Here is a 57,671-nt window from a genome sequence, read left to right on the forward strand (position 1 = left end):
GTGCTTTGTACTCAATAAAAAACTTGGTAACCCGCCTCTTCAGTTTGATTTGCGTATTTCAAGTTGAGAGTGGGGTTATTTTTATAAAATCTTACCGTCAATAGAAAAAGCAGCGCTGAATATTCACTATTCAGCGCTGCTTTTTTAACTTTAACTGTCGTAAAACCGTTTAAGCGCCGCGATGATTATCGACACTGTGATTTTCTATATAGTCATTGATTTGCGTTAGGCGCTCGGGCGTACCGACGTCTATCCAATTGTCTTTAATCACCTCAGCGGTAATCTGAAACTTTAGCATTGCTTGTTTTAGCAGTGGCGCAAGCGCTGCCGGCTGCCCTATTACCAGCCCATCAACCAGTCTTGGTGAGATGACACTGATGCCAGCAAAGGTATATTTGTCAGCATCAGCAATCGGCTGCTCGCTTGCCAGTCCATTATTAATAGCAAAGTCGCCACCATTGTTATGCTCAGGATTATCAATCAATAATAAATGCGCTCGTTGGTCAGCGCCTAATTGATAGTCTCGCAACTGCGCAAAATCATAGGTCGTCCAAACGTCGGAGTTGACTAAGACAAAAGGAGCATCTTGCAGCTTGCCTGTTTGCAGGGCGTTAAAAATCCCACCAGCAGTCTCGAGCGGCTCATCACCTTCATCTGACCAATGCAGCGTTACGCCATACTCTGCACCATCGCCCAATGTTTGCTTTAGTTTATCTGCAAGCCATGAGGCGTTGATAGTGATATCAGTAATGCCAGCAGCTTGTAGCGCCTTGATATGCCAGACAATGAGCGGCTGCCCGCCTACTTTCACCAAAGGCTTTGGCGTCTCGAGTGTGAGCGGACGCAGGCGCGTACCCTTGCCAGCCGCCAAAATCATCGCTTGCGTTATTATCGACATACACGCTCCTTGTTATTGGCTGTATGATTGCCTATTATTCATTATCGACTGTTTTAAACAAAGTAAGAGCGATAAATACTGTCATCGTTTTTATTTTGCTCATGCTGTTTAGATATACTGTTGTACAAATTTATGTTGATAAGCAGGCAAGATAGACTCTCGCAGCCATTCATTAAACGGGCTGACTGCCTGCTTCATATCGGGCTTGCCGTATTCTGCCAGCCACTCTAGCTCAAAAATCAGGTCACGCATGACTTTTGGAATATCGGCCAAATAGCGGCTTTTGCCATCACGCTCAAACAAGCGGATAAAAATACCCAACACTTTTAAATGCCGTTGTACGCCCATGACATTAACATCATTTTCAAACTGCGATGCATTATCAGCTGTCGCAAGCCCTGCCTGTTTTTGCAATTGCCAGCAGTCCTGTATCCAGCTTGTGACTTGACTCTCTGGCCATTCTACATAAGCATCGCGTACCAATGATACCAAATCATAGCTATACGCGCCTATCACCGCATCTTGAAAATCAATCACGCCCAAGCGCGTATGATCTACTTGGTCTTGCATAAGGTTGCGACTGTGATAATCACGATGCACAATAACCTGCGGCTGGGCCAAAATCTCAGCGATTAAAGCCGATTTAAGATTTCCCCAAAGCGTTTGCTCAAGCTCTATACCAATATAAGGAATAAACCACTCGCTAAACAAATCCATCTCACGGTTTAATAGCGCGGTATCATAATCTGGTAATTGATGATCCGTCTTTGCGGTCGCCACTGGCACTGCTTGTAAGGCAACCAAAGTGCGCAGCGCTAATTGATAGTAATCATTCACCTGAGCGGCTGGCGCATCGACCAGCAGATGAGCAAATTCTACCGTACCAAAATCTTGCAATACCAAAAAGCCTTTTGCCACGTCTTGAGCGACGAGCGTCGGAACATTGATTGCTGGTGCCATCAGTTTTGCGACATTAATAAACTGCTGCAACGCGTCTTGTTCGTCAGCCGAATCCATGACAATATAGCGCTCAGTTTCGACAGCATCATTATCAAGTAACTGGATACGGTGATATTGGCGCGCGCTGGCATCACCCGGCAGACTATCAAGAATAAATTTTTGGTTGGCAAACACGTCTTGCAGCCATTGCTCTAACTGCTGCTGGCGCGTAGCGGGTACGCTAGGTACTGTCATGGTTTTATCCGTCATAAAAAGTATCGCAAATTAAATATCAGTCATAAATGACTAAATAAGTGATATGTGGGGCAAATAATTGTTAAAATAATGAGCGCGTGCCTAAGCAACGCAGCAGCTTTAAGCAGACAAACTCTACTGGCTATGCGGCCGTAAAAAGGTCTGTATAATTCGCTATATTATAAATTTTGGTAAATAGTGTAGCTGATTTGGTTTTTTTTGACTATGATTAGTCGTCATTATATGTAAAACGTTCCGATTTTCGAGATTATCGTCTTAATGACAGGTTTATTCGTCGTTAAATAGCGTTAAAATACAGCCTGTCATTTAACGATCGCAATCCAATAGGCTCTACAATCATAGGTGTGCCCTTGTTATATTCTCCGCTCTACCAAAGCATCCGTTTGATTTTATTTGGCGCCTTGGGCTTATCTAGCTTGACGGTCAGTGCAGCCCTTAATCCTGTCGATAATAACGTTGATGCGCAGACGACTGAGACATCAATCACTGACAACCCTAGCGACGGTGAGGCCACCCAGCATACCGCCTTTAACGATTGGGTCAACCAAACCCAAAATGGCGCTGCGGATGCCAATGGTGAAAATGTAAACAGTCAATTAACAACTGCGCCTGCTCTCGATAATAATGATGCATTTACTGATAATAATGTAGACATTACGGCAATTAATGACAGTAGTGACAGTAGTGACAGTAGTGACAGTAATAATGTTAATAACAATGCCGTCAATAACGCTACTAAAGCAAATAATACCACTGTGCCTGTCAATAACAGCACCGCTAAATCCAATAAGCGCAGCATTGATGTCAATGACGAAAGCATTCAAGACAGCCTAATGCGTTTAGCAGAATTTTATGAATTAACGCCTGATAAGGATCCTGCAACGTTACACAATAACAGCAATGATGACATAGCAGATAGTAATAACGACGATATTCAAAACTCTTTTGCCGCGCAAACCATTCCAGCCGTAGGTAGCGATTTAAGGCTACTACCCAATAGCGTCGACAGCGCTCAACGCTGCGAAGGGCAATGGGTTTATCCCAAGAAAAATCCTAATTACCAACGTGCTATCAATGAAACAGGTGCACCTAACGGCCAGCCAGCGCCCAACTTAAACGGCATTCCTAATAATCAAGCACCGTTGTTTGCAGAGTCAGATTATGGCTATTATGACAATGTCGACTATGCCGAGCTTTCAGGCAATGTCATTGTTGACCAAGGAACGCAGCATATCGAAGCAGAGAAAATCGTACTCGATTTGAATAACAATGTCGCAGCTGCGCAAGGTAAAGTGATGTTTACCGACCAAGCGACTGGACAAAACAGCAACGTCCAAAACAGTAAATCTAGCCTCACTGATAAAGCCTCAACTGGTGGTCTCATCGGCGTCGCCGACAGCTTAAACTACAATACCGAAACCGGACAATCAACCGCTAAAGATGTGGCTTTTGCTAGCGTAGAGCTGCAAGCACACGGCTATGCCAAGCACTTAAATCGCCCTAACGAGACGCAGTATGAGCTTGATGAGGTGATGTTTAGTACTTGCCCACCGACCAACCGCAAATGGCAGTTTGATGCCAAAAGTATCGACTTAGATACCGAAACAGGCCGCGGCGAAGCTTATAACACCACGTTCCGTATCGCCGATGTGCCGGTTTTCTATTTGCCTTATTTTAATTTCCCTATAGACAACAGACGCAGTAGCGGCTTTTTATTACCGAGCGCGAGTGTCGGTAGTGAAAACGGACTTGAAGTTGATGTACCTTATTATTTTAATTTAGCGCCGAACTACGATGCCACCCTTAATACTCGCGTTTATACCAACCGTAACCCAATGCTCTCCGGTGAGTTTCGTTATCTAACTGACGAGTACGGCGAAGGGATTTTTAACGGCTCTTATTTGCCCAATGATAAAAAATATGACGGCGAAGACCGTAGCAGCTTTTTTTACGATCATTACTGGTCATCTAACAGTATTCCGCGCTTAAGTGGCGACGCAAAATATAGCTATGTCTCTGATGCCGATTATCTCAACGACTTTGATACCTTAGGTTTGTCAGACAATACCTTAAACCTACCACGCCGTGCGCGGGTTAATTATTATAATGATTATGTCAATGGTGAATTAAAAGTCGAGACTTTCCAAACGCTCGATGCGTTTAACAATAATGGACAGCCATTACAAGACAAAGACAAGCCGTACTCGCGCTTGCCGCAGCTTAAGCTTGACTATCGTCTACCATGGGCAAAAAGTTTTGATATCACGGGCGTAAGTGACTCGGCCTATTTTAAAAAATCCATCGATGATGGCTCTGAAAATGAAAAAAGTGGCACGCGTTTTTATAATAAGCTGAGCGCCGTTTATCCGATGGAAAAATCTTGGGGCTATATCAAACCTAAATTTAGCTTACAGCATTTATATACTTCTTACGATGAAGACAGCTTGGCGGACAATGATTTGAGCAAAGATGACGGCAACCAATCGGTATTTGTGCCTCAAATCAGTGTCGATGCTGGCCTGCACTTTTCTCAAGCGGGCTCACCCTTCGGCGCCTTTGACGATACTTTAGGCGGTTATCGCTTACTCAGTCCGCGCTTAAAGTATACCTACTCGCCCTATAAAGACCAAAACGATATCCCTAACTTTAATACTCGTATTGCTTCTATTAACTATGAGCAACTGTTTTCGGACAGCTGGTTTTTAGGTCATGACCGCTTGCAAGATTTGCATGCCTTTACACCCGGTATTAATTATCGTTACATCGACGCAACGGGTGTGACACGTTTTGATGGTAGTATCGCAGAGCAGTTTTATATCGATGATGGGCGTGTGACCCTCGAAGACCAAAAACCCGTGCTGACGAATTCTTCCTCGGGATTGGTGTGGGATACCAGCACCCAGCCTTATAATAACGTCTGGGTCGATGTAAGCGGCGCGCTTACCCATAGATATGATTTGAACTATATCACCACTGAGCTGCGTTATCAGCCGTCTGACAACAGTCTATTTAACGTCGGCTTTGTGAAGCGTATGCGTGATGAAAACACCGACCAGTTACCTTTATCGGCGTTTACCGCATCAGCCGTATTCCCGATTAATAATAGCTGGCGCGTATTGGCGCAGGGTCAATACGATTATAATCGTGATAAGATGCTCGACTCGTTAATTGGCGTTGATTATGAGGATTGCTGTTTTGGTTTTGCAGTCTATGGTCGTCGTTATTATAATGATTTGAATATCAAAGACAAACCAACACAAGCGATTATGGCAGAAATCAGACTCAACGGTCTTGGTAGCGGTAGCAGCCGTTTAACGCGCTTACTTTCTGATAAAGTTTTGGGCTTTGAGCCGGTTCAAAGCGCATGGAAAGATGAATAAAACGTCGTTTATACCCTTAGATTCACGTATGATTGATGGCTTATGTATCAAGTAACATTTGTGCGACAACGGCATATAACGATGTTCGCCCCCTATTATAAACAGCCCTAGTCGCTACTTAGATGAAGAGTAACGTCAATAGGCTTAACCGATTACCATCCGATGCAATGACATTGATGAGGAGCATCATGAGATTTTTTTCTTTACGTCAGACAAGCCGAGCTGTATTGCTTTCTATGGGTATGATGGGCGCTATTGCTCTGAGCCTGTGTGCGCAAGCAGCCACCGTTAAGCCTGCAAAAGCGTCAGCTGCAAAAGTTGATGCTGGTACTCAGCAAAATAGCGTGAGCCGTTTGACACCTGCCAATAGTACAGACGGTATCATTGCATTGGTCAATGAAAATGCCATTTTAAAAAGTGATCTCATCGCTGCTATGGCGCAAACCCAAGCACGGGCGAAGGCGGCTGGTGAACCGATTGCCAATTCAGCCCAGCTCCAGTCTGAAGTGTTAAACGCCCTCATCATGCGCGAATTACAACTCTCAATGGTCAAACGGGTTGGCTTAAATCCTGATGAAGCCGCCATCAATCAACGTCTGACTCAAATCGCCCAAGCAGAAGGGCTTAGTAGCCTCGGTGAGTTACAACAACGTTTAGACGCTGCAAAACCAGGCAGTTATGCCACCCTACGCGCGCAATTGATTGAAGATGCCGCGATTCAAGCCTTGCAGCAGCGCCAAATCGCAAGCCGCGTGCGCATTAGCGAACAAGATATTGATGCCTTTTTGGCCTCTCCTGAAGCCAAGCGCTTAAGTCAAAGTGAATATCAAACCGTTCACGTTCGTATCCCCTATATAGATGACTATAGCCGTCTGTCGGATACCCAGCGTGAAGAAGCCCTAAAAGTCGCGCAGCGTCTACGCACACGATTACAAGCACCAAATGCTGATGTCACAGAAGCCATTGGCGCAAGTCAAGGTAGCTATCCTATCCAGCTGCAAGGCGGCGATATGGGCTTTCATAAAGCGGCTGCGCTACCAACCGAGCTTGCCAGCGAAATCACCAAACTTGAAGTTGGCGCCGTCAGTGCGCCGTTAGTGACCCCCGAAGGTATTGACATCATCAAACTGGCTGATAAAAAATCCAGTGATACCATGCTAGTGCCGCAGTGGCATACGCGTCACATTTTAGTCAAAGTCGATGAGCTACAAACCGATGCTTTGGCTGAGCAAAAAATCAATGACCTCTACGAGCAATTACGTAAAGGCGCCGACTTTGCGAGCCTAGCCTCAACTTATTCAGATGATCCCGGCTCAGCAGGACGCGGTGGCGATTTAGATTGGGTTGGTGAAGAGCAAATGATTGGTCCGTTTGAAGCGACCATGAAGAATACCGCAGTCGGTGATTACTCTGCACCATTTAAAACGCAATTTGGCTGGCACATTCTAAAAGTTGAAGGCAAGCGCGAGCAAGATGTCAGCGATGAGTACCGTCGCAATATGGCACGTCAAGCGTTATACCAGCGTCTTGCCCCGCAGGCCAAAGAAGACTGGCTACAAGAACTACAAGCTGGCGCTTATATTCAGATACTCGGCTAATGAGTTATTTAATAATATCGAAAAAATTTATAAAAGAAGGGTATATGCTAATGCATGTACCCTTTTTTACTTTATATCATATAGTCAAAATATTCTAAAAACGCGACGGTATTGCTGATATCAATTTTTGTAGCCTCTGTCTACGCAGGCACAGCAAGCAAAAAAATCGATATCAGTAGTACTTGATGTATCTGTATTACTTTTCACTCACTATATGTTAAAAATTCGATGATTTATAAGATAAGCTGTACCTTGGTGCTATATATCCGTTAGCGATCGGAGATGTTTTTTAGTTATGAATAAAAATAACGCACAAAGAAAAGCCCCGAACCTAGGGCGATGGGTTCAGGGCTATGGCGTTTCATATTGTTGTTATTATCTCTTCCGTGTTGACTCATCCTAAGTCATAAACAGTAACCTATAAGACAGCGGGCTGACCTGTGCTTTTATTGTTACTGCCTCAACACTGCATCCTAGCGTATCCTTGTGTTGATGGTTGTATTCTAGGTGAATTGACGCGGGACGACTAGAGGCTAAAGACCTTATTTAGCGTAAGCATTTGCTTACGTCGCTATTGTTTGTTGCGAAGCTTTTATATAAATAATAATACTTTTTTACTCCTCACTCTGTTTATCTGCCTCTGCGTGTTCTTTTGATACCTTACAGCCTTCCTCCTTGCCCGCTTCAATGGTGTTTTTCGCCTCTTTAACATCCTCTGCTTTCTCAGTTGGCGCATTGGTTTCTTGGGTACTGACTTTTTCGGGTTCGTATTGTAGCGTTGTCAGCACCGGAAAATGGTCGGAGCCGATAGACGGCATGCGCTGGATATCGACCAAGGTAAAGCAGGCACTATGGAAAATATGATCCAGCGCCCAACGTAAAAACGGGTACTTAACGTGAAAGGTATTGATAAAATGACGCCCGATACGAGGATCTAGCAAGCCTGAGATACGTTGAAAGCGGCGCGTGGTCTTTGACCAAGCCACATCGTTTAAATCTCCTGCCAATATTGCCGTTTGCTTATTTTCTTTGATGTGTTTTCCAACCATCAACAGCTCAGCATCACGGGTCGTAGACTTATCTGCCTCTGTCGGACTTGGCGGCATCGGGTGCAAACAGTAGAGCCAAATAACTTGGCCGCCTTGCAAACGTAGCTGCGTATGGATAGATGGGATGTCATCAATCATTAGATACTTCACTTCAGGGTCTATGAGCTCAAGCTTAGAATATAGATGCATCCCGTATAGATTATCCAAGGGTACTTTAACAGTATAAGGATAATCTGCTTGAATTTGATTAAGGGCGGTTTCCCATTTTTTATCAGTCTCTAAAGTAATTAAGATATCAGGATGATTATCTTTTACCAGTTCAACCAGTTTTTGGGTTTCATCATTTGGCGTTAACACGTTTGAAACCATGATTTTAAGCTGGTGCGCTTGCCCATCTGGCATATTCTTGGCAGTGAGCACTTCTTTTTTCCACAGTTTGGTATAGGGCAATACCATACGTAGCTGATAGGCGAGCGCGCTACTTAAAACGATAAATAACAGCCACTGCCCAAGCTGCCAATCTGACCAAAATATAACCATGCCAAACCAAGCAGCGAGCCCAAGAAACATAATTTGAATACGGGGAAACTCAACACCACGCACCCACCAATTATCTAGAGGTAACAAGCCCCAAATAGTGACAAAGGCGATTAATCCTGCTAACCACTGAGCGCCATAATATAAGAGGGAGAGATCCATAATATGTGTCGACCGTTTATTAAATGAATGGCAAAGCCAATAATGATAAATAGAATTTTTAATCTAATAATTGTTTAAGCTAAAACATGATTGAGCGGTTAAACTCTAAACCTTTGTAACAAGATAGATAGTCTGCTTACTTTAGCACCTCATCACGTTTGCGCCTACTACTGAACATTCATTAGGCGTGAGCCGCTATAAAAAATTACAATTTAAGCCTTATTTAGAGGGGCTTGAATTTAAGCGAAGTTGACACGATAAATAATCAGCAAGCTTAATAAATAGCAGACTTTATGGCTAGTAGCATTGATAAGTACAAAAGTGAATAAATCATATCTGAAAAACACGGTATATTCTCTAAAAAACCTTGCTTTTTGCTGCTATTCACGGCATTGTTATCGGTTGGCAGTGCAACAATTTATGGTAAAAAGGATTGAGTTTTATGAGTAATTTAACAGTAGGCTTGGTAGGCTGGCGCGGTATGGTCGGGTCAGTATTGATAGAGCGTATGCGTGAAGAAAAAGACTTCGATGGTATCACACCGGTGTTTTTTTCGACCAGTAACGCTGGCGGCGACGCCCCAAGCTTTGACGGTATCAAGACCAGCCAACTAAAAGATGCTCATGATATTGCAGCACTTGCTGCTTGTGATGTGATTATTACCTGCCAAGGCGGCGACTATACTTCAAAGGTACATCAGCCCCTACGTGATAGCGGCTGGACTGGCTACTGGATTGATGCAGCAAGTACCTTACGCATGGAAGACGACAGTATCATTATTCTTGATCCTGTTAACCGCAGCGTGATTGATAGCGCGCTGGCAAATGGCAAAAAAGACTTCATCGGTGGTAACTGTACCGTGTCACTGATGCTGATGGCGATCGGTGAGCTGTTTAATAAAGGGTGGGTGGAATGGGTTAGCGCCATGACTTATCAAGCAGCTAGTGGCTCTGGTGCCAACAACATGCGCGAGTTAATCGAAGGTATGGGCGTACTCCATGATGCCGTTAAAGACGAGCTTGCCGACCCTGCCAGCGCCATCCTTGAAATCGATAAAAAAATCGCCCAGACACAGCGCTCAGACGACTTTCCAAAGCAATACTTTGGCGTACCACTAGCAGGTAGCTTGATTCCTTATATCGACGCACAGTTAGAAAACAAACAATCGCGCGAAGAATGGAAAGGCGGCGTTGAAACCAATAAAATCCTTGGTAATTCTGAAGCAGATAAAATTGCGATTGACGGTATGTGTGTCCGCGTTGGTGCTATGCGTTGTCACGCTCAAGGCTTAACGATTAAACTTAAAAAAGACATCCCGCTAGAAGAAATCGAAGCAGCACTTAAAAACAGCGGTAATCAGTGGTTAGATGTGGTCGAAGACGATAAAGAAGCGACTATTAACCGTTTGACACCGGTAGCAGTGACCGGCACTTTAACAGTGGCGCTAGGACGCCTGCGTAAGCTTAATATGGGCCCTGAATATTTGGGTGCGTTCACTGTCGGCGACCAGCTATTATGGGGCGCAGCAGAGCCTCTACGCCGTATGCTGAATATCATCCGTGAGCAAAATAGCTAATCTCATTTAATCGCCAATAAAAAAGAGACAGCGCTTGCTGTCTTTTTTTGGCATCATTTTTGGCGTTATTTTTTCAATAATGAATCATTTAGGCTGATAAGCAATCATTACTTCATTGCGGCGCATAAACGGTAGTGTCCAAGGGGGATTATAACGCGCCAGCTCAGGCTTACCTGTGATGGTTAAATTTTGCGCTTGCATCCAAGATTGTAGCTCTTTAGTTTTCGCCGCGACTTTTTCAGTATTCGCCAATCCTGAAAATTTAATAACACCATAAGTTTGCGCCGGTATTTCTACAATTTCGATGTTCGGATTATTAGGTCTTGGCAGCGTTTGCTGCGTATATTGGCTTGGCATGGTAAATTGTACGCGCCATTTATCTTCAGCTTGTTGAATGCTGACTGGCGCAGTCATGGCAATTTTCTGTGACTCACGGCTCCCTTTTTTAGTTTCAGATTGCATCGTGACGGGAGCCGTCATGCTAATTTTACGACTCTCGCCATTTGCGGCGCTATTATTGCCAAAGATATAATCTGCTAAGATCTTAAATCCTGCACGGCTTGCTGTATCCTGGTCGCCCGTTACCCAAGTCTGTGCCACTAATTGCTCATCGTAACGACGCAGCTCAAAGTCTTCAGCCTGTTTTAATACAGTATATTTTGGCTCTTCGGTTGCCATAGCTGCTCCTGATAGTAATAATGCGCTCGTTAATAACAGTCCATTTAATAGGGCTTTATTTGATAAGTCGTTATTCAATAGCAAGCGAATCGATGACAAATAGCGTGTTTTGGCCATATTATCTCTCCGCTATGTACATTTAGCACTTAACATTTATTTAATTTATAGTAGCTACTCTTCTACTTTAGCAATGACTTGGCAAGAATGTCTGTGTTTTTTGGTTATAGCATGCCAGTTAATAAACGATTAATGACCCGTTTAATTGTTAGTATGCTTAGGCTATTTTATAAACGCTCTACTTCTCTAAACCAATTGTCAGCCGCTTAAATATCGATGTCCAAAAAAATGCTTAACAATGTTATAATTAGCGCCATTTTCATAGCTTAAATAGCGGTTATCTTATGCAATTTGTCTTACACAAAACGGCCAGCGGTATCACGCGCGCACGCCGTGGTACGGTTCATCTCAATCATGGCGATGTGCAAACGCCTGCTTTTATGCCAGTGGGTACTTATGGTACCGTAAAAGGTATGCTGCCACGTGATATCGAAGCGATTGGCGCCGATATTATCTTGGGCAATACTTTCCATTTATGGCTGCGTCCGGGCACCGATATCATTGATAAATTTGGCGGTCTGCATAAATTTATGCATTGGGATAAGCCAATTCTCACCGATTCGGGCGGTTTCCAAGTATTCAGTCTTGGAGCAATGCGTAAAATCACCGAAGAAGGCGTGACTTTTAAGTCGCCTATCGATGGCGCAAAAGTATTTTTATCGCCAGAAAAATCGATGCAAATTCAATATAGCTTAAACTCAGACATCGTCATGCAATTCGATGAGTGCACGCCCTATCCTGCCACTCATGAAGAAGCCAAAAAATCTTTAGAGTTGTCACTACGCTGGGGCCAGCGCTGTATTAATGAACATAAGAAGCTTGGCAGCACCAATGCTTTATTTGGCATTATCCAAGGCAGTATGTATGCCGATTTGCGTCAGCAATCGCTCGAAGGCCTGCTTGAGATTGGCTTTGATGGTTATGCCATCGGCGGTTTGTCGGTTGGCGAGCCAAAAGAAGAGATGATAAAGGTTTTAGATTATATCGCTGATGATATGCCCGCTGACAAGCCGCGCTATTTGATGGGCGTTGGTAAGCCTGAAGACCTTGTTGAAGGGGTACGTCGCGGCGTCGATATGTTCGATTGCGTGATGCCAACTCGCAACGCCCGTAACGGTCATTACTTTGTTACTGGTGACGCTGAGAATGCCGGCATTATACGCATACGTAATAGTCAGTATCGCACTGATGAAGGCCCACTAGACCCTGAATGTGACTGCTATACCTGCCAAAACTTTAGTCGTGCTTATTTATCACATCTTAATAAATGTAAAGAGATGCTAGGAGCGCAGCTGGCGACCATTCATAACCTGCGTTACTATCAGCGTTTGATGCAAGGTATCAGAGACGCCATCGAGCAAGATAAATTTGATGAGTTTGTAAATGATTTTTATAGCAAACGCGGACAAAGCGTTCCTGAACTCAATTTACGTTAACCATTTTTAGAGTTATCTTATCTGCGTAAGATGCTTTAAGCTAAAGGCAATAAAATGGAAAAGGGCTTAAGATTAATCTTAAGCCCTTTTTATTAGCTAATAATCAATACCGCCTAGAATACAAGCTCGTATTAATCATAGTTAATCTATTAGCTCATCAAAGTGGTCACGAAGACAATCAGTACAGCAATCGGCGCGACGAATTTGGCAATGATTTGCCATAATTGCCAGGTACCATTAGACAATCCAAGCTCTTGCTGAATGCTACGCTGATCCATTTTCCAACCGACAAAGATAATCGCGGCAAGACCAGTTAAAGGTAACATGAATTTACTGGTTAATTTGTCCAGAGCATCAAAAATACCATTACCCATGATGGTAAAGTCACTCCATAGATTGAATGACAACAAAGCTGCGATACCTAATAACCAAACCGCGATACTAGCGACGATGGTCGATACGGTACGGCTCATTGGCGTACGCTCTTCTAACAGCTCAACTGTTGGCTCAAGTAATGAGATTGAAGAAGTCACAGCAGCAAAGGTAATCAATAAGAAGAATAAAGTACCAATGATGGCACCGGCGCCCATACTACCAAAAGCGATAGGCAAACTGACAAAGATAAGACCAGGACCTGAAGCAGGATCAAGACCATTATTAAAGATAATTGGAAAAATAGCCAAACCAGCTGCTAAGGCAATCACGGTGTCTAAAAGAACAACGGTACGCGCGGTGCTTAATAAATTGACGTCTTGACCCAAATAAGAGCCATAAGCCACCATGATGCCCATACCGATAGATAAGGTAAAGAAAGCATGACCAAGCGCTGCTAGCATCACATCGCCATTTAACTTACTAAGGTCTGGCGCAAATAGATAATTGACCGCTTCGCCGAAACCACCGTTCATGACGTTGTAGCCAACAATCACGAATAAAATCACACCCAGTAAAGGCATAAGCACTTTGGCAGTGTTCTCAATACCTTTAGTCACACCAACACCGACGATTAAAGCGGTGATTGCCATGAACACAGTATGCCAGATCGTCAAGGTACCCGCTGACGCTAACATGGCATCGAAGGTTGCCGCTACAGAGTCACTGTCTTGTCCGGCAAAGCTGCCTGAGCCAACTTTGGTGATGTAGTTAAGCGCCCAGCCACCGATGACACTATAAAACGATAGAATTAAAAAACCACCTAAAATACCAGTCGCACCGACAATACCCCAGCTGCGAGACTTGCCTTCACTGGCAGCGACATCAGAAAAAGTATTAATAGGGTTTTTTTGCCCACGGCGACCAATCAGCCATTCTGCAGCCAAAATTGGAAAACCAATCAGAGCAAGACAAAATAAATAAGCGATAACAAAAGCGGAACCGCCACTCTCCCCAACCATATAAGGGAACTTCCAAATATTCCCTAAACCAACTGCCGATCCTACTGCTGCTAGTACGAAGCCAAAACTTGAGCTCCACTGAGCATGTTCTTGTTTATTAATAGCCATTTTGCCTTCCTCGTGCTTCAATTACTGTCGCTTATAATCTTCCTTGATTATCATAAATGGCTCTTGATGATAGAGACTCATTTAACCAGCTTGTCAATGTGACGCGCTTAGCAACATTATGAAAGAATTGTTTACAATATCGTAAACGCTCAGTTTCTGCTAAGCGACCAAAAAAGTCAAGTAGCGATAAATATAAAAAGCCATAACTATTAGTTATGGCTTTTTATATTATTAAGGATAATCTGTCAAAGTATGCTAACTGCAAAATCTTGCTATCATGCTATTTCTATAATTAGTAAAACTATGTTTACCTTACCACACCGCGACGACTTTTTTGTAGCGAATCTATTAGTAAAGCTATTTTTGGCTCTGTTGGTAGCAGCTCTGCTTTTAAAATCTCAAGCGCTTGAGCCGTTGTCAGACCTGACCGATAGATAACACGATACGCTTGGCGCAATACATCAATGGTTTCTTTAGACCAGTCTTTACGGCGCATACCTTCCACATTTAGGCCGTGGGCTTTGGCAGGATTACCAGAAACCATGGTAAAAGCAGCCACGTCCTTTAAAATCAAGCTTGCGCCGCCGACCAAACTGTAATCATCAATAGTACAGAACTGATGAATGCCTGAGTTACCGCCAATAATCGTATGGTTACCAATAGTCACATGCCCTGCCACCCCGACATTATTAGCCAATACATTGTGGTCACCGATTAAGCAATCATGAGCCACATGCGTATTGACCATCAAAAGATTGTGACTGCCAATCTTTGTCAAGCCGCCGTCTTGCTCAGTGCCACGGTGCAAGCTACAAGCCTCACGAATGGTATTATGATCCCCAATCTCAAGCCACGTGCGCTCACCAGCATACTTTAAATCCTGTGGGTCTTCACCAATACTGGCGAACTGATAAAACTGGTTGTATTGTCCAATACGCGTCAATCTTGCTACGACCACGTGCCGATGCAAAACCGTATGGGCGCCAATAGAAACTTCATCACCGACAATACAATAAGGACCAATGATGGCAGTCTCATCAATGTTAGCGGACGGTGAGATGAGTGCTGTTGGATGGATCTGACTCATAATATGGACCTTTGTATCATCTGATGCGAATAAATGGTAAAACAAGTAAAGCAAGCTTAGCGTGAATAATCAACCTGATACTGGTTTTAGTTAAAATATGGTTAAAAATACAACGACGCCCAAAAGTATAACGATGTTTAAAAATAGCACTCTATCTAAATACCGAGATAAGTTTCTGTATTTCTACTAACGATTGCATATCGACGACAGATTTAGCCAATTTTATAAACTTGTCATACAACAGCAATCAGCGTATTTTATTGTCCTTGCCGGGCAATCATAATTTGCGCACTAGCTGCAAGTTCATCTTCGACATGGACAGTACAATCAAACTTATAAATACCCTGCTTTTGCATCACGGTTTTAGCACGGATAATCAGCTGATCACCAGGGATAACACGGCGTTTAAAACGCACTTTATCCACGCCTGCAAACAAATACAGATAACCGTCTTCTGCCGTCAATCCGGCGCTAATAAACCCAAGGACGCCCGATACTTGCGCCATTGACTCGACCATCAATACGCCTGGCATAATGGGCTGATCAGGAAAATGCCCATTAAAAAACTCTTCGTTAATGGTCACGTTTTTGATAGCAGTGATACATTCACCAGGCGTGCACGATATGACTTTATCTACCAGCAAAAATGGATACCGATGTGGCAGATAGTGCTTTAAGGTGTGATAGGTTAACGGCAGTGTTAAGCCTTGTTCTGCTAAGCTTTTAATGTCTTCATCAGTCGGTCTATCAATATCAGTTGTGCTCATAATGGCGCTTCCTTGCTCTATACTAAGCATTGCTTTGTCTTTAAGCATTGCTGTGTTTTTAAATTTTATAAATAATTGAATGTCTTATTCATTAAGCATTCATTGTCATGCATTAATCGCGCTAGACTAATCGCGACCAAGCTGGCGAAAGCGTACCGCCGCACGGCGCCAATTGGCTGTTGGCATGGCCGCTGTACCAGAGGAGTATGAACCAGCCTTGGTAATAGATTTGGTCACCATGGTCATGCCAGATAGAGTGACGTCATCAGCAATCTCAATATGGCCAGTAATGCCAACAGCGCCGCCGATAATGCAGCGCTTACCAATAGTGGTACTACCGGCAATGCCAGTTTGCGCTGCGATGGCGGTACCATCACCGATACGGACGTTATGGGCAACTTGTACAAGATTGTCGATAATAACATTATTCCCAATCACCGTATCGTCGATGGCGCCGCGATCGATACAGGTTTGGCTACCAATTCTGACATTATCTCCAATGACCACGCGTCCTAACTGAGCTATACGCTCCCAGCCAGTGACGCTAGGGTTACTCGTAGGCGCAAAACCAAAGCCTTCAGCTCCTATGCTAACCCCTGCATGCAACCTAACGTGATTACCAATGATACAATCATGTCCGATGACCACTTGTGATTTGAGCACACAATCAGTACCGATACTGCTGTCCGCCTCAATGACCACGTGAGCATCGAGCACACTGCGATCACCAATTTGTACCCCCTCACCAATCATACAAAAAGGCCCAACAGTCACCCCGTTGCCAACGACCGCACTTTGCGCTATCACGGCACTCGGATGAATGCCCTTAAACAAGGAGGTACGGGCAAATAGTTGACTGGCGCTGGCATAAGCCAAATAAGGCGCAGCAACGACTAATGCAACGGCGGTTTTGGCGACTTTATCATGATGTTCTGCCGTGGTTAGCACAGCCCCCGCCTGACTGGTTGCCAGACTAGGCAGGTAATGCGGATTGGCCAAAAAGCTTAATTGCTTCAAATTGGCGGTGGTTAAATTACCAATACCTGCTAATTTTAGACACAATTGCTCAGCGCTAAGGTCATCTTTGTTAAGAACAGGCTGACGCTGCTCAATCCGCGTGATAAGTTGCTCAATCGTTATCATAGTTGCTATTAGTATAATTAGGATTAGTATTGGTATGAATAAGTGAGTCGCCAAGTTGAGATATCAGCTTGGCGACCTATTAAATTTTAACGGCTTGTTAATTTACTTAGCTACATAAACAAACGAAAGCGATTAAACTGCTGCATCTCACTTTATCGGACTAAAAAGTATTACCGATTTGGAACTGAACTTTTTCAGTCTCATCGCCTTCTTTATCACCGATAGGCACCGCATAACTGAGCGAAATCGGACCAATTGGTGTATACCACGTTACCCCTAAACCCGCACTAAAGCGGAATTTATTGTCTTGAGTAAGCAATTTGACTTCACTACCATCTTCATTGACGGCAGGTTGACCAGTTACTGGGTTGATAAAGGTGCGATCTTCTTTGTCTGTGGTATCAAATACTTGACCACCTTCGGCAAATAATACCGGACGTACTTGGTCCGCCCAATCGCCTTTAAATGGCATTGGTAGAATAAGCTCGGTACCAAAGCTAACGAGCGCATTACCGCCAACTTCCTCATCTTTTAGATAACGTACATCTTTGTTAACTGCGTCATAATAACTTTGCGATTTAGGTCCTAGCGTTGAAGCCTCATAGCCACGTACTGAGCCATAACCACCGGCATAGAAGTTTTCATAAAACGGTAAGTCATTACCATAGCCGAGCTTGGTATAACCACGCGCAACCCAATCTTTATAAATTGGATAATAAATATTGCCGCGATAAGTAAGCTTTTGATAACTTTCATCGCCAAGGCCAATGGTTGCATCGACAGTATGGCTCATGCCTTTATTGGGGAATACGGGGCGATCTAGCGTACTGTAATCCCAGCCTAATAATAAGTTATAGGTCTGATAATCGTTTTTAAAGCCTGTACGATTTGAAGGGGTATCATCATCATTAACAAACTCTTCAAATGTACCGCCGCCATCAATAATCTGCTGTACGTTTGAAACACCAAGACGGTTACCACCGCGTACGCTTGTCTTATCAACGTTTAAGCCGGCACTGACACGTTTGGTTTCATCAACAGGATAGCTGTAGTTGAGCGTGGCACCGTAAGCATCGGTCACATAGTTACTGACGTTTCTATCATCGTATTTGGTTTCACGATAATACGCGCTGATACCTTGTGACACGCCGTTTTCGGTAAAGTACGGATCGGTATAACCTAAGCTGTAAGAATCACGCGTTTCAGAACGTGATAGCGCCGCTTTCACACGGTTACCCGTACCCATAAAGTTATTTTGGGTTAAATCTAACTGGAAAGTCACACCACCACTTTGCGAGTAACCAGCAGCAATCGTTGAGCTGCCAGAAGGCTGCTCTTCGACCGCATAGTTGACATCGACTTGGTCTGGCTGGTTGGGCACAGGCTTCACATCAACGTTGACCGCCTTAAAGAAACCGGTACGCATCAAGCGGGTACGTGACAACTGAATTTTATCGTTAGAGGCCAGTGTACCTTCTAATTGACGCATTTCACGGCGCAATACTTCATCTTGGGTTTTGATGTTACCCGTAAAGTTAATACGGCGCACATAGATAGGACGCGCAGGATCGATATAATAATCCACATCGACGACTTTGGTCTCATCATTGATACGCGGTACTGGTCTGATTTGCGCGAGATAATAGCCTTCATTACCATAACGGCTCTTAAGTGCAGCAGTGGTCGCATCAAGTTTGGCTTGTGAATATTTTTCATTGGGCGCAAACGTAACCAGCTCTTTTAGCTCATTGTTATCAAAGGTTGGTTTACCTAAGAAGTTCACCTCGCCAAATTGATATTGCTCGCCTTCACTAAGACTGACTTCGATAAACACATTGCTCTTATCTTCACTGATGTTAAGAACGGCATTATCTACGGAAAAACGCACATAACCATCGTTTTGATACAGTGCTTTTAGATTTTCTAAACTGGCAGCCAGCTTTTCTTTGGCATAGCGATCAGACTTAGATAACAGGCGCGTCCACGACGACTCTTTTACCGCAAAAACGTCTTTAATATCTTCATCACTAAAGTGCTTGTTACCAATGATATTGATATCGACCACTTTGGCAGGCTTACCTTCGATAAAGCGCACGTCAAGCTTGACGCGATTACCATCTAACAGTGTTTGGTCAACTTCGATATTGCTATTGTAATAACCTTGACTGATATATTGCTGTTGTAGCTCGTTGGCGACACCTTGCAGTGTCGCTTGCTTCAACACATCACCGACCGACAAACCAGCGTTACCAAGCCCTTGCTCAAGCCCTTCTTTTGGGATGAGTTTATTGCCTTCAAAGTTTACTTCAGCGATGATAGGACGTTCGACGACATCAAAACGCAGCTTGCCGCCTTCGACACGACTTTGAATGTCAGCGAAGTTTTCAGTCGCATATAGTGCCTTAATACTGGCGGCCAAACTACTATCATTAACCGTATCACCCACCGAAATCGGCAAAACCGGATAGAGACTATCAGGAGTTAGGCGTTGTAGACCATTAAAGCCGATATCAGTGACCACAAATTCTGCAGCCTGTACCGGCATACTCATCATCGCTACAACTAACGGCAACCCAGCCGCGCTCATAAATAAAGGCGTACGCATAAACACTATCCGTCAATAAAAAACTTGCTTAAGTTAAGGTAAAAAGCACGTGTTGTCTAGCCCATTTCGCATAAAGTCAGAAACTTCAGCACGGCAGACTCAGGACACTTTATATAAAACGCATCATAAAATAAACTAAAAAATAAAATTAGTACAGTAGCGGTAATAGAAAATAATCGCCGTATCACATAAGCCATCTATACTTTAGCAGTATGCAAGCATTAAACCATCATGCTTTAGTTGATAAACAACCACATTATTTATCAAAACAGCCGACTGATATCATTACCAATTGCTAACACCATGAAACCTGCCAGCAAGAGTAAACCGACATTTAGACCGACCATTTGCACGCCCTCAGACAGCGGTTTGCCACGTATCAGCTCAATAAGATAGTAAACAATATGACCACCATCTAACACTGGAATGGGCAAAAGGTTCAAGACCGCAAGGCTCAAACTGATCAACGCTGCTGTCGATAACACCATCTGCCAGCTAATATCAAAGCTCTGTTTAGCGACTTTCGCAATAGTAATCGGACCTGATAAATTCTCCAAACCTATCATACCTGACAGCATCTTACCCATTGAGCTGACTGTCATAACGGCTAACTGCTCCGTCTTCTCAAACGACTTAACTAATGATTCCCCAAGACCATAAACAACCGTGGTTTTGTAGGCGTCAGGAATGACAATTTCAGACTCTGCCACCATAGCACCAATTTGCCCGTAATCGTTACCTAAATTGTCTTTTTTACCTTGCGGCATGATGAATAACTGAACTTGTTTGCCGTCACGCAATACAGTGAAATTGAGCAAGGTTTCAGGATTATCGCGAATGATACGCGTGGCGCTAATCCAGTCGGTAATCTCTTTACCATTAATAGCCGTAATGCGGTCACCAACCTGCAAGCCTTGACGGCTGGCAGCGCCATCGGGCGTTAAATTGCCAACGATTGGTGCGATGTTTGGTTGCCACGGTATCATACCAAAGCTTGATAACGCATCTTTGCCTTGCGCGTCGCCTTGCATAAATTCTTTAATCGGTGCTTGATAGGTTTTGGTGGCGTTACTACCTGTTGCTTCAGACTTTAAGGTGACACTGACATGATCGGTTTCACCCATACGCCCAGCAAGACGATAGTTAATACCTTCCCACGTTTGGACGTCATGACCGTCAATAGCAACGATTTTATCGCCCACAGGCAACTGTGCCATCGCCGCTGGGGTATCGGGTAGCACTTGCCCTATCTTTGTTGCCAATTGCTCAGACGGGGTCATAAATAACACCCAAAATAGCGCAATAGCGATGACAAAGTTCATGATAGGACCCGCGGCAACAATTGCAATTTTCTTCAGCGGATGTTGACGATTAAAGGCTAGATGCTGCTCATTGGCTGCCACCTCGCCTTCACGCTCATCGAGCATTTTGACATAACCACCAAGCGGCAGTGCCGAGATGCGATAATCAATACCGCTCTTTTTACTGGTCCAACCAAAGAGTTTTGGGCCAAAACCGATAGAATAGGTCAGCACTTTAACGCCGCAAAGACGCGCCACGATGTAATGACCCCACTCATGTAAGGCGATGAGCGGACCTAAGACAAATATTGCCGCAAGCAGCGTTAATAAAAACGTCATCATCTTTTCTCAGTATTAGCTCGTAGTATTGTCTTTTAACATCGTTTATCACTATCATTTCTTGGCGTACTGTTTAGCATCATCTGTCGATATCATTTTTTAATAGAACTTATCAAATAGCTAAATTTTATAGGTTTAGGCCAACTTCGCCACCAGCGTATCAGTATGTTGACGCGCTATTTTATCGATAACTAAAATATCTTCAATATCGGCAGTCTCATCTAATACGGGCACCTGTATCTCATCTAATGCTTGCGCATTAATATCCGCAATATCGGTGAGGCGAATTTGCCCGTTTAAAAATGCCGCAACCGCAATCTCATTGGCAGCGTTTAGTACAATCGTGGCCTGTGTACCCGCTTGCATCGCCTGCCTTGCCAAACGCAAACAGGCAAATTTCTGCAAATCAGGCTCAATAAACTCTAAACCGCTTAAGGCAAATAAATCCAATGGCTGCGAGCCGCTATCGATACGGTCAGGGTAACTGAGCGCGTGGGCGATAGGTGTCTTCATATCGGGACTGCCTAGTTGCGCTAAAAAGCTGCCATCGCTATATTCTACCATTGAGTGAATAATACTTTGTGGGTGAATGACCACATTTATCTTATTTTCTGGCAGATCAAATAAATGGCAAGCTTCAATCAGCTCAAGCCCTTTATTCATCATCGTAGCCGAGTCGACCGATATTTTTTGCCCCATCGACCAATTCGGATGTTTCACCGCTTCAGCAACACTAGCTTGCTGCATCTGCTCAAATGACTGCTGTAAAAAAGGTCCGCCAGATGCCGTTAACCATAATTTACGCACACCATGATTTGGCTGATGGACTTGGGTATTATCTTGCTGAATTGCTAATGGCAAACATTGAAAAATGGCGTTGTGTTCTGAATCTAAAGGCAACAAGGTCGCATGATGCGTTTTAACCGCATTAATCATGACTTTCCCTGCCATGACCAAGGCTTCTTTATTGGCCAATAAGATGCGCTTACCTGCGCGTGCGGCAGCTAAGGTAGAAGGCAGTCCGGCTGCCCCTACGATAGCAGCGACAACGGTATCGGTTTGCGTGTCAGTTGCAATATCGACCAGCCCTACTTCACCGCCGACCACATCAATATTTAAACCTGCTGCGCTAAGACGCTGAGCGAAATCATTGACCGCTGATGTCGGCAAACTGACGCGTTTGGGCAAAAACTGCTGACAGAGAGCAAATAGCTTATCTAAACGGTGATAGCCTGATAAGGCATAAACTTCATAGTTCTGTGGTTGCGCCGCTAAAATTGCTAACGTGCTATCGCCAATCGATCCTGTCGCGCCTAGTACGGCGATGCGTTGGGTCATAACCATCTGTGCCTATAATACGGTGAAATTAAATGAGAAATAAAGACAATAAATATAAGGTATAGAACCTAATAATAGGCAGCTTAGTCGCTACCAAATATGTAAGCTCTACCTCTTTTTATATTTTTAGCCTGATAGGTTTTTATTTTTAGACTACTTATTGTTATGCGACAATTAAACCAAGCTGCTGTATTGCCCAAAAGCCCAATGCAAATATCGGTGTGGCAGACAATAACGAATCAATGCGGTCAAGAACCCCGCCATGCCCCGGTAAAATCGTTCCAGAATCTTTAACATCAGCACGGCGTTTGAGCATCGACTCAAACAAATCGCCCAATACGGACGCTAAAATCGTTAACGCCGACAAGGCTACAAAAGCGACTAATGGTACGCCAGTCAATTGTAGTTTAAAGACACTAATGACGATGACCACAAGCAAGCCTGTGACTAAACCGCCTGCCAACCCTTCCATACTTTTATTGGGGGAAACATTTGGTGCCATCTTGCGGCGACCGAGCTTACGCCCAACAAAGTAAGCGCCACTATCGGCACACCAGACCAGCAAGAACACATATAACAGCCACCATGCTGACAGCTGCCATAAGTAGAACATAGCGGTAATGGCGGCGGTCAATATTACTGCACCCATCAATGCCAATTTTTTACCGTACCAGTTGGTATGAGTCGGAAATACCCGCACCCAAGACAGCGCCATCAGCCAGATAACCAATGACGCCACCCACCAAAACAGCCACGTGACTTTAAACATCAGCGAGACGATGGTCAGTGCTAACACTAAGAGCACAAATAGCGCAGGCTGCTGCCATTTTGGCATCAGCTTGGTCCACTCGTGGGCGGCGATAATGACACCAACCGCTAGCAGCGGCGCAAACAAAATAGGAGTTTGGCTCGCAAACATTGCAATACCAACGATAATAACGAGAACAATTGCCGTCTTAATTCGTTGCCACATACTTATCGAGCCTTATATAACGAAGAATGTTTGGTCAAAATGCATCATAATCATGAACTATAACAGTGAACCATAATAGTCCATCAATTATGATTAACGCTCATTAAAGCAGCTTATCATTGACCAAACAAGTGTAATTCAAACGTCTAGCATATTTTATAAGCCATTTTTAAAACGATTATAAGCTTTAATTATGAGCATCAGTTATGAATTTCAATTATGTTAGCGCGTCTGCTGTTCTGTCACCACTTGTTCGCTCGTTTTGCCAAAGCGGCGTTGACGTTGGGCGAATTCGGCTATCATCGTAGCCAACTCTGCTACTTTAAAGTCCGGCCATAGTGTTTGGGTAAAGAACAATTCAGCATAGGCAGATTGCCACAATAAGAAGTTCGACAGACGGTATTCGCCGCCCGTGCGTATCAACATATCGACTGCTGGCGCATCTGCTAATTGTACATATTCACCAAGCATCTCTTTATTAACGTCTTCTGCGCGCAACTTGCCTGCCTCTACTTGCTGCGCCAACTGCTTAGCAGCATGGGCAATATCCCACTGACCACCGTAGCTAATAGCGATTACCAAGGTCATCGCTTCAAAGTCAGCGGTTTTTGTCTCCGCATCTACCATCAATGCTTGCAAATCTTCACTAAGCTGACTGCGATCACCAATAAAGCGCAAGCGAATGCGATATTTTTGCATGCGCGGTAATTGCTCATTAATCGTTAAGCTCAGCAAATGCATCAATAATGCCACCTCGCTCGGTGGACGTTGCCAATTCTCACTAGAAAAGGCGAAAACGGTTAGCACTTCAATGCCCGTGCTAACGCAATATTCGACAATAGGGTCTAGCGCATCTTTGCCAGCGATATGCCCCTGACCTTTGCCTAAATGATTGATTTTACCGTAACGATTATTGCCATCCATAATGACGGCGATATGCCGCGGGAGAAGAGCGGGAGTTGAAGCATCTGAAATAAACATAGGCTGACTTGCTTGTGGTTTGGGTAAAGTAATGTGACGCGCGTTATCGCCTGTTAAGAAAAATATTGCACATTTAGCAAATGACTTATGAAAAACCTAAACTCAGCAGAAAACGCTTTCATAAAGAGTTTTTAACAAAACAATTACTTAAGAATGGCTTAATTTCTTATACGGCAATAAACAGTCAGTATTTATTTAACACTGACTGTTTTTAGAGAAAAGATAATGCTAAGGTGCCGTTTTTAATCAAAGAAAAAAGACGGTTGCCTATCGCCTATACTTCCATCAAGTCGCTTTCTTTTTTGCTCAAGCGGCTATCAATGGTTTCAATATATTTGTCAGTGATTTTTTGGATATCATCACTGGCGCGGCGCTCGTCATCTTCTGAGATTTCTTTTTCTTTTGCCAACTCCTTGATGTCATTCATCATATCGCGGCGGATATTACGGATAGACACGCGGCTATTTTCTGCTTCACTGCGCGCAAGTTTTTGCATATCGCGGCGTGTGTCTTCGGTCAACGCTGGCATCGGTACACGAATGACGTCAGCGGTCATCGGGTTTAAGCCCAAATCTGCTTCGCGAATGGCTTTATCAATCGCTTGCACCATGCTACGCTCAAATGGCTGTACCAGTAAGGTGCGTGAGTCTTCGACGTTGACGCTGGCAACTTGATTCAATGGCGTATCGGCGCCGTAGTAGCTAACCATCACGCCAGATAGCATACCTGGGTGCGCGCGACCAGTACGTACTTTGCTAAAAGTCGTCTCAAGCGCTTCTAAGGTTTTTTGCATGCGTGCTTCGCCGTCTTGCTTAATCTCTTTAATCATCATGTATCCTTATTTATCGCTATCGATAAATCATTCATTATTGTTAGGTATAAAGCTGTTAGGTATAAATCTTATTCAAAGATTGATGCTCATCACATCAGTGATTTCATGCTCATATAAATGATAAAGCCTACTACGCTTAAGCTTAATGATAAACGCGCGTGCCTTCATTTTCGCCCATGATGACGTTTAATAAAGCGTTAGGCTTGGTCATATCAAATACTTGTAGTGGGACGTTGTGCTCACGGCATAAAGCGATTGCTGTTAAATCCATGACGCCAAGTTTTTGCTCGAGCACTTCATCAAAGGTTAAACCGTCATATTTTTTGGCATCGGCATGGAGGCTTGGGTCTTTATCGTAAACGCCATCTACTTTGGTCGCTTTTAAAATTAAGCCCGCCTCGATTTCGATACCACGCAGGCAAGCAGCAGTATCAGTAGTAAAGAAAGGATTACCCGTGCCCGCGACAAAAATACACACTTCGCCATTTTTAAGATAACGAATGGCATTACGGCTGCTATAGCTTTCAGTGACTTCGCCAATAGGCAATGCTGACATCAAACGCGTTTTAATATTACGGCGCTCAAGGGCATCACGCATGGCCAGACCATTCATCACAGTGGCAAGCATACCCATTTGGTCACCAGTGACACGGCCGACCAAGCCTTCTTGTTGCAACTGAGCGCCGCGATACAAGTTACCACCGCCGACGACGATACCGACTTGCACTCCAAGTCCGCGTAAGTGGGCGATAGACAAGCTCATCTTATCGAGCACTTCGGTATCAATCCCCATCTCTTTGCCACCAGCTAAGGCTTCACCAGAAAGTTTTAGCAAGATACGAGAGTAACGCGGGTTTTTGTCAGACATGAGGTCACCTTGTTAGCATGAAATTATAATTAAAATAAGCGATAAAACACAAATTGCATTGGACTTTAGCTTAACCTTTCAAACTATCCTAAATGGCATAATAGCGCCAAAAACGATGTCAAATAGGTAAAAAGCCAAATTGCGCTAATTGTAGCAAAAACTGCCCATGATTGGGCAACTTTCACTCGGTTATCGGTGTGGCTTTCTAACCTTTATAACTGGCAAACAAATCATATTCACTGGCGTCATCGATCGTGACGGTTAGGAATTGTCCAACTTTGACTTGCGCGGTGATATCATCGACGTAAACGTGACCGTCAATCTCAGGCGCATCAGCATAGCTACGGCAAATCGCGATGCCCTCTTCATCATCAATCTCATCGACCAATACTATTAAGGTTTTACCGACTTTCTCTTGCAGCTTTTGTGCCGAAATCTCTTGCTGTAGTGCCATCAAACGCTCATAGCGTTCTTGCTTAATGTCTTCAGGTACATGATTTGGCAAATCATTGGCAACCGCACCTTCGACTTCTGAATACGTAAAAGCACCAACGCGATCAAGGCGCGCCTCGACTAGCCAATCAAGCAAGCATTGAAAATCTTCTTCGGTTTCACCCGGGAAGCCGACGACGAAGGTTGAACGAATGACAATATCAGGGCAAATCTCACGCCATGCTTTGATACGCGCCAAGGTATTTTCGCTATGCGCCGGACGTTTCATCGCTTTTAAAATACTGTGACTAGCATGTTGGAATGGAATATCAAGATAAGGCAGCAGTTTTTTCTCACCCATCAGCTCAACCACTTTATCGACATGCGGATAAGGATAAACATAGTGCAGGCGCACCCAAATACCCAAATCATTTAACGCTTGGCATAAGTCATAAAATTTTGACTTTAGCGGCATGCCATTCCAAAAACTGGTTTTATATTTTAAGTCCAGCCCATAAGCAGAGGTATCTTGTGAGATAATCAGTAGTTCTTTGACGCCCGCGTTTTTTAGCGCCATTGCTTCATTCATCACGCTATCAATGGGACGCGAAACCAAATCGCCACGCAAACTTGGGATGATGCAAAAAGTACAACGATGGTTGCAGCCTTCTGATATTTTAAGGTACGCATAATGGCTTGGGGTCAATTTAATCCCCGCCTCATTAATCAAATCTATCTTTGGATCATAGTTGCTATCTATATAGCGCTTGGGTTTGGGCACATGTTGCGAGACGGCAGTAATCACCTCATCATAAGCATGCGCACCGGTGACCGATAGCACGGCTGGGTGCATGGCACGGATTTTATCGGCCTCTTTACCCAAGCAGCCGGTGACAATCACTTTGCCGTTTTTGCTAATCGCTTCACCGATGGCGTCTAAGGATTCTTGCACGGCCGACTCAATAAAACCGCAAGTATTAACCACGACCAAGTCTGCGCCTTCATAATCGCTGGCGACTTGATAGCCGTCACGACTAAGCTCGGTGATAATGCGCTCACTATCGACCAGCGCCTTTGGACAACCAAGCGATACAAAGCCAATCTTTGGCGCAGCGTTCACGGGCGCGTCAATCGTCGCTGAATTGGCTAACGTTACATCGCTACTTTGCTCAATACTACGGTTTTGATTGTGGTTGGCTTTATGGTGGTAAGGCTGGTTAGTGTTTGCTTGACTAACATCCGCCTGACTGCTTTCTCGCGCTATATTTGGCTTTGCAGGATTAAAAATAGTGGCAGTGTTTTTTGGCATAGAAGCTGATGAGGCAGAAGCTGACGATGTAGAAACTGATGAGGTGGTAACAGTCGTATTAAGCGACTCGGTAGAAGTGTTGGGCATGGCTGACCTTGCTAGAGATAAATTGGCTGTGCGCATTGTACGTTTTTTTTGTGATAATCGCCAGTTTTGCCGCGCTAGTGTGTTGATTTATGGTTAAATATTATCTTTCGTATCTTTTAATTTTAGGCATTTCCCATGACGGCTGATTTGAGCACTGCCAAACTGAACCCAGATTCGACGTTTATATTACAGCATTTATTTACCGCTATTTTATACGTTGATGACTCGCTGACCATTAGGTGGCTAAATGCTCAAGCGGAGCAGCTGCTTGCCATTAGCAGCGGACGTTTGCGAGGCCAGTCAATCTTGAGCCTACTTGCGCCCGATGAATTGACGTTAAAAGACAGTCTTATTAATAATAATCGAGAAGGAAAAACTTACTCTTTGACGGAGCGCTTTAGTCAAGCAAAACACTATCAACAGCCTTTTATCGATCATGATCACCTTATACATACCCAGCTTAACGGCGGACTGACATTATCCGTGGATTATAGCGTGACGCCTGTTAGCGATGAGCAGCAGCCTTATTTTATTATAGAGATGTGGGGCAAAGACCGGCAAAGTCGTATTTCAGAAGAACAGCGCCAGCAGCAGCAATATAGCGTCGCCCGTCATATGTTACGCTCGGTCGCCCATGAAATCAAAAATCCATTGGCAGGCATTCGCGGGGCGGCGCAATTATTACAGCGGCAATTCATTAAGTTTAATGAATTTTCTGCTATTGTGAATGAAAATTTGAATGTAGCGGATGAAAATGGCCTGAAAAAGAATGCTGCAAAGCTGCGGAGTTATACTGATATTATCATCTCAGAAACCGATCGTCTGACCCAGTTGATTGGGCAGCTTCTTGGCTCTCATCAATTGCCAAACTGGCAAACGCTCAATATCCATGAACCGCTAGAGCACGTTTTGGCCTTAATCATTCATCAATATCCAGACGTGATGCTACAACGTGATTATGATTTATCGTTACCCGAGTTATGTGCGGATAAAGATCAATTAATCCAAGTGTTTTTAAACCTGATGAATAATGCTTGCGAATCGATGACTGAGTTTGAGCAAACGCTGCAGCAAAAAGTTCCAACTATCTCTAGTCAACTATCATCAGCTATTGCGCAGAAACACTCTGATATTAATGATAACTATCAACCTAAGCTGCATATCCAAACGCGGGTTGTTTTTCAGCATACCATCGGTAGCTTGCAGCACAGACAAGTCTTGCAAATCACTATTACCGATAACGGCTCAGGGATAGACGACGCATTAATCGGTCAGATCTTTTTCCCGATGGTGACCATGCGCGCTGCTGGTACAGGTCTAGGTTTATCTATCGTCCAAGATATCATCAGCCGCCATCATGGTATGATTGACGTCAGCTCAAAGCAAGCCCAAGGTTTTAGCGGCCGTTTTAAAAGTCATTATCAGCGCAATCAAACCAGCTTTACCCTCTACCTGCCTTTTTCTCAGCCAAGCGCTGACCGTTAAGGCTACGATTTTTTATTTATTTTCCATTTTCTACCGCTTATCAGGCCAAACCCATGACTCAGTATAATGACAAAACGCACCCTACGAGCAATGAGCAAATTCCTATGGTCACTGTGGACAATAATCCTGCTGCTACTCCCGCGACGTTATGGCTTATCGATGATGATGCGGCGCTGCGCTTGATCTTGGCAGATACCTTTGAAGAGGCAGGCTTAACGGTTATTAGCTTTACCCAAGCGCAAGCAGCGTGGACGCGCCTGAACGATATCTTGCAACAGCGTGTATCTGTCGACCAACTGCCAGATGTGATATTGACCGATATTCGTATGCCAATGATGGATGGTCTGTCCTTTAGTGATTGGGTGCATCAGCACTTCCCTACGCTACCGATTGTCATTATGACCGCCCATTCCGACCTGAGTTCTGCTATCAATAGCTATCAGACTGGTGCATTTGAATACCTGCCTAAGCCTTTTGACTTAGATGAGGCGGTCGCCACAATTTATAAGGCCATTAATTATCAGCCGGATTTAACAATAACAAATGATACAACTGAATATGCTCAAAAGACTGTCAAAAAAGCTAAAAAAGGAACCAAAACGACCACCGAACTTAAATCTAAAAGCCCAACAGATAGCGATATTAATAACAATCCGAGCGGTATCATCGGTCAATCACAAGCAATGCAAACGGTATTTCGCGCGATTGGACGCTTGGCACACTCTCCTATTACCGTTTTGATTACTGGTGAATCAGGCACAGGTAAAGAGCTGGTGGCAGGTGCGCTTCATGCCCATTCTCCAAGGGCTCAGCAACCTTTTATCGCGCTTAATATGGCCGCTATTCCGCATGATTTGATTGAGTCTGAATTGTTCGGTCACGAAAAAGGCGCTTTTACTGGCGCAACGACGACTCGGCAAGGTCGTTTTGAGCAAGCGGACGGCGGTACGCTATTTTTAGACGAAATTGGCGATATGCCGTATAGTACCCAAACGCGATTGCTGCGCGTATTGGCCAACGGTGAGTTTTTTCGCGTGGGCGGACAGCAACCGGTCAAAGTCAATGTACGCATCATTGCCGCTACCCACCAAAACTTAGAAGAATTGGTCAAACAAGGCAAATTTCGTGAAGATTTATTTTATCGCCTTAATGTGATTCGTATGCCCTTGCCGCCCTTACGGACGCGCCCTGAAGATATTCCTGCATTAGCAAACTACTTTATGCAGCGCGCCGCCAAGCAATTAAATAGCGCCGAAAAGCAGCTGCATCCCACCACGCTTCAGATGATGCAATCTTTTGCGTGGCGCGGTAATGTTCGTCAACTTGAAAACGTTTGCCTTTGGCTGACGGTAATGACCACGGGCGACACCGTTATGATTGAGGATTTACCGCCAGAGCTGCTAGACAATGCTGACCCTAATGTAGAGCAACAAAGCAATGCGGCATATCACGTGCATCAAAACTGTCAAAACAGTCAACTGACCCAAACGAATGATAAGCAAAGCTGGCAGCAAGCGTTGGCTATATGGGCGAAGCAGTCGCTGCAAACTGGCGAAACGGATATTTTACAAACCGCAACGCCCGAGTTTGAGCGTGTGTTGCTGCAAGCTGCTCTCAATCATAGCGGCGGTAAAAAAATAGCTGCCGCCCACTTACTGGGTTGGGGACGCAATACTTTGACCCGCAAATTACAGCAATTAGAGATGACAGCAGCAGAGAAAAATAATGATAATTAAAGCCATCAGTCGCTGAAATAAAAACCAGCAATATCAAATATTTATGAAATTTAGCAAAAATAGTTGTCAAATAATTAAAAAAAAATCGCAAATAGGGGTTGCCAAACCTTTGAAACTCTATATAATAGCCAACCACTGAGACGCACTACCGAATCAGTTAACTATCTCGATGGCATTTGAATTTAACTGCCTTTGATGATAGAGTAACGAAAATGGGGCTGTGGCGGAATTGGTAGACGCACCAGATTTAGGTTCTGGCGCCGCAAGGTGTGAGAGTTCGAGTCTCTCCAGCCCCACCATTTTCGGATAGTACATCTTAGACCAAATATTAAAACCTGCTTTTTAGCAGGTTTTTTTGTGTCTAGCATTTAGAATTTATCGTTGATAATTATAACCTTTTCAAATCCATCACGATTTCTTCCATACTTTGATAACGTTTTTCAATTCTCTTCGCCAACGCTTTATTGATGATACGTTGATAGCGCCTATACTCTAACGGCAATGTTGCAATTGGCTGTTGGCAATGCTGAGTCGCCCATTCTCTTAACGGCGCACCACTCGGATTATCAATCTTAAACGGTCGCTCGCCTGCCAATATTTCATACAGCATTATCCCAAACGCATAAATATCGCTTTGCAGCGTTGCGCCTTGCCCTTGCCAGCGTTCAGGGGCAAGGTAAGCGGGCGTGCCAGCATTATTTTCCGTACTATTTTTCTTATTTATTTGAGTAATACCATTATTAATGGGTTCTGCCAAAGCAAAATCAGCCAATAATAAATTAGGTACGATACCGCCAATATCTGCATGATTTGGCACGAAAGCATCTAGCAAAATATTACTCGGCTTAATATCGTTGTGTAGCCAACCTATGTGATGTAAGTCGGCAACAAGTTTTGTGGCTTGAACGATTAATTGCTGCTTTTGCTCGGCAGTCAGGCTTTGTTTTAAATAGCGCGCGACACTACCGTTGGCATAATTTGGCATAACAACAATGGTGAGTGTTTGACTGTTATTTAATACTTGTAGCTGTAAATGATGGGTGGCTAATAACGGCGGCGCGATAGAAGAAAATCTACCCTGATGGTTCGAGAGCTGATTGATAGATCTTAGAACGTCGGCCTCATAAGATAAAACAGATCCGTGTCGATGAGCATCTATACTTAATTGCCATTTCATCATGACCTCACCAAACTGGGGATGCTTGGCGCGTGTTAAACCTTGATATTCAAGCGCATTAGTGACACCCTGCTGACTGATACGCTGATGTGCTATCTTACTATACTGCAAGTCCAAGAATGCTATGGTCAATACAGGCAGAATTTGCTGCGCATCCGTTTGCAACGTTTGTTTTGCCAAGTCTTGCTTTGGCTTTGCTTGAATTGCAGCTTGATTACTGGCACTATTTTTCATAATAAGTGCTGCCTTGATGTATGTACTTGACAGATATAATAGGCAATCTGCCATTTTAATGATGATAAGCAACTAATATTATAAGCGACCCAGTATTATGCCCCAATCTACCACACCCGTTATGAATTATGCCCTACCCGACCATGTATTAAATTTACTTGAGCAGTATTTGCAAGAGCAGGTCACGCCAACTATCGAGATTGATCCTGCCCAGCTGGCTTATCGCTGGGTCGGTGGGCAGACTGGATATTTAGAGCCGTTGGCAGTGAATTTATTTTTAAGTTTAGATGACTTGCATGGTATCGATACGCAAAAGGCAAAACTGGTACAAAACACGCGCCAGTTTCTAAAGGGCTATCCTGCCAATCACGTCTTGATGACAGGCACACGCGGCGCTGGCAAGTCATCGCTGATTAGGGCACTGCTACAAGCCTATCATAGCGAAGGGCTACGTATTATCGAAATCGCTCGTGATGACCTGCAGATGCTTGATAAGATACGCGCTGCGATTAATGCGCTGCCAGCGGATTGTGGTTGCCATTATGTAGTGTACTGTGATGACTTGGCATTTAACGGTCAAGATGAGAGTTACCGGACGCTGAAAAGTGTGTTGGACGGCGCGCTAGACTCCGAGCAAGATAAGCTACTCGTCTATGCCACCAGTAACCGCCGTCATCTTTTGCCGCAGCTGATGAAAGACAATGTCAATATTTATAACGGTCAGACTGACGAGGTCAACCCTTATGAAACCATTGACGAGACGGTATCGTTATCTGATCGCTTCGGCTTATGGTTGTCCTTTCATCCAATGGATCAAAACACGTATTTACACATCGTGCGCCATTATTTATCGCTTTCGCCAAATCACAATCTGCATAATGCGAATGACGTTAAAGAAAGTGATGTTAATAAAGTTAATGTTGCAACAGCCAATAATGCGCTACCTGATAATATAAGAGCAGCAGCATTACGCTGGGCATCAGAGCGCGGTGGACGTTCAGGACGAGTGGCGTATCAGTTTAGCCGCTACTGGATAGGACAAATGCAATTAGCAGCTGAGGACAATCTATCTTAAATATTGATCACAAGTCATTAATGATGGTCGCGTGCAGAGCCTAGATACTGTACGCGGCTCTCCTCTTCTGCGCTTACTAAGTCAGCTGTGCCATTCACCATATATTGATCAAAGTCAGCGGCTAACCATAGATTGCCTTGATAAGCACTTTGGGCATCTAAGCGGATATGCGCCATATTGGGCGTATCACTATGAGGGTTTTCAAAGCTTTGATAACGTGCGCTAAAATGGGTCAAAATTAAATTTTTAACGCTGTTTTCTTGGGCAAATTGACCAACCGATTGCGCGCTACTGTGCATCGGATCAAAGTCTGGGTTTTTTGCCTGAATCTTATTTAACACCTCATGAGTATAAGTGGCTTCGTGTACCAATAAATCGGCATCGACTACCGCAGCACTTAGGCACTCTGGCGTATCGTTATCGCCCGCCACCATAACCTTTGTGCGCTGACTGTTATTATCGACGTAATCGGCTGAATAAAGTGTGCGACCATCCTCGGCTGTGACATCTTTGCCTTGCTGCAGCTTGCCCCACAGCGCGCTTGCTGGAATACCATCGGCTGTCAATTTATCAGTATTCAGCGCACGGCGGCTGATAGTTTGGGTGATGGCAAAGCCATAAGAGGCCACGCGATGCGATAAAGGATAAATACCTATCGTCAGCTGATGCTGATTGTCTAGTGTAATCGTTACTTGAGTTTTATTTCCCTCATCTGATTCAGAGAGCAAATCTTCTATCGCCATAAAGTTAATAACAAATGGAAAATATAGCTCTGTCGTCAAAGTTACCGCTTCAAGCAACGTGGCGATTGCTTTTGGCGCAACGATGATTAACGGCTCACGGCGACCTGACATTGCTGTACTCGCAAGCAACCCTGGCAGACCATAACAATGGTCGCCATGCACATGAGTGATGCAAATTGCTTGGAGCTGATGTAAAGATAACTTAGTATGTAAGAGCTGCTGCTGGGTGCCTTCGCCGCAGTCAACCAACACCCAAGGCCGCGATTTTTTAGATTGAGTCGTGTTTTTTGGGTTTGACACATAAGGGTTAAGGGATTCGACAGCTAATGCGGTGACGTTACGCTGCTTGGTCGGCACGCCCGCTGAGGTGCCCAAAAAGGTAAGCTTTAACATAGGCAAACTCTTTATCTAAATACTTTTTTTATAGCGACGTTTTTATAGTGATGTTTTTATAAAGACGACTTTATAACGACTGGCATAGCATGGTCCTTTGACCTTCAATCATTTTACCGCCATTAGCCGTACATTCATTGACCATGTTGGACTCATAGGATTTCCAGCCACCATAAAAGCTTGCTAGGCATAGCAATACTACCAGCAGCTTTTGTGACCACGCTTTGATAGAAGCTTGCTGGTTATTGCTATGACCTTCAGCCGTATTAATGGGTTGTCCGGTAACCGCACCAGTATCCGTCTTCTGGTTGTTCGTTTTATTTAAGTCTGTCATTTTTTTACCCTAAAAAAGGTTTTGTCTATAAATAAACAAAACCTTTATTTTAATATGAATTCAGTCATTTATTAATGATTAAGTGTGCTGCATCTAAAATTTTAAACGCCCGCCTTTTTCTTCTGCGCGCTTAAAGGCATCGCGCTCTTCACAGCGTTTTAGCCAGTTTAAGATATTGGCGTATTTACTGCTATCTAAACCTGCTCCCGCATTGGCACCGACGACCGCAAGATGCATCTGAATATCAGCGGCACTGAATTCGCTACCGGCAAACCAATGATTGTCTTGCAAGTGCTGCTCCATCATGGTCAGCATCGTATCCAAACTTTTGCTAATCATGCTTTTTTCGACTTGATTGCGAATGCTTTTGCTCACAGGTTTGATCAGCATCGGCGATTGCTCAACCACTTTGCTAAAGACCAGACGCATGACCAATGGCGGCATAAGCGACGCTTCTGCAAAATGTAGCCAAAAAGTATAAGCATCCCACGCCGCCTCATTATCATCAGCAGGTTTGAATTGGCGTTCTTTATCATAATGCTTAATCAAGTACTCAATGATAAATCCCGACTCGACGAGCGCACGGTCGTTTACCTCTAATATGGGCGCATGACCGAGCGGATGTACTTGTTTTAAACTGTCTGGGGCGCGGTAAGCCTTGTTGCGCTCGTAGCAGGTCAATTTATAATCGAGTCCAAGCTCTTCTAATAGCCATAAAATACGAAACGAGCGTGAATTTGCTAAATGATGAAGATGTAACATAAACCATCCTAGTTATAATATGAATAAGCGATAATCTTAAATAAGACCTATATTAATAGGCAACGCCTGCCCTCAGACTTCATTTTTGTAACTCGTCAAGTATCATTGAGCAAGGCAACCTTATTGTCGATAATAGCGCAATTAAGGTTTCTTTAATACAGAAACTATGTAGAGTAATAAGGAGAAATGATGCCTGCTAAGTTTAATTTAGTTTCTTTGTAAGACAACCTTACTTGGCATGTAGTTCTTCGATTTTGCGCGTCATCTTGTCTATTTTTTGCTGATATTTTCTGATTTTACGAAAGCGATGCGCAATCAAAACCCCTTTGATACGGCGATTTTTTAGGCGGCGGCGCGGCGGGAAGCTACCGACTTGTGGCTCATTGTACGCTTGCAGGCGGTCATGACGCTTACGTGCCAAATAGCCAAGCGCACTATCAGCAATCATAATCAGCAGCGCGATGACAATCATGCCATACATAAACAGCGAGCCGCCGTCATTGATACTTTGGTGCAAAATGGTGATGGAAAATATAAATAAAAATATTGGTTCAAGGTAGCATAAAGTACCAAATAGCGACACGGGTAGCTTTTGGCTGGCAACCATGGTCAGCGCCATCGCCGCCGTACTAATAATACCGAGTAGCGGCAATAGATACCAAAACTTATCGGTCGTGAACGCCAGCTCAAAACCGCCGCTTAAGTATAATATCACCAACACTACCGGCGTTAATAATACCAAATCCGAGATAAGTCCGGTGATAGGTGGTACGGCAAGCTTACGCCGCAACAGATAATAAGGCGGATAACCCAGACAGACAAATAAAGTCGCCCAAGAAATAGCGCCATATTGCCACACATCATAGCCAATACCGAGCGCCGCACAAATGGTCGCAAGCCACTGCAGCAAGCTCATGTCTTCATTATAAAAAAAGCGCCCCACGACAATCATAATCATCGGGTATAAAAAGTAACCCAAGGTCACCTCTAAACCTAAATCATTGACCGGCGCCCACATAAATATCCAGATTTGCGCACCCAAAATCGGCGTAGGAATAATAAATAAAAACCACTCTTTTGCCGTCTTTAAGGTTTTTAGATAATCAAAAATATGCTGCCACTGTTTCAGCACACTGACCAGTAGCACCAAACTGAGTAGCATCATCAGTACGCGCCAAGCAGCGACTTGCGTCCCTGATAAAGGCTGCATCAACAGACCAAATAAAAACAACCCTGCATATAAAAAATTTGCGGCGACTGCAACGATGGTGCCCTGCGACGTCTGATTGGTGAGGAGCATAACAACTGCCTTTAAAAATAAGCGCACGTCCTTGGCAATTTTGAAAAAAAACAAAAGCCTCAGACGCGAACGTCGGAGGCCTTTTGTCTATCAGCTCTATTGTTGATAGAAATTTTTATCTATCCTGTCACTAAATAAAATTAAGATAAACGCTTGTGTATCTCATGCTCAGCATTATGTCAAAGTCGGCATAGATACGCAATACATTGGCTTAACCCGTCTGTTCATTTAAAAATCAGGTTTATTCATTTGACATACATGTGAGGCTTTATTTGCTATCAAGCTGCTCGATTTTACGCTGTATGCTATCGAGTTTCCTTTGATAACGACGCATCTTACGGAAACGATGCGCAGCTAACACCCCGTCGATACGGTAATTTATCAAGCGGCGACGCGGCGGAAAACCGCCCACTTGTGGCTCGCGGTAGCCATGCAAATGGTTGTCGCGGCGGCGGCGAAGATAACCCATGACACTATCAGCAATCATGATAAATAGCGCCAGCGTAATCATGCCGTACATAAATAACGAGCCGCCTTCATCAATGCTTTGGCTTAATACGGTAATAGATAACACAAATAACAGCATCGGCTCTATATAGCTTAGCGCACCAAATAACGAGACGGGTAATTTACTACTCGCAATCATAGTCAGTGACATCGCAAGCGCACTAAACGCGCCAAGCAGCGGTAATAAATACCAAAACTTCATGTTTTGTGCCGCTACGCTAAAGCCGCCACTGCTATATAGCATAATAAGTACCACCGGCGTCAGCAGGGTCAAATCTGACAATAAGCCGGTAATCGGAGGTACAGCAAGCTTACGCCGCAGCAGATAATAAGGTGGATAACCCAAGCATACAAACAAGGTTACCCAAGATATGGTGCCATATTGTAAGATGTCATGACCGATACCTAAAGCGGCCAGCAGTGCCGCTAGCCATTGTAGCGCGCTCATATGCTCATGGTAAAAAAAGCGCCCCAGTATGATCATCACTAGCGGCAATAAAAAATAACCCAAAGTGACATCAAGGCCAAAGCCATTGACCGGTGCCCACATAAATAGCCAAATTTGCCCACCCAAAATCGGTGTTGGCAAGATAAATATCAGCCATTCCTTTGGTGTTTTTAAGGTTTTTAGATAATCAAAGACATGTTGCCATTGCTTAGTAAAACTGACCAATATAAGCAAACTCAACAGCATCATCAATATGCGCCATGATGCTACCTGCGTCCCTGACAATGGCAGCATAAATAACCCAAACAAAAACATCATCGAGAATAAAAAACTCGATGATATTGCTGCCAAGGTTCCCTGAAAAGTTTGATTGGTCGTAAGCATAACAACGGCCTTAGAAAATAGAGCTTAATAGATATTATTTATCATAAGTTTATAGAAACTAAGTATGGAAAGTTAAAAGCTAAAAAACACGCTGTAAGAATAAGAACACTCAGAAAAAAGCCTCCAACGATGACGTCAGAGGCTTGTTCTAGAGCAGTATTACTCACTAAACTAAAAAGCTAACAACTGAAGTAGTTATTCGTCATCGTCGGTATTTTCATCAGCTACATCATTCGACCTTTCATCATCTAACGTGTAATCATTGGCAATATCAACAACATCATTGACGTCAGTCGTCGTATGCCCCATTTCGGCATCAATATCGATTTGTTCTTGACCCTCTACGGCAAAAGTGCCATCTTCTTTCATCGCCTCGACCAATTCATCGTCGCCCTCTTCATTCTCAACGCGCGCCATCGCCACCAGTTTTTCATCTTTTGACAGACGAATCAAGGTAACGCCTTGGGTATTACGACCCGAGCTTGCCACTTGTTCTACCGGTGTACGAACCAAAGTACCTTTATCAGAGATTAAGATAATATCGTCTTCAGGCTCAACCTTGGTCGCCCGAACCAATGCGCCATTACGGGCGCTGGTCTTGATAGCAATGACACCGCCACCACCGCGATTTTGGGTATTGAACTCTTCGACAAAGGTACGTTTACCAAAGCCATTTTCACAAGCTATAAGGATTTCGCGCACATCATCTTCGATAACCACCAGAGATTTGATAAATTCATCGGCTGCCAGACGCATACCGCGCACACCTTTAGCGGTACGCCCCATCACGCGCGCATCGTTTTCATCAAAACGAATGGCTTTACCACTTGAAGCAAATAGCATGACCTCTTGGCTACCGCTCGTGATACGCGCGCTCACCAACTTATCACCGTCTTCTAAACCAACGGCAATTAAGCCATTTGAGCGAATATTGGCAAATTGCTTAAGCTCGACACGCTTCACTGTACCATTGGCAGTTGCAAAGAATACGAAAGGTGGTTCTGCTTGCGTGCTGTCCTCTAAATTATTATCTTCTGATAAGCTGTCATCGCTGTCTATTAGATTGCCATTTAAAGACGTTTCATCTTTTACCGATAACTCTTCTACTATTTTTGGAATAGGCAAGATGGTTGTAACGGTTTCATCAGGATTTAGACCAATTAAATTTACTAATGGACGACCACGCGAACCGCGGCTGGCAATCGGCACTTCAAAACCACGTAAGCTAAAGACGCGACCGGTATCCGTAAAGCAAAGTACAGTGGCATGCGTTGAGGTCACGACTAAATGATCAATCACATCGTCTTCTTTCATCGCAGTAGCTGACTTGCCTTTACCGCCACGTTTTTGCGCGACATAATCGTCAATCGGCTGTGTTTTTGCATAACCGGTACGAGACACTGTCATCACAACGGTTTGCTCTGGGATCAGATCTTCACGGTTAAAGTCCATGCGTGAATCGATGATATCGGTACGGCGTTCATCACCGAAGTTTTCACGAATCTCAATCATCTCGTTTGAGATAATGGTCATTAATTTATCAAAATCACCCAAAATAGACTCTAAATGAGCAATTTCACGTAGCAGATCTTGATATTCTTCGGTCAATTTATCTTGCTCAAGACCCGTCAGACGATGCAGCTGCATGTCTAAAATAGCATTGACCTGCTCAAGCGATAAGCGATAGCTTTCTTGATTATCGATCAGACCAAACGGCGCTTTTGGATCTTCGCCTTCAATAAAGTCTGGACGTACCGACTGGCTACCTGCCGCCGTTAGCATCGCAACGACGCTGCCTGAACCCCACGTATTATTCAGTAAGTTTTCACGCGCAAGGCCACGGTTTGCAGAAGCCTTAATCGTCGCAATAATCTCATCAATGTTGGCTAGGGCAACGGTTAAGCCCTCGAGTAGGTGACCGCGGACGCGGGCTTTATTTAGCTCAAAAATAGTACGACGCGTCACCACTTCTTGGCGATGGCGGACAAAAGCGGCAATTAGCTGACGCAAAGTCAACAGCTTTGGTTGACCGTTATCGAGCGCCACCATATTGATACTAAAGCTAGATTCGAGCGGCGTTTGCAAGAACAAGTTATTAACAATCACTTCTGCCGTTTCACCGCGGCGCAAATCGATGGCGATACGCATACCGTCTTTATCAGACTCATCACGAATCTCAGTAATGCCTTCGATTTTTTTATCACGTACCAGCTCAGCGATACGCTCAATCAACTTGGCTTTATTGGTCTGATAAGGCACTTCGGTAAAGACAATGCGCTCACGGTCACGGTTGACGCCCGTGTCGCTCATCGGCTCAATGATATAGCGACCGCGTACATGCAAGCGGCCTTTACCCGTGCGATAAGCGTCTAAAATACCCGCACGACCATAAATAACACCGCCTGTAGGGAAGTCAGGACCTGAAATATGCGACATCAACTCTTCGGCAGATATTTGCGGGTTTTGCGCATATGCTAAGCAGGCATTAATCACCTCTGTCAGGTTGTGCGGTGCCATATTGGTCGCCATACCAACTGCAATACCGGTTGCACCGTTGACTAATAAGTTTGGAATACGCGCAGGCAAGACGCTTGGCATACGCTCAGAGCCATCGTAGTTGTCTTCCCAATCGACCGTATCTTTATCCAAATCCGCTAGCATTTGGTGGGTCAGCTTGGTCATACGCACTTCAGTATAACGCATCGCCGCCGGTGGATCATCATCAATCGAGCCAAAGTTACCTTGACCGTCAACCATCGGATAACGCAAACTAAAGTCCTGCGCCATCCGTACAATCGCATCATAGACCGCACTATCACCATGCGGGTGATATTTACCGATGACATCACCGACCACACGTGCTGATTTCTTATACGGTTTGTTATAATCATTAGACAATACATGCATCGCATACATCACACGGCGATGCACTGGCTTAAACCCATCACGCACATCAGGCAGCGCGCGCGAGACGATCACGCTCATCGCATAATCCAGATAGGACTGCTTTAATTCATCCACGATGGCAATAGGACTGATCGAGTCGCTCATATACACTCCTTTATTTACATTCTTTTTCTAGTATTTAGCTCGATTGAAAAGACTGGGTAATCACACAAAAATAAAGGCGCTGAAAAGCGTCAATATCCATGATACATAGACTATAAAAAGCGTTATCAAACAGGCTAAATAATAGGAAAATGGCGATACGGTTTTTGTTAAAAATAACGTTTAATTAAAGAAGCTATTTTAACACATTTTTGTCGATTTAGGGGATTGTAGATGCTATTAAAATCAAGCAAAACAGCTGATTAGCGCTCGTTTTTATCTCTAGTAATAAGGATAAAAACGACTTTAATAATTGAGCATTGTCTTTGCCGTTTTTAAAGGCTATTTCATAAAAAAAACTGTATCCAAAGGACACAGTTTTTTCGCCAGTAATATTAAAACTGTTTATATCTTTAACGATAAAGCAGTTTAAACAGGTTTGAATTCCTGATTAAAGAACTCACGCGTAGCCTGAGTACAAGCCGGACTGACTAGGCCACCATGATAATTGGTATAGAATGCCAGTAGCGCCGCGACGCCTCCGTTGGGGTCTGCATCGTCTTTGACTTTTTTCACGCTGTTACCAAAGTTGGTTTGTACTTTTTTGACTACATCGTTGACTTTCCAAGGGTTCATTGATGCTTGCCCAATGATAGTCAACGTTTGATAATCTGGGCGATCTGCTTCGTTGTCTTTATCCACATCCAAAACCGTAATATTAAGTTTCTTAGCAGGGTTTTTAGCCACTTCTGCCTGTATGAGTTTTACCATCGAGCCGGTATTGGTATCGAAATAAACCGTTGGGTCTTGGTTGCCGCCACAAATAAACGTCGGCATCGTAGGCACGTAACCCCGTAAATCATTATCTTTTAATGCTTTACGCAGATTGTTCTCAGGATTTGCTGCTGTCCGTCCGTCACCATTATCAGCCCATAGACCATCAGGATTTTTTTGCGTATCTGCCACATAAGCCGCGCGGAAATCCGTTTTAATCAAATAATCGGTATCATCGTAGCCACCCAAGATAGAAAACAGCTTACCTGGTGATAGACCCGCCAGCCTTGGGTCACTAGGATTCTTTTGGAATAAAGCATTATTGGGCAGTTTACCCGCTTTGACCAACTCACCAAACGCGGTATTACTAGGCAACTGCGCGTCGGCATATTTATCTAAGAAAATATCTGATTTTTTATTGTAGATATTGCCGTATTTTGCCTGCAAACCAATACCGAGCAGTGGGGCAAAGCGCGATGCACCAATATTGACATTACCTCTAAAGATTTCATCACCAAAAGCTGCCAACGCATAAGGGCCCGATGATGGTGCAATCGCCGTCACTGGTTTCTTTTGCGCTTCTAATAATCTTGCGGTTGCCATAGTGACATAACCACCTTGCGAGTAACCGGCGATAAACAGCTTACCTGAGTCATCAACTTTGCTGTAATTGGCATCATTGGTGCGTTTTTTGCGTTCGATAATGTTACGCGCGCTGTCTAGCGCATCAACCATGTCGGTTGACTGCTGCTGGGCTACCAAATAAGGATGGTAGTCAAGCTTCGACTCATCGTAACCTGCATAGTTAGGTACAACGACGATATAACCTTGAGCGGCAAAGTTCGCGGCAATTAAGTTTGCCTCTCCTACCGCAGGGTTTTTGACATTGCCTACTTGCGCAAAATCATAGCCTTTATCCGTTGTCGTACCATGCGCGTATAATAATACTGGACGATCGCCTTGACAGTCGGCGCTGTCTCCACTTGGCAGCATCAGCGCAGCGGTCGCATTAGTACGCTCGCCTGCTGCGTCTACTGTCCGATAGCTTACTTTCTCAATTTTAATATCACATTTAGCGGTTGGGGTGGCAGTAGTATTGAGGCCAAACTGAGTATTTATTTGAGTGGCAGTGAATGAGCTGATAGTTTTGACAGTTGTAGTATCAGAAACAATTCTTTCATTATCGTCATCGTTACAACCAACAAGTAATAAGCTACTGGCAATCGCTAGCGATAATATACCGCGCGTCATGATGGGTTTGTTTATAATAGAGGTATTGGATAAGACCATGATTGCTATCCTTAGCAGTAATAATGCAAAAAATTGCCTAAACTCCTTGGCAAGGGATAAATGCAGTTTTATTGAAATAATTTAATAAAAATTATGGCTGCAATCCTACTATTTATACGCTAAAACCCTATTAAAATCCAATAAAAAAATTACGAAAAACCATTTCAAATACCTTAGATAAAATAGAGTACGTAATGAAACAAAAAGAGAGCCAAGCGAGCAGTCCATCCATTAAGCAAGCAACTAACAAGACAAGCAAACAAGCCGTCACAGCGCCCATTGACCAACCTGATACGCGCACAGACCGCAGCTTTGATGCCATTGCCGACCACTTTGAAAAAAAGGTTTACGGCGGCTTAAAGGGTGATATTCGTTTGGCCGTATTGCGCCGTGATATTTTTATCTATTGCACGCAGATGAGCCAAATGCTTGGGCGACCGTTACGTATTCTAGATGTAGGCGCAGGGCTGGCGCAAATCGCTATTGAGCTTGCTATCCAAGGTCATACGTTGGTGATCAATGATATTTCAGCCAATATGCTGGGGAAAGCGCAAGCAAACGCTGAATGCGTCGAAAAGGATTTGGATATTAAATGGTATGTTTGTCCGTATCAGGAGCTGCCAGAAAAATTAGGTACAGAAAAGCATGAAAAATTTGATTTAATTATGTGTCATGCGCTGCTTGAATGGTTGGCAGAACCGGTCGCGGTGATGGATTTTTTCGATAAGCACTTAACTGAACATGGCGCGCTATCGCTGTGCTTTTATAATCCGGCGAGTTTTGATTATCGCAATCTTATTATGGGTAATTTCAACTTATTAGATAACACCGAGTATAAAGCGGACAATAAAAAAAGCCTCACTCCCAATCATCCGGTCGCTAAAGAAGAAGTAGAATCGTGGCTAAAGGCGCATGAGTATCAAACCATACTTGCCAGTGGCTTGCGGGTATTTCATGATTATGCGCCGCTCAAACGTGGCGGTCATAATGACCCTGATGCAGTCATACGCATGGAGCTACGCTACTCACAACTCGATCCGTATAAATGGCTGGGACGTTATCTGCATATATTAGCAACGCGCCAAGCTTAACGTCTTCGTTAAACTTAAAAAGTATTGCCAAGCTTAAAACTGCTAACTATCTGATTTCTTCCACGCGCTCGGATCTATCGTACTCTGACCAAGTGGTGGCATTGATGTCTTTTTCATCAAACACCACCACATGCTCTAAGATAGGCAAGATACCAATTTGCGAGCCAATCTCATGGTTATGATGACTGGCAACTAACGACAGTACGGTTTGACCGTCAGACAGTTGCAAGCGATATAGATAGTTTGCCCCGCGGAATACACGTCCGACGACCAAGGCCGTTTGCGCACTTTCATCGTCATGGACGATATCATCAGGACGTACCAATACTTTAATCGGTGTGCCGTTTGGATAGTCGTACTCGCAATACAGCGGCTGCCCTGATTCATCATAGACTTCCATGCGCCGGTAAATATCACCAAGCGCGGTTTCGACATGACCTTCTTTGATGATGCCGTCTATCATTGCCCCCTCGCCGACAAACTCAGCGACAAACGGGCTGACTGGCTCATGATATAGCTCACTTGGCGTCGCCCACTGGACCAATTTACCTTTATCCATAACCCCGACTTTATCCGCTAAAGCAAAGGCTTCGTTTTGATCATGGGTGACCAAAATAGCGGTGGTATTGGTACGTTTAAGGATATCACGAACATTCATCGCCAGTGACTCACGTAGCACTACATCTAAGTTAGAAAACGGTTCATCAAGTAGCAAGAGTTTAGGCTTTGGTGCCAATGCGCGGGCTAATGCCACCCGCTGCTGCTGACCACCCGATAGCTCACTAGGACGTTTATCGGCATGTTCCGTCAATTCGACAAGTGCTAGCATTTCTTTAATACGCGCTTTTTTATCGGCCGCTGACCATTTATTAAGACCGAAAGCGATATTTTTTGCCACGCTTAAATGGCCAAATAACGCATAATCTTGAAAGACCATGCCCATACCGCGCTTTGCTGGCGCGACCGCAAATTTGGTGCGCGTTGTCTGCTCGGTGAGACGCTGATTGTTTAAGAAAATTTTACCGCCACGACTCTGCTCCAACCCAGCAATTGCCCTTAACGCCGTGGTTTTACCGCAACCGCTATAACCTAAAAAACAGCCAATTTCACCTTGCTTTAAATCTAGCGATAAGCCATTAACAATAATCGTATCGTCATAGCCAACGATTAACTCTTGTACGCTAAAATAAGCGCTCCTGTTGTTACTAAAGGCGTTAATCGTATCATTATCTTGCAAATGGCTTTGTTCTGCTGCTTTTTGATTTAAGACAGTCTGATTTATAACGCTTTGACTTAAAGTGCTTTGATTTAAAGCATCTTGTGTTGATGCGCCTTGAGGTAAGCTTTTATCCACTTGCAGCTTTGCTACCTGAGCTTTGGTTAATAGCGTTGTCGGTGGTTTTTTCACATGCTCTGGTCTTGGCTTTCCGCTTATCTTCACGGATTTAGGCGCTGCTGGATTGGTTGAATCGTTCATCAAGTCAGTATACATAGACGGTACCAGTAAGCTATTAGTGAATAAAACCTTTCATTGACGCGGTTTTTAATATGGCTCTTTATTAATGTTGTTCTTTAATGAGAGACGCGCTTAACTTTGCTTATCGCTTTGACGCAGCAATATCCAAACAGGGATAAGACCAACCAGCACAATCAACAAACTGGGCAAGGCGGCGCGTCCCCACATGCCTTCGCTGGTCATCTCAAACACCCGTACTGCCAGCGTATCCCAGCCTTGTCGCCGCGTCATCAAGGTAATCGGCATCTCTTTCATGACTTCGACAAAGCCCATTAATAATCCAGTCAATACCCCGGGGCTAAGTACAGGCAGCATTACTTGCCGCCAACGCTGATACGGGCTATCACTGAGTAATTTCGCTGCCGCTTCTTGATTGACGGTCAAGCGCTGTAACTGACGGTCGACCGGCTGAAAGCTTACCGTCATAAAACGCGTCGACAAGGCCAGCAGCATCACAATCACACTACCGGATAAAAACTGTGTTGAAGTAATACCAAAAGCAATGAGCTGGTTATCAAGCCATGCAATCGGAATAAATATCCCAACCGCCAATACCGTACCCGGCACCACATAACCCAAGTTGGCTAAGGTAGTCATGAGTTTGGTCGATTTATCCGGATATTGACGCTTGACCCACGCAATAATAACCGCCAAAAATGCGATAAATATGGTAGTCATACTGGCAATCATAAGGCTATTGGTGACAAAATCAATATAACGCGCATCAAAGTCTTGCTGGAAATTTAAAGCGGTCCAATAAAGCAGCTGCAAAAATGGAATCAAAAACGCTATCAAAAACACCAGCATACAAAGTAGCGCCATGCCCCACTGCGCAGGTTTACTGGCTTCAAAGCGCTGACTACTACCCTGCGACACCGTATTACCGCGCTTGGCTTGCCAATATTGCTCAAACAAGACGACGATAAAAACCACGCCGATTAATAACGCGGCCAACTGCGCGGCAGTGGTTAGGCTAAAAAATCCAAACCATGCTTTATAAATTGCCGTGGTAAAAGTATCGACATTAAAGACCGATACTGCGCCAAAATCTGCCAGCGTCTCCATGCTAGCAAGCAGCAAACCACCAATAATCCACGGCAATGCTTGTGGTAATGCCAGCCGAAAAAACACCTTACTACGACTTAAGCCAAGCATTTGCCCCGCTTCAATCGCGCGCCTGCCTTGCGATAAAAACGCTTGGCGTGCCAGCAAATAGACATAAGGATAAAATGCCAACGACAATACCAAACCTGCGCCCCACACATTACGTACCGAGGGAATAGCGGTGGTAAAACCAAACTCCCTTAACGCCGTTTGCAGTGGTCCACTAAAGTCAACGATACCGACAGTGACGAATGCTAAAACATAAGCGGGCATCGCTAATGGCAGCATCAGCGCCCAGGCAAAAAACCGCTGTCCCGGGAAGCGGTACATACTGGTCACCCACGCAAGTGCTGTTCCGATAATGCCAGAAATCAGTGTCACCATCAGCAATAAAATGACGGTGTTTTTTAACACTTGCGGCAATACATATTGACGCATGTGCGTCCAAATATCAGCGACCGGCTGCGTCCATGATAATAGTACGATTAAAATCGGTACGAGCATAAACAACGAAATCAGTCCTAAGACTGATTTCGAGATAATACGTTTGCGGACGACATGGTCTTGACTGATAGACGGGCTATTATTGTCGTTATTAGCTTTATTGACAGTATTGTCTTGTTTAGCAGACGCTTCTGGCATTGTTATCATAAGTTGTTACCGTGTCATACGCATAATGACGCGATTAGATGCTAGATGACTAAACATCTAATCGCTAAAAACCAACCGCTTAGCGACTGACAGTCTGTTATTTATAACCCGCTTTATCCATCATTTGAATGGCTTGGGTTTGTAGCTCACCAAACTTCTGCACGCTGATACTGTCTTGTTTGAACGGACCCCAAGATCTGAGTAGCTCTGACTCATCGATACCTACTTTTACAGGATACTCTTTATCAGAACTGGCATAAAGACCTTGCGCCTCATCAGAAGATAACCACTCCATCAATTTAAGCGCGCCATCTGGATTATCTGAGTTAGCGATAACCCCAGCGCCAGAGATGTTGACATGAGTACCAGTCGTACCTTGGTTCGCCCAAAATATTTTTACAGGGAAATTTGGTTTTTCATCAAGCAGGCGACCATAGTAATAGCTGTTAGCAATACCCACTTCACACTGACCAGCGGCAATTGCCTCTAACATACTGGTATCATCACTAAAGACGTCCGTTGCTAAGTTAGCTACCCAACCACGAATAATTTCTTCTGTTTTTTCTTCGCCCAGATTTTCCATCATGCTTGCAACCAATGATTGGTTATAAACAGCTTTTGATGAACGCAGACAAAGTTTGCCTTTCCATTTTGGATCGGCCAAATCTGCATAAGTAGATAGTTGGTCAGCACTAACTTTGCTTGGATCATAAAAAATTGTACGCGCGCGCAAAGACAGACCTGTCCACTGACCTTTTGGGTCACGGTATTTAGCAGGAACATTGGTTTCTAAGATGGTAGAAGACACAGGCTGCAATAAGCCTTGCTCTGCTGCTTGCCATAAGTTACCCGCGTCAACGGTTAATAACATATCCGCAGGCGTATTTTTACCTTCCGCTTGCAGACGCGCCATCAATGGGCCGGTTTTATCGGTGACCAGCTCAATTTTAACGCCTGTTTTTTCGGTATATTTATCCAATAACGGTTTAATCAACTGCTCATTACGTGATGAGTAAATCGTAACCGTTTGCCCACCAGCGGCCGTTGCGTCATCATTTTTCGCCACTTCTTGCTCAGTGCCAGATTGTTCAGCAGTGGTTGTAGTGTCAGCATCTACGTTTTCTTCTGGCGTCGATGAGTTACTACAGCCCGCAAGACCCAACATCATGCCAAATACAGCAACGGGTAAAGTAAGCTTACTAGAAGATAGATTTGCACTGATAGCAGTTAATGACATGGCATTCCCCATAATGGTGCTACGGATAAGTGAGATAAGACGACATTAAAATCATTCATAAATGATTGAATAGCGGGATTGATAAGACCTTAATGTCTAAGACACATTATACTAATAGAAATGAGATTAATTATCAATACATTTATCTGAGCCTGCTATACCAGTAATATGTCCTTAATTTTTAAAATGATAGAAATATCTTATGCATCTGTCTGATGCTTAATTCTGACTTTCTACTTAATCCTGACCATTTAGCAACCACTGTCCTAAAATGACGTTGACCGCCGCTTCGGTGCGTAAGATGCGTGGCCCTATATTGACCGCCATACAACCTTGCTTGGCAAGTAAATCAATCTCATAATCAATCCAGCCGCCTTCTGCGCCGATAAAAACCATACTTGGCAGTGCTGAGTTATGAAGGGGTTCAGTATTTTCTAGCTTTTGCATATATTGGGCAAAAGACAGCGCACTATAAGGATGAGCAACGATAGCGCGATTGGTCATTAAGCTTGCAAGCTCATCTTCGACAAAGGGTTTAAAGCGTTTTTGTAGGCTAATGCGCGGCGCAATTGTGTCCACGCCTTGTTGCAGCCCTTCTAATACAAATTCGTCAAGGCGAGCTAGCATTGGACTTTGCCAATAGCTTTTTTGCGTGCGGTAGCTGTTGATAAGGATGATATCGTTGACGCCAAGCGCCGTCATATCCATGATTAAACGGCGCAATACTTTTGGCCTTGGCAATGCCAACACCACTGTAAGATTAAGCTTCGCTGGCGGATTTATGGTTAGCTGTATATCACTTAGTTGAATACTATCGGAGGTAATGGCTTTAATGATAGCGCTGCCAAGCTGACCACCAAGCTGACCAATTTTCAACCTATCGCCTACCTTGGCAGTTAATACTTTATTCACATGAGCAATTTGCGCCAAATCATTGATATAGGCGGACGCATTATCATGTTGAAAGTTGGTCGCTGGCAATAATATACAGTTCATAGCGTCACTTATATCCGCTGTTAATTCACGTCTTGGCTCAGGTCTTTCTCAAAAGATGATTTAGCGTATTGTTCAATAATACCTTCAATCATCGATAGCTGCCGATGCAAGACCGCTTGCTGTTGCTCGGTCATTGATGCACCTGCTCGCCCTGCCTGTTTTGCTAAGGTTAAATGGCTCAGCCAATACTTTAGCTGCTGATAAAGAAGATTGTAATCATCTTCTGAAGAAGATTGTTTGCTCTCAGAGCGATGCGGCTGTAATAGCGGCTGAGATGCTTGATTATTAGCACTAATCGCGCTATAAAACGCATTGTTTGGCTGATATAACGCCCCAACGCTAGCAAGCTTATCAACCACGCTTTGGCAAGATTGGGTATAACTGCCCATCAATACCGGCGTTGCCACACTTGCCGGCTCAACGGGGTTATGTCCGCCAATATCGACCAATGAGCCGCCTACCAATGCCACATCCGCAAGCGCATACCAGCGCATCAACTCACCCATACTATCAGCCAGATAGACTTGAGTATCTGCACTGATGGCATCCTCAGCACTACGCCGAGCCATCGTTAATCCTGACTTTTCAATCAGTTCTGCTACGTCATCAAAACGCTCTGGATGCCTCGGCACGATAATCAGTAAGGTATTGGCTAACAAAGGGTTAGATAGGATTTGCTGCTGCCATGACAATACCGTCTCTTCCTCGCCACTATGGGTGCTTGCTGCCACCCAAATCGGGCGACCTGTGACGCCTAAATCTAAGTCCAGGTCCAAGTCCAAGTCTGCGCCATCGTTTACTATTTCAGCTTTTTTGGCACCACTATCATCATTCAGCTTCGGGGTATTAATGACCCATTTCAGCGAGCCTGCCACGCGGATTTGCGCGCTATGAGCGCCCAATTGCCGAAAACGTTTTGCCGATTCGTTATCTTGCGCAATAATCAAACTTAGGTTTTTCATCATACTGGCACTGACCGCGCCAATTTTTTGATAGCTTTTAAAAGAAGACGCCGACAGCCGTCCATTGACCAAAACACTTGGAATATGATGCTCTGACAGTTTGGTCAAGGTATTCGCCCAAAGCTCGGTTTCTACAAACAGGGCGGCGACGGGTTGTACATGTGCCAAAAATGTCTCAATCACCGCAGGGCTGTCAACAGGAACATAACTATGACTCAGACGACCTTGAGAAATATCATCGGCGAAACGACTGGCACCGCGCGCATATCCTGTCTGCGTGGTATTGGTCAACCATATCTGATAGCCTTTTGCTAATAGCGCATCCAGCAAGGGCGCGACGGTATTGGTCTCGCCCAAAGACACCGCATGGCACCAGATGACCTTTTTACCATTGCACTCTTTATGATTGCCATTTTCGATGGCAGTCACATTAGATTTAATATTTGCATGAGGCACGGGCGGCGCAGGATAGCGCTTACCAAAACGCTGCTGCACTTCTTGCTGATAATTATCACGCTTATGCGAGCGACGCCATACTTGCAGACGATAGAGCGGTTTTAGCAAACCAATCGTCACCTGATAATAAACAGGTGGCTTATAAACGGCTCGGCTTGGCTGAGTCGACTTATCAGAAGAGGGTAAGGAGCTGTCAGAAGATGGCATGAAGAAGCCCAGATTAGTAATGGATCGGACGATAGGAGGTGACGTTATAAAATGACAATAAGAAATGCCAATAAAAAACGCGCCAATTCTACCTGAATTTAATGCTAAACAATACTTTTAAAGCACTCGCTATCAGAAACAAAGATTTAAAAGCCAGAATTTGACATAGACAGCTAGACAATAATGAAAATTAATATAGCGACGACAATAATTACCGCAAACAATAGCTGATAACGTTTAAGGCTATGCTGCTCTTGCTTTTGTGTACTAATCAACGCCTGCGCTTGCTGCCATTGACTGACCAAACTGGCCGCTTCTGCATGACCGTTTTCGGCCGCTTGCTCAAGCCAATATTTGCCATTGGTCATATCTTGCGGTACGCCAAAGCCTTGATAGTAGAGCTTACTTAATAATCGCTGGGCACGGCTGTCGTTTTTGCTCGCTGCTTGCTTCACCCATTCAGCGCCCGCTTCCATGCCAGTCACTTTATCCGTACTTATTCCTTCGCCAAGTAGCTCATACATCGCCAAACGTAGCATCGCCGCGCTATTACCTGCATGGGCCGCGTCTTGCAGTTTTAACAGAGCTTGCTGCTTTGCTGTCAAATGCTGCTGTGAAAAGGCAACTTGCGCGCGCGGTTTCTCTTGCTTAGCAATGTGCTGCTCAAATTGATCCAAGACTTTACGGGCTTGCTCGTATTTTATCTTGCCAGCGCTTTGTGCAACGTCTATTTCGTCAAGCTCTTTCAGTAAATGGGTAAAAAATTCTGGGGTTGGCGCATGCTTTATCACTGGTTTGATTGCTGGCTTTAGCTCTGTCTGTTTTAAATTTACTTGTACAGATTCTGCTGCTGTAGTTGGTGTAGTAGTGCTTTCTAATGAAGCGTTCGATAAATTAGGCTTTGTTGATACTGCCTCTGTTTGAGCGATTTCAGGTGTTGTTTGCAGCTCGTTATCAGCATTACTATTAACACGATTTGTATAAATGTCTTGTCTGTTATGCTGCGTCACACTTACTTGAGTCACGTTTTTATCAGCAGATTGTGCGTTATCTAAGGGTAATGTATGGCTACTACCAATAGCGTTTGGCAGTCTTGCACTCACTGCTTGGTATAGTCCACTTGCCACCTGACCGCCTTGCACCGCTTGAAACGCTCTATCAATGTGACCAAACAGCCGCAGCCCTATTGGCTCTAAGGCAAAAAATAGTGAAGCCGTCGCGTTAGACTGATTATTAACCTCACTATCATCGCGATAGACCACGGCCATATGCTGATAAAAGTCATCGGTCAGCAGCGGCAAGGTAGGATAGCGCTTACGTAGCTCAAACTCACCGAACCAATGTGGCGTATTTTGCCATTGCTGTGCCAATACGCGCCCGGCATAAAACGCCAAAAACACCATAAAATTACGATAGCGCTCATCTATTAATAGCGCCGCCTCATCCCACGTGTCCGACTTAACCATGTCGCGGCGTATCTGCGACAACAAGGTGTCTATACGCTGTAAACTTGCCAGCGATTCATCGAGTGTGCAGTGATACAATTCAGCTTCATAAGCCATGCCCCCAGCGACAGGACGGCCAGCTAAGAAATCTTGCCAATAGCCTGCTGCGATATAATCAAGGGGCGTTAAGGGCGATGCAGACATAAGGCGAGCCTATCCTTTAAAAATCGAGCTTTTCGAAAACCAACGTTAATTAGCGTTGCACTTGGTGTGTTAATCTAAGTTTCAAATAATAATAAAAATGCAATGGTAATAAAAATAAGTAGTTTACCTTAACCTAAAATCAAAAGCGCTACAATAAAGGACTGAATAAGCGTACCACATTATCAAATAAGCGCTCTGCCCCATGGCGCTCTTGCCATTCTTCTAAACTTAAAAAACGACAACTCTGCAAGTAAACCTGTTGGCAATCAGCAACCTGAGCGACCATTTCTGGGGTATAAATCGCTAAGCTGACCTCCATATTTAAATAAAAACTGCGCATATCGATATTCACTGTGCCAAACAGGCAGTAATCATCGTCAATGACCACGGTTTTAGCATGCAGCAGTCCGCCTTTGAATAAAGCAATGGTTACCCCGGCTTCGAGTAGCTCTTGATAGTACGCTTGTGAGGCATGTTGCACCAAAAATGAATCTACCTTTTCGGGCACAATAATAGTCACCTCGACCCCACGTTTGGCCGCGGTGGTCAGCGCGCCCGATAACGCTTCATCGGGGACAAAATACGGCGTGGTAATACGAATACGTTTATTGGCGCGATGAATCACCGTCACCAACGTATTATAAATCACATGCGCCGTCACTTGCGGCGCCGAAGGTATCAGCTGCGCCAGCACATCCTCAACAACTGGCATACGCGGTATCACAATCGATGTCGAGCCAATCTCGGGCGGCTCATCAGAATCAACAAGCTCGTCTAAAACTTTGACGCGGCTGTTGATATCATTGATGGTTGGGTGCATGACATAGAGCTTACGGGTATAGGTATTTACGCGGTGATTGAGTGCGTCTAGGTTGTCTTTATTTTCCGCCCCGATATCGGTGACCACTACTTTTGCCATCGCTGTGGCAATATTCATCGGTTGTTGGCTGATGCTGCGTATCGCTACATCAATCCATTGACCCACATTTTTGTTCTGTTTAAAAAACTTCGGGTCAACCAAGTTAAAGCTACCGATATAGCCTATATGTTCGTCAATGACGATAATCTTGCGATGATTACGTAAATCTGAGCGTTTAAATAGCGTCTTAAGCAAACCAACCGGCAGCGACTGGTGTACAAAAACCCCAGCCTCTTCTAACATGCGATGCTGTTTGCTATTAAAAAAGCTAAAGCTGCCCACACTATCCGCCAAAATATGACACTCGACGCCGCGCTGCACCGCTGCCATCAACGCGTCCATGACGTCGAGTATCTGACCTTTTGGATAAATAATATAGAACTCCATCAGGATAATACGCTGAGCGGCATTAATATCTTCAATCAAGCGCCCAAAGATAGCATTCGGCGTGGTCAATAATTGCATTTGATGATCAGGAAACACCCCAAACCCTGTCCAGCGTGTACCGATTTTACTGACACCGCGATAGTTATCAGGTAGCAGCTCTTGTCCTTCATCAAACACCATTTGCTCACGCTTGGCCATATCATTCATTAGTAACCGCGCCTGATTCATGCGCTCACGATAACGTCGTCCGATCATCGGCTCACCCAATAAGATATAAGCGATAAAACCAACCACGGGTAACGTATAAAGCACAGCAACCCAAGCAATCGATACCCCAATATTGCGCTGCACCGAGACGATACGCAGCGTCATGACTATCATAAGAATCACGTGCAATATCAGACCCAATCCAGCAAAATCTCCTACCGACCAGGTAGTAAAGTAATCTTCAATAGAAAGGGCTTTTATATTAAAATTATCTATGCTCGCCTCCATGACCCTATATCACTCAAATCATTCATTTATTTATGAGTTATTAGCCCGCTGCCGTATTAAGTGGGCGCTTTATTCATTAAACGTAAAAAGCATTATCAGTATAGTGGCTTTTAGCAAGCACACAATAGCCAACTATATAGCGATTATATAGTCTATCATCATTCTACTTATGGCTTAATGTGACGGCTAATACAGTTTATTGGCCATAATTTTAAAAATACTTGAAATAGTATTTGACAGCCATGTGTAAATGTATATAATACACACCCACAGCAAGGGTGATTAGCTCAGTTGGTAGAGCGTCTGCCTTACACGCAGAATGTCGGCGGTTCGAATCCGTCATCACCCACCACTCATTTAGCGAGTGGGTCTTTTAGAAGACGAAATGCTAAAGACGACCTAAGCAGCGGTAGTTCAGTTGGTTAGAATACCGGCCTGTCACGCCGGGGGTCGCGGGTTCGAGTCCCGTCCGCTGCGCCATATTTAAAACTTGGTTTTTAATTGCATTATTAAGTACAAAGTTTCAACCTCAAGTATTCGTTTACTTGAGGTTTTTTTGTGCTTGTTAATTTTCATTCGCTACTTACAATTTATCATTGTGTCTAGAAACAACTGCTTACTACTTTATGACTCAAACATTTTATTCGTTTATAAACCTTCTTTTACTAAAACCCCGTACGGAACAGCGTACCGACCACGACAAACGCCACTGCAAATAATGTCACCAAAATAATATTGATGGCAAACCCATTCAAATTATTAGCGGTTAAGCGTGGTATTACCCAAAAACGCGCATGCATCGCGACCAATGCCGTCAATAATAACAAGCTCAGCTTTATACCAATCAAGACACTGATGTCATTATCAAAGGCAAACCACATCTCTATGTTAGGTAATATCTTATATGCCATCCATAATCCAGTAATAATTTGAATGGCCAATGCAGGCATGCCAATCTTTTCAAACTGCCCCTCAAATTGTAACAATGCGTCTAAATTACGTGAAGATAGCACTTTTGGCAGCACCACTAATGCTAGTATTAAATGACCACCTGTCCAAATTGCAGCCCCGAGTAAATGCAAAATTAAAAGATAGTTGAACATAAAATATAACTCCAAATAATGAATCAATCATGATTTCTCGAAGCATTAAGGTATTTAATTATGAAACGCGCCAATCAATTGCAGCCATTATCACGTCAACACCATCTTGGGCTTAATTTGTCTCGCCATGCCAAAGAAAGCTTAGATGAACCCGAAGAAATTGCCAAACACTGGGACAATCTCACCTCCTATATTAACGACATGGCCTATCACTTCCAAATTGAAGACAATTTAATTGCTAATGCCTTGGAGCCGTACCGCGCTACTGAATCTGAGGTGGCGTTAGTACTCGACACCCTTGATGGACAGCATAAGCAATTACATCAACTGATAAATACGGTCGAACAATCACAAAAATCTGGCAATAAAGAGGTCAGCGTGGCACAAGTTCATGAGCTTGGCACCCTATTATACGACCATATTCGATTTGAAGAGCGCGAGTTATACCCTACGGTAGAAAAATATCTGACGGAAGCAGAATTAGACGCTGTTTATGAAGCCAGCCCTGATAGCATTAAGCGTCCTGATGAGAGTCGATAGAGTGAATATTATCTAAGTACTGTATATATAGAATTACCCCATAAGCTATTTAACTTATGGGGTAAAATAGAACTATTTGTTCCATTTCAAATAATTATTCCAAAAACCATCGTTGTAAATAACGGTTATCCAAAAACAGGGATTTTACTCTGTCTCACCATCCTGCCAATGAAGACGCACTACGCTGAGTGATAAAACCGTCTGGTGTTTGACCGTTGTCTGCTTGCCAGCGCTGGAACACCTTACGAGTGTTGGTACCGACAATGCCATCAGCGCCTTTAGTATCATAACCCATGCTGGTCAAACGCTGCTGCAAATTACGCACTTGTGCGGTCGATAACGGACGCTCATAGCGCGGCCATGATTTTTGTAATCCACTTTGTCCTGCAAGCGCTTTACCCAATAAGCTCACACCAAGCGCATAGTTTGATGAGTTGTTATAAACCTTAATGACATCA

At 44.1% G+C, this 57,671-nt stretch carries 43 protein-coding genes and 3 tRNA genes (1 of these 46 running past the window's edge); 13 read left to right on the top strand and 33 right to left on the bottom strand.

Annotated elements, in window-relative coordinates:
• Positions 1-169: 169 nt before the first annotated feature.
• Together murU and B2866_RS03930 are read right to left on the bottom strand one after the other, a co-directional pair.
• Positions 170-898 (bottom strand): N-acetylmuramate alpha-1-phosphate uridylyltransferase MurU, encoded by a 729-nt coding sequence (gene murU, locus B2866_RS03925; protein ID WP_296190885.1) that lies wholly within the window; start codon positions 896-898, stop codon positions 170-172.
• Positions 899-1,006: 108 nt separating this feature from the next.
• Positions 1,007-2,092, bottom strand: a complete 1,086-nt coding sequence (locus tag B2866_RS03930; protein ID WP_296190886.1) for an aminoglycoside phosphotransferase family protein — start codon at positions 2,090-2,092, stop codon at positions 1,007-1,009.
• A 371-nt stretch (positions 2,093-2,463) separates the two neighbouring features.
• Between B2866_RS03930 and B2866_RS03935 the strand changes: the two genes are divergently transcribed.
• Complete coding sequence (locus B2866_RS03935; protein ID WP_296190887.1) at positions 2,464-5,493, top strand: LPS-assembly protein LptD; 3,030 nt, start codon at positions 2,464-2,466, stop codon at positions 5,491-5,493.
• 188 nt (positions 5,494-5,681) lie between these two features.
• Entirely contained in the window at positions 5,682-7,091 is a 1,410-nt protein-coding gene (locus tag B2866_RS03940) for a peptidylprolyl isomerase (protein WP_296190888.1), read from the top strand.
• Between the two features lie 614 nt (positions 7,092-7,705).
• Here B2866_RS03940 and B2866_RS03945 read toward each other — a convergent pair.
• Positions 7,706-8,839 (bottom strand): endonuclease/exonuclease/phosphatase family protein, encoded by a 1,134-nt coding sequence (locus B2866_RS03945; protein WP_296190889.1) that lies wholly within the window; start codon positions 8,837-8,839, stop codon positions 7,706-7,708.
• A 442-nt stretch (positions 8,840-9,281) separates the two neighbouring features.
• On the opposite strand from B2866_RS03945, the gene asd reads away from it, so the two are divergent.
• Positions 9,282-10,415, top strand: coding sequence for an aspartate-semialdehyde dehydrogenase (asd, locus tag B2866_RS03950; protein WP_296190890.1), 1,134 nt, complete (start codon positions 9,282-9,284; stop codon positions 10,413-10,415).
• A gap of 84 nt (positions 10,416-10,499) precedes the next feature.
• Here the strand turns inward: asd and B2866_RS03955 are convergent, their stop codons facing one another.
• Positions 10,500-11,210: an SOUL family heme-binding protein gene (locus B2866_RS03955; protein WP_296190891.1), complete on the bottom strand. Its 711-nt coding sequence runs from the start codon at positions 11,208-11,210 to the stop codon at positions 10,500-10,502.
• A 284-nt stretch (positions 11,211-11,494) separates the two neighbouring features.
• On the opposite strand from B2866_RS03955, the gene tgt reads away from it, so the two are divergent.
• A complete protein-coding gene (gene tgt, locus B2866_RS03960; RefSeq protein ID WP_296190892.1) occupies positions 11,495-12,646 on the top strand; it encodes a tRNA guanosine(34) transglycosylase Tgt in 1,152 nt (383 codons plus the stop codon).
• A 149-nt stretch (positions 12,647-12,795) separates the two neighbouring features.
• On the opposite strand, the gene B2866_RS03965 is transcribed toward tgt, so the two are convergent.
• The 12 genes from B2866_RS03965 to rimO form a co-directional block, all read right to left on the bottom strand.
• Positions 12,796-14,148, bottom strand: coding sequence for a sodium-dependent transporter (locus B2866_RS03965; protein WP_296190893.1), 1,353 nt, complete (start codon positions 14,146-14,148; stop codon positions 12,796-12,798).
• Positions 14,149-14,455: 307 nt separating this feature from the next.
• Positions 14,456-15,235: an acyl-ACP--UDP-N-acetylglucosamine O-acyltransferase gene (gene lpxA / locus B2866_RS03970; RefSeq protein ID WP_296190894.1), complete on the bottom strand. Its 780-nt coding sequence runs from the start codon at positions 15,233-15,235 to the stop codon at positions 14,456-14,458.
• A 257-nt stretch (positions 15,236-15,492) separates the two neighbouring features.
• Positions 15,493-16,002: a 3-hydroxyacyl-ACP dehydratase FabZ gene (gene fabZ / locus B2866_RS03975; RefSeq protein WP_296190895.1), complete on the bottom strand. Its 510-nt coding sequence runs from the start codon at positions 16,000-16,002 to the stop codon at positions 15,493-15,495.
• Positions 16,003-16,128: 126 nt separating this feature from the next.
• Positions 16,129-17,145: a UDP-3-O-(3-hydroxymyristoyl)glucosamine N-acyltransferase gene (lpxD, locus tag B2866_RS03980; RefSeq protein ID WP_296190896.1), complete on the bottom strand. Its 1,017-nt coding sequence runs from the start codon at positions 17,143-17,145 to the stop codon at positions 16,129-16,131.
• A 160-nt stretch (positions 17,146-17,305) separates the two neighbouring features.
• Positions 17,306-19,750: an outer membrane protein assembly factor BamA gene (gene bamA / locus B2866_RS03985; RefSeq protein ID WP_296190897.1), complete on the bottom strand. Its 2,445-nt coding sequence runs from the start codon at positions 19,748-19,750 to the stop codon at positions 17,306-17,308.
• Between the two features lie 263 nt (positions 19,751-20,013).
• The gene (gene rseP / locus B2866_RS03990) at positions 20,014-21,390 is read right to left on the bottom strand and encodes an RIP metalloprotease RseP (RefSeq protein WP_296190975.1); all 1,377 of its coding nucleotides are present in this window, start codon (positions 21,388-21,390) and stop codon (positions 20,014-20,016) included.
• Between the two features lie 135 nt (positions 21,391-21,525).
• Positions 21,526-22,734, bottom strand: coding sequence for a 1-deoxy-D-xylulose-5-phosphate reductoisomerase (gene ispC / locus B2866_RS03995; RefSeq protein WP_296190898.1), 1,209 nt, complete (start codon positions 22,732-22,734; stop codon positions 21,526-21,528).
• A 157-nt stretch (positions 22,735-22,891) separates the two neighbouring features.
• The gene (locus B2866_RS04000) at positions 22,892-23,701 is read right to left on the bottom strand and encodes a phosphatidate cytidylyltransferase (RefSeq protein ID WP_296190899.1); all 810 of its coding nucleotides are present in this window, start codon (positions 23,699-23,701) and stop codon (positions 22,892-22,894) included.
• A 222-nt stretch (positions 23,702-23,923) separates the two neighbouring features.
• Positions 23,924-24,682 (bottom strand): polyprenyl diphosphate synthase, encoded by a 759-nt coding sequence (gene uppS, locus B2866_RS04005; protein WP_296190901.1) that lies wholly within the window; start codon positions 24,680-24,682, stop codon positions 23,924-23,926.
• A 274-nt stretch (positions 24,683-24,956) separates the two neighbouring features.
• Positions 24,957-25,511 (bottom strand): ribosome recycling factor, encoded by a 555-nt coding sequence (gene frr / locus B2866_RS04010; RefSeq protein ID WP_068404574.1) that lies wholly within the window; start codon positions 25,509-25,511, stop codon positions 24,957-24,959.
• A 145-nt stretch (positions 25,512-25,656) separates the two neighbouring features.
• Entirely contained in the window at positions 25,657-26,382 is a 726-nt protein-coding gene (gene pyrH / locus B2866_RS04015) for a UMP kinase (protein WP_068404576.1), read from the bottom strand.
• 205 nt (positions 26,383-26,587) lie between these two features.
• Entirely contained in the window at positions 26,588-28,123 is a 1,536-nt protein-coding gene (rimO, locus tag B2866_RS04020) for a 30S ribosomal protein S12 methylthiotransferase RimO (protein WP_296190905.1), read from the bottom strand.
• On the opposite strand from rimO, the gene B2866_RS04025 reads away from it, so the two are divergent.
• The 4 genes from B2866_RS04025 to B2866_RS04040 all read left to right on the top strand — a co-directional run bounded on the left by B2866_RS04025 (position 28,104) and on the right by B2866_RS04040 (position 31,730).
• The gene (locus tag B2866_RS04025; protein WP_296190907.1) at positions 28,104-28,307 is read left to right on the top strand and encodes a hypothetical protein; all 204 of its coding nucleotides are present in this window, start codon (positions 28,104-28,106) and stop codon (positions 28,305-28,307) included. The genes rimO and B2866_RS04025 overlap by 20 nt on opposite strands.
• A 38-nt stretch (positions 28,308-28,345) precedes the next feature.
• On the top strand, positions 28,346-29,695 hold the full coding sequence (locus B2866_RS04030; protein WP_296190909.1) for a two-component system sensor histidine kinase NtrB: 1,350 nt from the start codon (positions 28,346-28,348) through the stop codon (positions 29,693-29,695).
• A gap of 53 nt (positions 29,696-29,748) precedes the next feature.
• Positions 29,749-31,431, top strand: a complete 1,683-nt coding sequence (locus B2866_RS04035; RefSeq protein ID WP_296190910.1) for a sigma 54-interacting transcriptional regulator — start codon at positions 29,749-29,751, stop codon at positions 31,429-31,431.
• A gap of 214 nt (positions 31,432-31,645) precedes the next feature.
• Positions 31,646-31,730, top strand: a tRNA-Leu gene (locus B2866_RS04040).
• 89 nt (positions 31,731-31,819) lie between these two features.
• Here the strand turns inward: B2866_RS04040 and B2866_RS04045 are convergent.
• A complete protein-coding gene (locus tag B2866_RS04045) occupies positions 31,820-32,842 on the bottom strand; it encodes a protein kinase domain-containing protein (protein ID WP_296190913.1) in 1,023 nt (340 codons plus the stop codon).
• Between the two features lie 97 nt (positions 32,843-32,939).
• Here B2866_RS04045 and B2866_RS04050 point away from each other — a divergent pair, with 97 nt between their 5' ends.
• Positions 32,940-33,917, top strand: a complete 978-nt coding sequence (locus B2866_RS04050; protein WP_296190915.1) for an ATP-binding protein — start codon at positions 32,940-32,942, stop codon at positions 33,915-33,917.
• Positions 33,918-33,934: 17 nt separating this feature from the next.
• On the opposite strand, the gene B2866_RS04055 is transcribed toward B2866_RS04050, so the two are convergent.
• From B2866_RS04055 to B2866_RS04085, 7 genes are all read right to left on the bottom strand, one after another.
• Positions 33,935-35,053, bottom strand: a complete 1,119-nt coding sequence (locus tag B2866_RS04055; protein ID WP_296190918.1) for an MBL fold metallo-hydrolase — start codon at positions 35,051-35,053, stop codon at positions 33,935-33,937.
• Between the two features lie 70 nt (positions 35,054-35,123).
• Positions 35,124-35,387, bottom strand: coding sequence for a hypothetical protein (locus tag B2866_RS04060; RefSeq protein WP_296190920.1), 264 nt, complete (start codon positions 35,385-35,387; stop codon positions 35,124-35,126).
• A gap of 93 nt (positions 35,388-35,480) precedes the next feature.
• Positions 35,481-36,149, bottom strand: a complete 669-nt coding sequence (locus B2866_RS04065; protein ID WP_296190922.1) for a glutathione S-transferase — start codon at positions 36,147-36,149, stop codon at positions 35,481-35,483.
• 229 nt (positions 36,150-36,378) lie between these two features.
• On the bottom strand, positions 36,379-37,449 hold the full coding sequence (gene rarD, locus B2866_RS04070) for an EamA family transporter RarD (RefSeq protein WP_296190925.1): 1,071 nt from the start codon (positions 37,447-37,449) through the stop codon (positions 36,379-36,381).
• Between the two features lie 268 nt (positions 37,450-37,717).
• The gene (gene rarD, locus B2866_RS04075) at positions 37,718-38,788 is read right to left on the bottom strand and encodes an EamA family transporter RarD (RefSeq protein WP_296190926.1); all 1,071 of its coding nucleotides are present in this window, start codon (positions 38,786-38,788) and stop codon (positions 37,718-37,720) included.
• Between the two features lie 195 nt (positions 38,789-38,983).
• Positions 38,984-41,839 (bottom strand): DNA gyrase subunit A, encoded by a 2,856-nt coding sequence (gene gyrA / locus B2866_RS04080; protein WP_296190928.1) that lies wholly within the window; start codon positions 41,837-41,839, stop codon positions 38,984-38,986.
• A gap of 426 nt (positions 41,840-42,265) precedes the next feature.
• Positions 42,266-43,900 (bottom strand): alpha/beta hydrolase family protein, encoded by a 1,635-nt coding sequence (locus tag B2866_RS04085; protein ID WP_296190930.1) that lies wholly within the window; start codon positions 43,898-43,900, stop codon positions 42,266-42,268.
• A 194-nt stretch (positions 43,901-44,094) separates the two neighbouring features.
• On the opposite strand from B2866_RS04085, the gene B2866_RS04090 reads away from it, so the two are divergent.
• Positions 44,095-44,991, top strand: a complete 897-nt coding sequence (locus B2866_RS04090) for a methyltransferase domain-containing protein (protein ID WP_296190932.1) — start codon at positions 44,095-44,097, stop codon at positions 44,989-44,991.
• Between the two features lie 46 nt (positions 44,992-45,037).
• Here B2866_RS04090 and B2866_RS04095 read toward each other — a convergent pair whose 3' ends face one another.
• The 7 genes from B2866_RS04095 to B2866_RS04125 all read right to left on the bottom strand — a co-directional run bounded on the left by B2866_RS04095 (position 45,038) and on the right by B2866_RS04125 (position 55,570).
• Positions 45,038-46,483 carry an ABC transporter ATP-binding protein gene (locus B2866_RS04095; protein WP_296190934.1) on the bottom strand — a complete coding sequence of 482 codons (1,446 nt, stop codon included), beginning with the start codon at positions 46,481-46,483 and terminating at the stop codon, positions 45,038-45,040.
• Positions 46,484-46,579: 96 nt separating this feature from the next.
• Positions 46,580-48,262, bottom strand: a complete 1,683-nt coding sequence (locus B2866_RS04100; protein WP_296190936.1) for an ABC transporter permease — start codon at positions 48,260-48,262, stop codon at positions 46,580-46,582.
• Positions 48,263-48,359: 97 nt separating this feature from the next.
• Complete coding sequence (locus tag B2866_RS04105) at positions 48,360-49,499, bottom strand: Fe(3+) ABC transporter substrate-binding protein (RefSeq protein ID WP_296190938.1); 1,140 nt, start codon at positions 49,497-49,499, stop codon at positions 48,360-48,362.
• A gap of 237 nt (positions 49,500-49,736) precedes the next feature.
• Positions 49,737-50,495: a 16S rRNA (uracil(1498)-N(3))-methyltransferase gene (locus B2866_RS04110; protein WP_296190939.1), complete on the bottom strand. Its 759-nt coding sequence runs from the start codon at positions 50,493-50,495 to the stop codon at positions 49,737-49,739.
• 20 nt (positions 50,496-50,515) lie between these two features.
• The gene (locus B2866_RS04115) at positions 50,516-52,120 is read right to left on the bottom strand and encodes a 3-deoxy-D-manno-octulosonic acid transferase (protein WP_296190943.1); all 1,605 of its coding nucleotides are present in this window, start codon (positions 52,118-52,120) and stop codon (positions 50,516-50,518) included.
• A gap of 173 nt (positions 52,121-52,293) precedes the next feature.
• A complete protein-coding gene (locus B2866_RS04120) occupies positions 52,294-53,769 on the bottom strand; it encodes a tetratricopeptide repeat protein (protein WP_296190944.1) in 1,476 nt (491 codons plus the stop codon).
• A 148-nt stretch (positions 53,770-53,917) separates the two neighbouring features.
• Positions 53,918-55,570 (bottom strand): cardiolipin synthase, encoded by a 1,653-nt coding sequence (locus B2866_RS04125; RefSeq protein ID WP_296190946.1) that lies wholly within the window; start codon positions 55,568-55,570, stop codon positions 53,918-53,920.
• Positions 55,571-55,846: 276 nt separating this feature from the next.
• On the opposite strand from B2866_RS04125, the gene B2866_RS04130 reads away from it, so the two are divergent.
• Positions 55,847-55,922: transfer RNA gene (locus B2866_RS04130), tRNA-Val, on the top strand.
• Positions 55,923-55,973: 51 nt separating this feature from the next.
• Positions 55,974-56,050 (top strand) — tRNA-Asp (locus B2866_RS04135).
• A 185-nt stretch (positions 56,051-56,235) separates the two neighbouring features.
• Here B2866_RS04135 and B2866_RS04140 read toward each other — a convergent pair.
• A complete protein-coding gene (locus B2866_RS04140; RefSeq protein WP_296190948.1) occupies positions 56,236-56,673 on the bottom strand; it encodes a CopD family protein in 438 nt (145 codons plus the stop codon).
• A gap of 60 nt (positions 56,674-56,733) precedes the next feature.
• Between B2866_RS04140 and B2866_RS04145 the strand changes: the two genes are divergently transcribed.
• The gene (locus B2866_RS04145) at positions 56,734-57,213 is read left to right on the top strand and encodes a hemerythrin domain-containing protein (protein ID WP_296190949.1); all 480 of its coding nucleotides are present in this window, start codon (positions 56,734-56,736) and stop codon (positions 57,211-57,213) included.
• A 154-nt stretch (positions 57,214-57,367) separates the two neighbouring features.
• Here the strand turns inward: B2866_RS04145 and B2866_RS04150 are convergent, their stop codons facing one another.
• A protein-coding gene (locus B2866_RS04150; protein ID WP_296190951.1) for a lytic murein transglycosylase crosses the window boundary here: on the bottom strand, positions 57,368-57,671 show its end. The gene runs 1,001 nt beyond the window's last position; only the last 304 of its 1,305 coding nucleotides appear in the window; the start codon falls outside the window, past its right edge — the gene reads right to left on this strand; its stop codon occupies positions 57,368-57,370.

The organism is Psychrobacter sp. UBA3483, from assembly GCF_002377905.1.
In the GTDB taxonomy this organism is placed as follows: domain Bacteria; phylum Pseudomonadota; class Gammaproteobacteria; order Pseudomonadales; family Moraxellaceae; genus Psychrobacter.

Excerpts from the sequence above, each read along its gene's own strand:
- murU (WP_296190885.1), bottom strand. The coding sequence starts at position 898 with ATGTCGATAATAACGCAAGCGATGATTTTGGCGGCTGGCAAGGGTACG.
- B2866_RS03930 (WP_296190886.1), bottom strand. The coding sequence starts at position 2,092 with ATGACAGTACCTAGCGTACCCGCTACGCGCCAGCAGCAGTTAGAGCAA.
- B2866_RS03940 (WP_296190888.1), top strand. The coding sequence starts at position 5,682 with ATGAGATTTTTTTCTTTACGTCAGACAAGCCGAGCTGTATTGCTTTCT.
- B2866_RS03945 (WP_296190889.1), bottom strand. The coding sequence starts at position 8,839 with ATGGATCTCTCCCTCTTATATTATGGCGCTCAGTGGTTAGCAGGATTA.
- asd (WP_296190890.1), top strand. The coding sequence starts at position 9,282 with ATGAGTAATTTAACAGTAGGCTTGGTAGGCTGGCGCGGTATGGTCGGG.
- B2866_RS03955 (WP_296190891.1), bottom strand. The coding sequence starts at position 11,210 with ATGGCCAAAACACGCTATTTGTCATCGATTCGCTTGCTATTGAATAAC.
- tgt (WP_296190892.1), top strand. The coding sequence starts at position 11,495 with ATGCAATTTGTCTTACACAAAACGGCCAGCGGTATCACGCGCGCACGC.
- B2866_RS03965 (WP_296190893.1), bottom strand. The coding sequence starts at position 14,148 with ATGGCTATTAATAAACAAGAACATGCTCAGTGGAGCTCAAGTTTTGGC.
- lpxA (WP_296190894.1), bottom strand. The coding sequence starts at position 15,235 with ATGAGTCAGATCCATCCAACAGCACTCATCTCACCGTCCGCTAACATT.
- fabZ (WP_296190895.1), bottom strand. The coding sequence starts at position 16,002 with ATGAGCACAACTGATATTGATAGACCGACTGATGAAGACATTAAAAGC.
- lpxD (WP_296190896.1), bottom strand. The coding sequence starts at position 17,145 with ATGATAACGATTGAGCAACTTATCACGCGGATTGAGCAGCGTCAGCCT.
- bamA (WP_296190897.1), bottom strand. The coding sequence starts at position 19,750 with ATGCGTACGCCTTTATTTATGAGCGCGGCTGGGTTGCCGTTAGTTGTA.
- rseP (WP_296190975.1), bottom strand. The coding sequence starts at position 21,390 with ATGACGTTTTTATTAACGCTGCTTGCGGCAATATTTGTCTTAGGTCCG.
- ispC (WP_296190898.1), bottom strand. The coding sequence starts at position 22,734 with ATGGTTATGACCCAACGCATCGCCGTACTAGGCGCGACAGGATCGATT.
- B2866_RS04000 (WP_296190899.1), bottom strand. The coding sequence starts at position 23,701 with ATGTGGCAACGAATTAAGACGGCAATTGTTCTCGTTATTATCGTTGGT.
- uppS (WP_296190901.1), bottom strand. The coding sequence starts at position 24,682 with ATGTTTATTTCAGATGCTTCAACTCCCGCTCTTCTCCCGCGGCATATC.
- frr (WP_068404574.1), bottom strand. The coding sequence starts at position 25,511 with ATGATTAAAGAGATTAAGCAAGACGGCGAAGCACGCATGCAAAAAACC.
- pyrH (WP_068404576.1), bottom strand. The coding sequence starts at position 26,382 with ATGTCTGACAAAAACCCGCGTTACTCTCGTATCTTGCTAAAACTTTCT.
- rimO (WP_296190905.1), bottom strand. The coding sequence starts at position 28,123 with ATGCCAAAAAACACTGCCACTATTTTTAATCCTGCAAAGCCAAATATA.
- B2866_RS04030 (WP_296190909.1), top strand. The coding sequence starts at position 28,346 with ATGACGGCTGATTTGAGCACTGCCAAACTGAACCCAGATTCGACGTTT.
- B2866_RS04035 (WP_296190910.1), top strand. The coding sequence starts at position 29,749 with ATGACTCAGTATAATGACAAAACGCACCCTACGAGCAATGAGCAAATT.
- B2866_RS04045 (WP_296190913.1), bottom strand. The coding sequence starts at position 32,842 with ATGAAAAATAGTGCCAGTAATCAAGCTGCAATTCAAGCAAAGCCAAAG.
- B2866_RS04050 (WP_296190915.1), top strand. The coding sequence starts at position 32,940 with ATGCCCCAATCTACCACACCCGTTATGAATTATGCCCTACCCGACCAT.
- B2866_RS04055 (WP_296190918.1), bottom strand. The coding sequence starts at position 35,053 with ATGTTAAAGCTTACCTTTTTGGGCACCTCAGCGGGCGTGCCGACCAAG.
- B2866_RS04060 (WP_296190920.1), bottom strand. The coding sequence starts at position 35,387 with ATGACAGACTTAAATAAAACGAACAACCAGAAGACGGATACTGGTGCG.
- B2866_RS04065 (WP_296190922.1), bottom strand. The coding sequence starts at position 36,149 with ATGTTACATCTTCATCATTTAGCAAATTCACGCTCGTTTCGTATTTTA.
- rarD (WP_296190925.1), bottom strand. The coding sequence starts at position 37,449 with ATGCTCCTCACCAATCAGACGTCGCAGGGCACCATCGTTGCAGTCGCC.
- rarD (WP_296190926.1), bottom strand. The coding sequence starts at position 38,788 with ATGCTTACGACCAATCAAACTTTTCAGGGAACCTTGGCAGCAATATCA.
- gyrA (WP_296190928.1), bottom strand. The coding sequence starts at position 41,839 with ATGAGCGACTCGATCAGTCCTATTGCCATCGTGGATGAATTAAAGCAG.
- B2866_RS04085 (WP_296190930.1), bottom strand. The coding sequence starts at position 43,900 with ATGGTCTTATCCAATACCTCTATTATAAACAAACCCATCATGACGCGC.
- B2866_RS04090 (WP_296190932.1), top strand. The coding sequence starts at position 44,095 with ATGAAACAAAAAGAGAGCCAAGCGAGCAGTCCATCCATTAAGCAAGCA.
- B2866_RS04095 (WP_296190934.1), bottom strand. The coding sequence starts at position 46,483 with ATGTATACTGACTTGATGAACGATTCAACCAATCCAGCAGCGCCTAAA.
- B2866_RS04100 (WP_296190936.1), bottom strand. The coding sequence starts at position 48,262 with ATGATAACAATGCCAGAAGCGTCTGCTAAACAAGACAATACTGTCAAT.
- B2866_RS04105 (WP_296190938.1), bottom strand. The coding sequence starts at position 49,499 with ATGTCATTAACTGCTATCAGTGCAAATCTATCTTCTAGTAAGCTTACT.
- B2866_RS04110 (WP_296190939.1), bottom strand. The coding sequence starts at position 50,495 with ATGAACTGTATATTATTGCCAGCGACCAACTTTCAACATGATAATGCG.
- B2866_RS04115 (WP_296190943.1), bottom strand. The coding sequence starts at position 52,120 with ATGCCATCTTCTGACAGCTCCTTACCCTCTTCTGATAAGTCGACTCAG.
- B2866_RS04120 (WP_296190944.1), bottom strand. The coding sequence starts at position 53,769 with ATGTCTGCATCGCCCTTAACGCCCCTTGATTATATCGCAGCAGGCTAT.
- B2866_RS04125 (WP_296190946.1), bottom strand. The coding sequence starts at position 55,570 with ATGGAGGCGAGCATAGATAATTTTAATATAAAAGCCCTTTCTATTGAA.
- B2866_RS04140 (WP_296190948.1), bottom strand. The coding sequence starts at position 56,673 with ATGTTCAACTATCTTTTAATTTTGCATTTACTCGGGGCTGCAATTTGG.
- B2866_RS04145 (WP_296190949.1), top strand. The coding sequence starts at position 56,734 with ATGAAACGCGCCAATCAATTGCAGCCATTATCACGTCAACACCATCTT.